The sequence below is a fragment of the Bradyrhizobium jicamae genome, assembly GCF_018130215.1.
Classification (GTDB): Bacteria; Pseudomonadota; Alphaproteobacteria; order Rhizobiales; family Xanthobacteraceae; genus Bradyrhizobium; species Bradyrhizobium jicamae_A.
The window spans coordinates 1-56,705 of the sequence record NZ_JAFCKQ010000005.1 but is presented as its reverse complement, the minus strand read 5'-3'; the positions used below and the strand labels follow the sequence as shown (position 1 = coordinate 56,705).

The window sequence follows — 56,705 nt, the reverse complement described above, 5'->3', positions numbered from 1 at the left end:
GGTGGCCGATAATTACGGCAGAATTGGCGGTGACGACGTCACCCCAAGAGATCGGACCAAGGGATCGGAAACGGGCCGGGTCCTATTGCTCCAGCACCAGCTTGCCGTTGCTGTATTCGAAGCGCTTCAGCTTCGACAGGAAGGACAGGCCGAGCAGGTTTTCGGAAAGCGCTTCGTCCGGCAACACAAGCGCGTCGACATCGCGCACGACGAGGCCGCCGAGATCGATCATCGCGATACGGGTGGGGGCGGCCTTGATGGTGCCGTTGGCGGTGGAGACGCGCGAGGTGTAGTCGCCGGGCACCGGACGCACACCAAAGCGGGCGGCGGACCTCTCGTTCAGCGCAACCACCGAGGCGCCGGTGTCGACCATGAAGTCGATTCGCTGGCCGTCGATGCGGCCATCGGTCAGGAAGTGCCCGCGCGGATCGCGGGAGATGCTCAGCGTGCGGCCGCTGGCCTGGGCCACGGTCACTGCGGGCGCCGAGGTCTGCCGTGCGGTGGTCGCGGCAGCCGGCGTCATCTTGCTGGCGAGCTGGGCCATGCCGGTGCCAAGCCCGATCAGGATGGCCGCGAAAATCATCAGGTTACGCATGACGCCACACTCGGAAAACCGAAAACGCAATTTGACCACGCCGCAGGTCCAGCGGCGAGCAAGGCCGCGGGCGCGAGCCCGCCATTTTCGCGAAAAGGATGAGCGAAGAGTTAATGGGGACCCGCGAGAACGCAGATTTGGGAGTCGAGCGGCGTCGGCTCCTCCATGATCAGCGCTTCGCGATGGCCTCAGGCGGTCCTTGCGACCGGGCTCGGCATAACGACGCGCAGCACATAGTACACCGCGCCCGCGATGCCGACTCCGAAGAACCAGCCGTACACCGCCCACCAGGACGGCAGCAGCGAGGTGAAGTTCGGCAGGATCGACGAGAACAGCGCGCCGATGGCAGCAGCGACGAGAGCGCTGACGTTCCAGCCGTTCTGGAAGCGGTATTCGCCGTCCTCCTGGTAGAGCGCCGGCACATTCACTCTGCCCTTCGCGATCAGATAGTAGTCGACCATCATGATGCCGAAGATCGGCCCCATGGTCGCGCCGATCAGCCCGACGAACGAGGCCGCGCTGCCTTCCCACGGCGCGAACGGATACAGCACCAGCGCGATCAGCGCGGCGATATAGCCGCCCTTCTTGAAGTCGATATGCCGCGGGAACACGTTCGAGAAATCGAACGCCGGCGAGACGAAATTGGCGACAACGTTGATGCCGAGCGTTGCCACCGCAAAGGTCACCGCGGCGAGCAGCGCCAGGAACCAGCTGTCGAACTTGGCCGAGATCTGGTCGGGATGCAGCAGCACCTCGTGATAGACGTTGAACGCCGCGATCGTGGTGACGCCGGCGACCAGCGAGAACAGGATCAGGTTGACCGGCAGGCCCCAGATATTGCCCTTGCGCAGCGCGGTGACGTCGGGCGCATAGCGCGAGAAGTCGCAGAAATTGAGATAGAGCGCCGCGAAATAGGTGATCCAGGTCGCGGCGACCGCGCACAGCGCCGGGAACGTGCCGGGCTCGCCCGGAACGCCGGCATCCTTGGTCTTCTCCAAAAGCACATCCTGCGGGATCGGCGCGGTCAGCGAGATGCCGCCGGCGGCGACGCAGAGATAGATCGCGAGGATCAGCATCATCAGCCACACGGCAGGCCCCGCCCAGTCCTGGAAGCGGCGCACCGTCTCCATGCCGCGCTGGATGATCAGGAGCTGCAGTGCCCAGATCACCACGAAGCAGATCACCTCGAGCGTGGAATGCCCGAGGACATGAGAGGACTGGTGGAAGGCCTTGAAGCTGTCGATCCGGGTCAGCAGCGCGACGATCGCGCCCGAGGCGGCCGCGGTCTGCGCCCCATACCAGAAGCAGGCGACGATCGCGCGCACCAGCGCCGGAATGTTGGCGCCCCAGACGCCGAACGAGGCGCGCGCCAGCACCGGATAGGGCACGCCGGTCCTCACCCCGGCATTGCCGATCAGGCTCATCAGCACGAAGATCACGAGCGAGCCGACGCCGATCGCGAGGATGAAATTGACGAAGCTGCCGCAGAGCAGGAACAGGCTGGCGGCGAGGTAGTAGCCCCACAGGCTGTGAACGTCCGAAGTCCAGACGTTGAAGATGCTGAAGGCACCCCAGTTGCGTTCCTTGGCCGGTGCCAGATCCTCGTTGTAAAGCGACGGCGATGCGTTCTTGATCTCCAAGGCAGCCTCCCCAAAGTGCGCGCCCGTGATCGCGGGGGAGAAATCTAACCACTCTTTGCGAACGGTCGCCAGCGCAACCGATCGGGAACCATCCGCAAGATGTGGAAACCGGTCTCCCGACACGAAAAGCACGAGGCGCAGTGGGAAGAGCGCAGGGCTAGGTGCCGCGCGGCTTCACACGCCGCGTCGGCATCGCGCTGGCGGGATCCTCCGGCCAGGGATGGCGCGGATAACGGCCGCGCAAGTCGGAACGGACAGCCGCGTAGCTGCCGCGCCAGAACCCCGGCAGATCGCGCGTCACCTGCACCGGCCGCTGTGCCGGCGACAGCAGTTCCAGCACCAGTGGCACCGCGCCCCTGGCGATCGATGGATGGGTGTTGAGGCCGAACAGTTCCTGCAGCCGCACCGCGATGGTCGGCCCCTGCTCGGCCTCGTAGTCGATCGCGAGCTGGGTGCCGGTCGGCGCCTCGAAATGCGTCGGCGCCTCGCGGTCGAGCCGCGCGCGCAATTCCCAGGGCAACAACGACATCAGCGCATCCGACAGGTCGCCGGCGGATACGTCCTTGAGCGCGGTCTTGTCGTAGAGCGCGGGCACCAGCCAGTCGTCGGCACGTGCGGCAAGCGCATCGTCGGTGAGATCAGGCCAGCTCTCGCCCTCGGCCTTGCGCAGGAACATGACGCGGTCGCGCCACTGCTTCGCCTGTTTCGACCAGGGCAGCCGGTCGAGGCCGATGGCGATCAGGCCGTCGGCGAGGATCCGCGCGGTCCCGGCCGACGGCGACAGCGGCATCGGCGCTTCCGACAGCGTCATCGCGTGCAGCGAGCGCCGGCGCCGCGCGCGCAATGCCAGGGCGCCGCGGTCGAACGTCACCTCTTCCACGGTCTCGATCTGATCGGCGAAGCGCTGCTCGATCTCCTCCAGCGCGATCGGGGCCGCCAGCAGGATGCGGCCGCTCGCCGCCGTGCCGGTCAATTCGGCGACGGCAATATAGGGCGTGCGCGCCAGGCCCGCGGTCTGCTCCACGGCCGCGCCGCGGCCATTGGCGAGCACGAAGCTGCCATTGCCACGGTTCTTCGCCACGCGATCGGGAAACGCGAAAGCCAGCATGACGCCGGTCGAGAGCGCCTTCTGTTCGGCGCCACGCGTCTCCACCTGTGCCGCCCAGCGTTGCGCCATGCTGCGTGCGCTCGACGCCCGCTGCGACCGGTCGCGACGGAACTGATCGAGCCTGGCATCGAGATCGACACTATCGCCGCCTAGCCCGCGCTCGGTCAGGATGGCGGCGATGTCGGCCGCCTCCTCGGCCGCACCGAAGCGCCCGGAATCCACGATCATGCGCGCTAGCCGCGGCGGCAGCGCCAGCGCGCGCAGGCTCTGGCCCTCCGCAGTGATGCGGCCGTCGCCATCGAGCGCGCCGAGCTCGCTCAGAAGCGACCTGGCTTCCTTCCAGGCCGGCGTCGGCGGCGGATCGAGGAACGCCAGCCCTGTGGGCTCGCCGACGCCCCATTGCGCGAGATCGAGCACCAGCGAGGACAGGTCGGCGGAGAGGATTTCGGGGGCGGTGTAGGCCGGCAGCGACGCCGTCTGCGGCTCGTCCCAGAGCCGGTAGCAGACCCCCGGCTCGACGCGGCCGGCACGGCCGCGCCGCTGGTCGACCGCAGCGCGCGAGGCGCGCACGGTCTCCAGCCGGGTCAGCGCAATATCCGGCTCGTAGCGTGGTACGCGCGCCAGTCCGGAATCGACCACGATGCGCACACCCTCGATGGTCAGCGAGGTCTCGGCGATCGAGGTCGCCAGCACCACCTTGCGGATCCCCTTCGGCGCCGGTGCGATCGCGCGGTCCTGCACGCCGGCGTCGAGCGCGCCGAACAGAGGCACGATCTCGACCGCCGGATCCTGCACGCGCTCGGTCAGGAAACCCTGCGTGCGCCGGATTTCCGCCGCACCCGGCAGGAACGCCAGCACCGAGCCGGAATCGGCACGCAGCGCGGTCGCAATGGTGTCGGCCATCTGCCGCTCCACCGGCACGTCGCTCTTGCGGCCGACATAACGGGTCTCGACCGGAAAGGCGCGTCCCTCGCTTTCGACCACCGGCGCGTCGCCGAGCAGCCGTGCGACGCGCGCGCCGTCGAGGGTCGCCGACATCACGAGGATGCGCAAATCCTCGCGCAGGCCGGTCTGCGCATCGCGCGCCAGCGCCAGCCCGAGATCGGCGTCGAGCGAGCGTTCGTGGAATTCGTCGAACAGGACCGCGGCGACGCCGTTGAGCTCGGGATCGTCGAGGATCTGCCGCGCGAAGATGCCTTCGGTCACGACCTCGATTCGCGTCGCGCGCGACACCTTCGAGCCGAAGCGCACTCGGTAGCCGACCGTCTCGCCGGCGCGCTCGCCCAGCGTCTTCGCCATCCGCTCGGCGCTGGCGCGCGCAGCGATACGGCGCGGCTCCAGCACGATGATCTTCCTGGACCTGGCCCAGGGCGCATCCAGCAGCGCCAGCGGTACCCGCGTGGTCTTGCCGGCGCCGGGCGGCGCCACCAGCACCGCGGCGTTATGGCCCTCGAGCGTGCGGTCGAGATCGTCGAGCACGGCGTCGATCGGCAGGGGCGTGTCAAAATTCCGAGGCAATCCCAATGATCCGTCATCACCCGGCGAAAGCGGGTGATCCAGTAAGCACCGTCACGTCCGGTTGCAAAGACCGGGAGTACCGGATACCCCGCCTTCGCGGGGTATGACAGCGGTATCGGGGCTACGTCCGCTGCAGCGGCGGGCGGCCGACGCTCTCATAGGCAAAGCCGTGTGCGACCATGTCCTCGGGACGGTAGATGTTGCGCAGGTCGATCACGACCGGCTGCTTCAGCTCCGCCTTCAGCCGCTCGAGGTCGAGCGTACGGTACTGCACCCATTCGGTGACCACGACCATGGCGTCCGCGCCCTTCACGCAGGCATACGGATCGTCGCAATACTCGATGTCGGGCAGCTCCTTGCGGGCCTGCTCCATGCCGACCGGATCATGCGCGCGCACCCTGGCGCCCAGGTCGAGCAGGCCGGTGATCAGCGGGATCGACGGCGCCTCGCGCATGTCGTCGGTGTCGGGCTTGAAGGTCAGGCCGAGCACCGCGATGGTCTTGCCGCGCAGGTTGCCGCCGGAGAGGCTCGCGACCTTGCGCGCCATCGCGCGCTTGCGGTTGTCGTTGACGCCGAGCACCGCCTCGACGACGCGAAGCTGCACGTCATAGTCCTGCGCGATCTTGATCAGCGCGCGGGTGTCCTTCGGAAAGCAGGAGCCGCCGAAGCCCGGCCCGGCATGAAGGAATTTCGAGCCGATGCGGTTGTCGAGGCCGATGCCGCGCGCAACCTCCTGCACGTCGGCGCCGACCTTTTCCGACAAATCCGCGATCTCGTTGATGAAGGTGATCTTGGTCGCGAGGAAGGCGTTGGCGGCGTATTTGATCAGCTCGGCGGTGCGCCGCGCGGTGTACATCAACGGCGCCTGGTTGAGCGACAGCGGCCGATAGATATCGCCAAGCACCTTGCGCCCGCGCTCATCAGACGTGCCGACCACGATGCGGTCGGGGAATTTGAAGTCGCGGATCGCCGCGCCCTCGCGCAGGAATTCCGGATTGGAGGCGACCACGACGTCGGCCGCGGGATTGGTCTCGTGGATCAACCGTTCGACCTCGTCGCCGGTGCCGACCGGTACGGTCGACTTGGTGACGACGACGGTGAAGCCCTTGAGGGCCGCGGCGATCTCGCGCGCGGCGCCATAGACATAGGTGAGGTCGGCATGGCCGTCGCCACGCCGCGACGGCGTGCCGACCGCGATGAACACCGCATCGGCCTGCGCGACCGGTGCGGCCAGATCGGTGGTGAATTCAAGCCGCTTGGCCTTCACGTTGGACGCGACCAGCGCATCGAGACCGGGCTCGAAGATCGGGATCTCACCACGATGCAGCGCGGCGATCTTGCCGGCATCCTTGTCCACGCAGGTCACGTGGTGACCGAAATCCGAAAAGCAGGCGCCCGACACCAGCCCCACATAACCCGTGCCAATCATGGCAATCCGCATGAAACAACCCGCTTCCTGATGGTTAATGATCCCCGGGATTCGTGCGCCTCTTAGAACATTTGCCGGCCAAGGGAAACGTGGAAAAGCGCGTCCGCCGCGGCATGTCATTTGTATGAATAAAGGAGAAAGCAACCGATCCGGCCGATGATGCACCCGATCCGGCCGAAACAGGACAAAGATGACCGCAAACGGCACACCAGCCCTGACAGATCGTTCCCCCGGGAACACAAGCGCGCGCGTCGACTGGGTCGACTATGCCAAGGGCATCTGCATCGTCATGGTCGTGATGATGCATTCGGTGCTTGGCGTCGAGAAGGCCGTCGACCAGACCGGCTTCATGCATTACGTCGTGATGTTCGCAAGGCCGTTCCGGATGCCGGATTTCTTCCTGATTTCCGGTCTCTTCCTCTCGGTCGTGATCGACCGCGACTGGCGCACCTATCTCGACCGCAAGGTGGTGCACTTCACGTATTTCTATCTGCTGTGGGTGACGATCCAGTTCGGCTTCAAGGCGCCGTCGCTGGCCGCTGAATCGAGTTGGAGCGAGGTCGGACTGCTTTATCTCGAATCCTTCATCGAGCCGTTCGGCACGTTGTGGTTCATCTACCTGTTGCCGATATTCTTTGTCTTCACGAAACTGACACGCAACCTTCACCCCGTCGTCATCTGGCTGTTCGCAGCCACGCTCGAGACGATGCATGTTGCCACCGGCTGGACCGCGATCGACGAGTTCTGCGCGCGCTTCGTGTATTTCTTCACCGGCTACATCCTCGCCGACTACATCTTTGCGCTGTCCGACCGCGCGCGGGCGCGGCCGCTGCTGGCGCTGGTCGGACTCGGGCTGTGGGCGATGGTGAATGGCGGCCTGGTCTCGCTTGAGGTGAGCGAGTGGCCGATCATCTCGCTGGCGCTCGGCCTTGCCGGCGCCTGCGCGATCATCGTGATCGGCACGCTGCTGGCTCGCGCGCATTGGCTCAACTTTCTGCGCTTCTGCGGCGAGCATTCGATCGTGATCTATCTGGCGTTTTTCCTGCCGATGGCCGCGGCGCGGACCATCCTGCTGCGGCTGGACGTGATCCACGACATCGGTCTGGTTTCGCTGCTCGTGACCGCAATCGGTGTCGCCGGTTCGTTGCTGATCTGGCGGCTGGCGCTGGCGGCTCAGGCCAGTTTCCTGTTCGAACGGCCTGACGCATTCTGGATTGCCCCGAAAAAGGCAGCGCCCAAGCTGCAGGCGGCGGAATAGGTCTTGCTGCAGTGCTTTCGAGGGAAGTGGATACCGGTTCGCGTCAGGAAGGCGCGTCAAAACCCAGCGCAAAAAGCCACGGCCGGATTGGTTCCAAGCAGGGCGAATAAGGCAATTCAAAATTTCCGCATATTGAAATTATTGGATTTTTTTCCCTGAATGTTTCGTCGCAGAGCGGGCGACGAAACAATTCGCCCGGTCACGAAACCATTTTCCCCTTTTCGCGCAGACATCCGGAAACGGGGGCTAACTAACAATTCTCCTAACGAAACGCCGCCGAACGGCGAACTGGGAGCCCGTCATGCCGAACGTCATCGCCATCAACGCCGCAGCCAAAAAGCACATTGCCGCTGCCCGCGCGACCTCGGATGAAATGCTGCTCGGGAGTATCGCGACGGGTGACCGTACCGCGATGCACACTCTTTATGCCCGCCATAACGTCAGGGTCTACCGTTTCGTGCTGCGCATGGTGCGCGACACCACCATGGCGGAAGATCTGGTCAGCCAGGTGTTCCTGGACGTCTGGCGGACCGCCGCCCAGTTTGAGGGTCGGTCGCAGGTGTCGACCTGGCTGCTGTCGATCGCCCGCTTCAAGGCGCTGACCGCGCTGCGCCAGCGCAAGCACGAGGATATCGACCAGGAGGACGTGCTGGAGATCGCCGACGGCGCCGATACGCCGGAAGCTTCGCTGGACCGCGCCACCACCAGCGAGATCCTGCGCGCCTGCGTCGCCAAACTGTCGCCGGCGCACCGCGAGATCATCAACCTCGTCTACTACCACGAGAAGTCGGTCGAAGAGGCCGGGCTGATCATCGGCATTCCGCAGAGCACGGTTAAGACCCGCATGTTCTATGCCCGCAAGCAGCTCGCCGACCTCCTCAAGGGCGCCGGCGTGGACAGCGTCGCTGCGTAAACTACAGTAATTTCAATGTCTTGATCAGAATTATAGCAATCCAGGCCAATCGTACGCGAAGCCAAAAACATCAGGCGACGAAACAATTGAAACAGAGCACGACATCACCTGGAAAGACTTGCCCGTTACATCAGTAGTCATCGGTTTCCAAACCTCCCAAGTGAGACCTCCGACGACCCGGCCGGGATGCCCCCCAGCCGGGTCGCTCTATTTTGGGCGCGCCGTCGGGTCGATCGGGATTTGATGACCGCGACGCGGCGCGTCTGCCAATAGGCGACGGGTTGGCCGCCCGAACCTAGAAGGTCCAGCCCTTCGAAGTGGCCCAGTCCAACATGAATTGCTCGGTCTCGCGGCCGGCGTCGGCGAGCCAGGCGGTGAAGTCGGCGATGGTCGCGGCGCTTTCGTTGTCGGAGAGATAAAATGAACGGTATTCGCGCTTGCGCAGGCCGAGATCGCCGAACGGCAGGCAAAGCTGGCCGGCCATGAGCTCGTCGATCACAAGGAACAGTGGAAACAACCCGATGCCCATGCGCTCCAGCGTCGCCTGCAGCGCGAAGAACATCTGCTCGAACCGCAGCGTCTCCTGATCTGCACTCATCTCGCCACCGGCCTGGGCGAGCCAGCGCGGCCAGTCGTACGGCTCGGTCAGGTAGGTGATGAGGGTGTGATGCCGCAGGTCGTCGGGGGTTGCGAGCCGCCCGCGTGTCAGCAGGTCGACATGACAGACCGGCGCAATCAGCTCGGTCATGAAGGGCTGCGACATCCAGCCGACCGGCTCGCCGACATTGCCCCGGATCGCGACGTCGAACGAGCGGTCGTTGACGTTCAGCGGTCCGATCGAGGTGAGCAGCCGCAGTTCGGCATCGGGCCGCATGCGCTGGAACGACGAGATGCGGCGGATCAGCCAGCGCATCGCGAAGGTCGGCGGCGCGCTGACGCGTAGCACCGACGGCGAGCCGTACTGCTTCATGTCCATGGAGGCGAGTGCAAGACGATCGAGGATCGCCGTGACCTCGCGATAGTAGATTTGCCCGGCGGCGGTCAGCGTCAGCTGCGAGGGAGCGCGACGGAACAGCTTGACGCCGAACCACTCCTCGAGCAGCGCGACCTGGCGGCTCACTGCGCCATGGGTGACGAGCAGCTCTTCAGCGGCCTTGGTGAAACTCACATGCCGCGCGGCCGCTTCGAATGTTCGCACCGCGTTGAGCGGTGGCAACTTTCTCATGGTCGTGTCGCGTCTCCGGAAGGGTCAGGACGATACCGTGAAGGCGTCGGGATTGTCGAGAGCACGGGCGAATTGTGTGCGGTCGAGGTCGCCCTCCCAGCGCGACACCACGACGGTCGCGACCGCCGTGCCGATGAAGTTGGTTAGCGCACGCGCCTCGGACATGAAGCGGTCGACACCGAGCAGCAGCGCGATGCTCGCCACGGGAACATGGCCGATCGAGCCCAGCGTGGCGGCAAGCACGATGAATCCGCTGCCCGGCACGGCGGCTGCGCCCTTCGACGTCAACAGGCAGACCACGACGAGACCGATCTGCTGGACGAGCGACATTGGCGTGTCGGTAGCCTGTGCGAGAAATACGCCGGCCATGGTCAGGTAGATGCAGGTGCCGTCGAGATTGAAAGTGTAGCCGGTCGGGATCACGAGGCCGACGGTGGATTCCGCACAGCCGGCAGCCTTCATCTTGTCGATGAAGCGCGGCATCACCGATTCCGAACCCGACAATCCGAACACCAGCAGCAGCTCTTCCCGGAGATAGCGGATCAGCTTGAAGATGCTGAAGCCCGCGAGGCGCGACACGATGCCAAGCCCGACGATCACGAACAGCAGGCACGTGAGGTAGAAGACGAGCATGAAATGCGACAGCGCGACGATCGAGCCGGCACCATATTTGCCGATGGTGAAGGCCATGGCGCCGAACGCGCCGATCGGGGCGATCCGCATGATCATGCCGATCAGGATGAAGAGGATCTTCGAGAGTTTCTCGATCGCCCGCAGCACAGGCTTCCCGTTCTCGCCAAAGCGCTGCAGGGCGATCCCGAACAGCACGGCGAAGAAGAGTACTTGCAGCGTGTCGCCGCTGGTGAACGCGCTGCCGACGGTCGCCGGGATCACGTTCATCAGAAAGCCGACGACGGACTGGTCATGCGACTGTGTGACGTAGGAGGCGACAAGGCGGGAATCGAGCGAGTCCGGCGATACGTGCATGCCGGCGCCGGGGCGCGCCAGATTGATGATGACCAGGCCGAGGATCAGCGCCGCAGTGGTCGCGACCTCGAAATAGATCAGGGTCTTCAGCCCGATGCGCCCGGCCTTGCGCATGTCACCAAGGCTCGCAATGCCGTGCACCACTGTGAGGAAGACGATCGGTGCGATCGCCATCTTGATCATCTTGATCAGGGCGTCGCCGAGTGGCTTCAGTGCGGCGCCGACCTCCGGCCAGAGGTAGCCCACGAGCGCGCCCAGCACGATGCCGATCAGCACCTGCACGTAGAGACGCGCGTGCCAGGGCGTCGCCGCAGCCTCGAGACGGGTGGCGCCGTCATTGGTGATCGTGGACATGGGCGTCGATCCTCTGAAGTTCTGATGTTGGCCGCGCGGGAAGCATCGTCTGCAGACACGCCGAAGCAGCAGCGCCGGAACGTTGGCGGGCGATCGCGAGAAGCGCAAACGAGTTAAGCTCGGGCAGCGTGACCTCAGCTCACAGGCCCGACGACTGTCCGATCCCGCTGCGATGCTGGCGCGGGCGCCCCTCGCTGGTCGCGCCGGGCGCGCGTGAGCCCACGTCACGCTCCGTCAGCATTACTCGTTTGCGGGCACGTCCGGCTTTGAACGACAAAGGCAGGGAAGCCGGTCGTCAGCCGGCGCAAGCGACGAGGAGCGACAATGAGCAGACTTTCGGTGGCAGTGATCGGTGCTGGCATGGGCGGACTGGCCTCCGCCGCGGCGCTGACCCGCGCGGGGGTTGACGTGACGGTGTACGAACAGGCCCAGCGCTTCACCCGGCTGGGCGCCGGCATCCAGATCGGCTGCAACGCCATGAAGGTGATGCGGGCGTGGGGTCTGGAGCCGGTGCTGCGCCGCGAGGCCTTCTATCCGCGCTCCTGGAACAACAAGGAATACCATACCGGCGAGGTGCGCTTCGACATGGTGTTCGGCGCCTCGGCGGAAGAGCGCTATGGCGCGCCCTATCTCCTCGGGCATCGCGGGGATCTGCATACGGCGCTCGCCCGCGCGGTGCCGGCAGACCTCGTTCGCCTCGACCACAAGCTGGCCGCGATCGAACAGCGCGCGGACCGCTCCGTCGCGCTGACCTTCGCCAACGGGCACACCACGACGGTCGACGCCGTCGTGGCCGCAGACGGGGTGCATTCCCTCGTCAAGGAACGGCTGTTCGGCCGCGACGAGCCCAACTTCACCGGCCGTATCGCCTATCGCACGGTATTCCCTGCGGCGCTGCTCAACGGCTATCCGATCGACGACTGCACCAAATGGTGGGGGCCGGATCGCCACATCGTCATCTATTACGTCAAGCCCGACCGTAGCGAGGTCTACTTCGTCACGAGCCAGCCGGAGCCGGGATTCACCGTGGAATCATGGTCGGCCACTGGCGACGTGCGCGAACTGCGCAAGGCGTTCGAAGACTTCCATCCCCAGGTCCGCCACGTGCTCGAGGCCTGCCCGTCGGTCCACAAATGGGCGCTGGTCGACCGCGATCCGCTGTCACGCTGGAGCGACGGCAACATCACGCTGCTCGGTGACGCCTGCCATCCGATGACGCCCTACATGGCGCAAGGCGCGGCGATGGCGATCGAGGATGCCGCCGTGCTGTCGCGCTGCCTCGCCGGCGTTGATCGCGATGGCGTCTCCGACGCATTCCGACGCTTCGAGGCAACGCGCAAGCCCAGAACCTCGCGTGTGCAATCGAGCTCACGGACCAACACCTGGCTCAAGAACCCGACCGATCCGGACTGGGTCTACGGCTACGACGCGTGGAACGCGCCGATCGCAGAGCCGGCGATGGCCTGACCGCAATCAACAGGAGACGATGATGACCGACGCCAATCCCCGCGGCGAGAAGTTCGAGCGCGGCCTGCAGACCCGCCGCACCGTGCTCGGCGACGCCTATGTCGAGCGTTCGCTCAAGGCGGCTGACGATTTCAACTGGCCGATCCAGAAGCTCGCGACCGAGTATTGCTGGGACGAAATCTGGAATCGCCCGGACCTCGACAAGCGCAGCCGCAGCCTGCTCAACCTCGGCATGATCGCGGCACTCAACCGGCCGCACGAGCTCAAGGTGCATATCCGCGGCGCACTCAACAACGGACTGAGCAAGGCTGAGCTCCGCGAGGTCTTCCTGCAGATCGCGGTCTATTGCGGCATGCCCGCCGGGCTCGACAGCTTCCGCATCGCCAGGGACGTGTTCATGGAGATGGGCCTTGTCGACTGAAACGGCGCCGATCGAGACCGCCGAATGGCAAGGCTTTGTCCGGCACGATGTGCAGGGCAAGGCCGGGCGGCTCAGCGTCCGTGTCGGCGGCCCCGGGCGCGGCGCGCCGGTGCTGCTCTGCCACTCGATCCTGACCAGCAGCGCGATCTGGCATCGTCAGGCGATCGCACTGGCCGCCCGCGGCTATCGCGTGCTCGCACTCGACAGCCGCGGGCATGGACAATCCGAGGCGCCGCACGGCCCCTACGCCATGGATGATCTGGTGGAGGATGCGGTCAGGGTGCTGGATCACTTCCGCATCGCAGGGACTCACGTGATCGGCGTCTCCCAGGGCGGCATGGCGGCGTTCGGCCTCGGCGTGCGCCATCCCGACCGCATTCTCAGCCTGTGCGTGATCGCCGCACGAGCCGATGCGCCGCCACCCTTCGCGGCCGCATGGGATGACCGGATTGCGCTGGTGCGCGAGCAAGGGATTGCGCCGCTGGCGGTCCCAACCGCCGAGCGCTGGTTCGGTCGCGCCTTTCTCGAGACCCATCCGGCAATCACCGCGACATTGCTTGATTGCGTCAACGAGACTGATCCCAACGGATTCATCGGTTGTGCCCGCGCCATCCAGGGGCTCGCCTATCTCGACGGCGTGACGAAGCTGCAGGTGCAGCTGACGCTGATTGTGGGCGCAATGGATCAGTTGCTGGTGCAGCCGATGACCGACCTCGCGACAACGCTCAACTGTCGGCTGGCATTCATTCCCGACGCCGGACACTTGCCCCAGGTCGATCACCCGGACGAGGTCGACGCCGAGATCGACCGCCATCTGCGCGAGGTCGCCCGCTCCGCCTCCGTGAGGCCGGCGGTCTAGGGAGGCGGTCGCACTGGCCCTGCAAGGCCCGCGTCACAAGCGATCCGGTTCGCGTGATGCCAAACGTGATTCACCTCACACAGACGTGACATTGCCCATTCCGGTTCGCCGTAACGACCGGGCGGCCTCGGCGAAGAATCGGGTGTCCCCGGCGGCCATCAGGCGCCGGACTTTTGATGGACGGACGTCGATGCTCAGCCTTGGTCTTGCCCTGCTTGCCGGTATCGCGACCGTCGCCGCACCCTGCACCCTGCCGATGCTGCCGATCCTGCTTGGGGTATCGATAGGCCAGACCCGCAAGGCGCGGCCCGCGATGATCGCGCTCGGCTTCGTGATGTCATTCTCCATCGTGGCGTTGCTGCTGAGCGCGATCACGCGCGCCTTCGATTTCGATCCGAACGTGCTGCGGACCGGCGCGGCATTCCTGCTGGCCGGCTTCGGGCTGCTGATGATCTGGCCCGCGCCGTTTGAATTTCTGTCCGGCAAGCTTGCCGGCGTCACCGGCGGCGGCTTCGGCAGCGCCGCGCCGTCGCAGGGCCTGTTCGGCGGCTTCCTGCTCGGCTCTACGCTCGGCCTGGTGTGGACGCCCTGTGCAGGCCCGGTGCTCGGCTCGATCCTGACCATCGTCGCGACCTCGAAGGATACCGCGTGGGCGAGCCTGCAGCTCGTCACCTACGCGATCGGCGCGGCGATCCCGATGCTTGCGATCGCCTATGGCGGGCAGACCGTGACGGCGCGCGTGCGCAGCATCGCCCGGATCACGCCACGCCTGCAGCAGTTCTTCGGCGTCGTCATCATCGCCTTCGCGGCGCTGTCCTACCTGCAATACGACACGCTGATCGTGGCGTGGCTGACCCGCTTCTATCCCAACGGCCAGATCGGCCTGTGAACCAACAAGGAGATATCGATGTCCCTGCGCCTGCTAGCAGTCTCAGCGCTCGTCGCCGGCCTCGGCCTCGGCCTCGGCGGCGCCGTCATCCCCGGCCTCTGCACCGAGGCGGATGCTCCGCCGCGGCCGGTCACACCAGCGGCAGCCACGACCGCCGAGCAGACCGCGCCCGAGTTCGTCGGCATCAGCAACTGGTTCAACTCGCAGCCGCTCAGGCTTGCCGACCTGCGCGGCAAGGTCGTGCTGGTGGATTTCTGGACCTATGGCTGCGTCAACTGCGTCAACACACTGCCGCATGTGACCGCACTCTATTCAAAGTACAGGGATCGCGGCCTCGTCGTGATCGGCGTCCACACACCGGAATTCCCGTTCGAGCACTCCGCCTCCAATGTCCAGGCGGCACTGAAGCGCCACGGCATCACCTACCCGGTCGCGCAAGACAACAATTCGCAGACCTGGAACGCCTACGGCAACCAGTATTGGCCGGCGCAATACATCATCGACCAGAACGGCAAGATCGTCTTCCAGCACGATGGTGAAGGGCGATACGACGAGATCGATCGCACCGTCGCGCGGCTGCTCAGCGCGAACAGCTAGCGCAAGACCCGGATCCGGCGGGACGCGTTGGCGCAGCGTGTGACACGGTTTTTCGAAAAGACCATGCGCAAACAAGAAGCTAAAGCGCGATGACGAGCTCGCCCAATCTGATCGCGCTTTAGACAAACCGCCCAGTATTGCCGTCATTCCCGGCGTGGTAGGCTCCACGCCGGGAATGCGCGATCCCGGTCATGATCGCGCGCAAAAATTGGCGACGGACGGTGCGTAATGTTCGAAGGATGGGATGCGGTCGCGCTGGCCCGCGCGCAGTTTGCTTTCACGATGTCGTTCCACATCGTGTTCCCCGCATTCTCGATCGGACTCGCCAGCTATCTCGCGGTGCTCGAAGCGCTGTGGCTCGCGACCGGACGCGAGGTCTACATCAACCTGTTCAATTACTGGCTGAAGATCTTCGCGGTTGCCTTCGGCATGGGCGTGGTGTCGGGCATCGTGATGTCCTACCAGTTCGGCACCAACTGGTCGGCCTTCGCGGACAAGACCGGCCCCGTGATCGGCCCGATGATGGCCTATGAGGTGCTGACCGCGTTCTTCCTCGAGGCGGGCTTCCTGGGCGTGATGCTGTTCGGCCTGAAGCGCGTCGGCCCAAGGCTGCACTTCTTCGCGACGCTGATGGTCGCGATCGGTACGCTGATCTCGGCGTTCTGGATCCTCTCGGCCAATTCGTGGATGCAGACGCCGGCCGGCTACGCCGTCAATGCCGACGGCCAGTTCGTCGTCGCCAGTTGGCTGAAGACGATCTTCAACCCGTCATTCCCCTACCGCCTCGTGCACATGGTGCTGGCGGCGTACCTGACCACCTCGCTCGTGGTCGGTGCGGTCGGCGCCTGGCACCTGTTGCGCGACCAGCATCTTGCCGGCCCGCGCGTGATGTTCTCGATGGCGATGTGGATGGCTACCCTGGTGGCGCCTATACAGATCCTCGCCGGCGACCAGCACGGTCTCAACACGCTGGAGCATCAGCCCGCCAAGGTGATGGCGATGGAGGGTCACTTCCAGAGCCATCCCGACGGTGCGCCGCTGGTGCTGTTCGGCTGGCCCGACATGACCGAGGCCAGGGTTAAATACGCGATCGAGGTGCCGAAGCTCTCCTCGCTGATCCTGAAGCATGACGTCGATGCGCCGCTGGCCGGCCTCGACACGGTGCCGCGCGCGAACTGGCCGCCGGTACCGATCACCTTCTGGTCGTTCCGCGTCATGGTCGGCCTCGGCTTCCTGATTCTGGGGCTCGGCCTGTTCAGCCTGCTGATGCGCTGGCGCGGAACGCTTTACCAGACGCCGCTGTTGCATCGCTTCGCGGTGCTGATGGGCCCGGCCGGCTTCGTTGCGGTGCTGGCGGGCTGGATCACCACCGAGACCGGGCGGCAGCCGTTCACCGTCTTCGGCCTGCTGCGGACCGCCGATTCCGCTTCGCCGCTGGCCGCGCCCGCGGTCGGCTCCTCGCTGATCGCCTTCGTCATCGTCTATTTTGCGGTATTCATCGCCGGCGTCGTCTACATCCTCAGGCTGATGGCGCAGCCGCCGCATCCCGGCGAACAGGGCCCGTCGCATGACGTTCCGGCCCGCGCGGCCGGCATCACGCCGGCCGCAGGCGCAGCCGTGGAGGGCGCACGATGAGCTTTGCCATCGACCTTGCCACGATCTGGGCCTTCATCATCGCCTTTGCCGTGTTCGTCTACGTCGTGATGGACGGCTTCGATCTCGGCCTCGGCATCCTGTTCCCGCTGTTTCCGCAGAAGGCCGATCGCGACGTCATCATGAACACGGTGGCGCCGGTGTGGGACGGCAACGAGACCTGGCTGGTGCTCGGCGGCGGCGGCATGATGGCGGCGTTTCCCCTGGCCTATTCGGTGCTGATGCCGGCGCTCTACACGCCTGTCATCGTGATGCTGCTGGGGCTCGTGTTCCGCGGCGTCGCCTTCGAATTCCGCTGGCGCACCCAGAAGGCGCGCAACAAATGGGACCTCGCCTTTGCCGGTGGCTCGCTCGCCGCGGCGCTGGCGCAGGGCATTGCGCTCGGCGCCATCCTGCAGGGCATCCATGTCGAGGGACGCCACTATGCCGGTGGCTGGTGGGACTGGCTGACACCGTTCAGCATCCTGACCGGCGTCGCACTCGTGATCGGCTACGCGCTGTTGGGAGCGACCTGGCTGGTGCTGAAGACCGAGGGCGCCTTGCGCGACCGCGCCTATCATCTGAGTTGGGTGCTGCTGATCGCGATGCTGTGCGCGATCGGCGCTGTCAGCATCGCGACGCCCTTCCTGCATGTGCAATACACCCATCGCTGGTTCGCCTGGCCCAACATCATCCTGACCGCGCCGGTGCCGATCGCGGTCGCCGCCGTCACCGCGCTCCTGCTGCGCGCACTCAGCAGCAAGAACGACCTTCAGCCGTTCTTGCTGTCGCTCGCGCTGTTCGCACTGTCCTATGCCGGGCTCGGCATCAGCATGTATCCGTTCATCGTGCCGCAGAGCATCACGATCTGGCAGGCGGCTGCGCCTGAGAACAGCCAGATCTTCATGCTGGTCGGGGTCGCGGTGCTGGTGCCGCTGATCCTCGGCTACACCGCCTGGGCCTATTGGGTGTTCCGTGGCAAGGTGCAGCCCGGGCACGGGTATCATTGATGCCGCTGGATCCGCATCCACGGCCGCTCGGGCAGCGCCTGCTGTGGTTCGTCGCGCTGTGGCTCGGCGGCGTCGGCACGGTGACCCTGATTTCCTTGGTTTTGCGAATCTGGATCGCGCCGAAATGAGGCGGGTCACGTGGCAGGTTTTTCAACTGACGAAAAATAGAGGCATTACAGAGAGGTATCACCTGGGTTCGCCCAAAACTTGCCATCAAGCTGTCACTGAGATTTGATGCTGGCGCGATTTGAGTGGAGCAACCATTGGCCGCGCGCCAACAAGGAGAGCTTTGCATGACGAAACTTCGTCACCTGGTTTGGATGCTGGCCGCGGCCACCGCGCTCGTGCTGTCGACGTCGCAGGGCTTTGCCCAGAGCCGTCCGGACGCCGACGAGCCCGGCCTGGTCGCCGACGACAGCTATCAGCTCGATCCGGAATGGCAGAAGCAGGTGGTGTACTACCGAAGCAACGAGGCGCCGGGTACCATCATCATCTCGACGGCCGAACGTCACCTCTACCTGCTGCAAGGCAACGGCCGTGCACTGCGTTACGGCATCGGCGTCGGCCGTGAAGGCTTCCAGTGGCAGGGCCTGGTGAACATCACGCGCAAGGCCGAGTGGCCGGATTGGGTGCCGCCGCCGGAGATGATCGCGCGCCAGCCCTATCTGCCCCGCTTCATGGCGGGCGGCCCCGGCAATCCGCTCGGTGCGCGCGCGATGTATCTGGGTACCACGGTCTACCGCATCCACGGCACCAACCGTCCGGACACCATCGGCACCGCCGTCTCTTCCGGCTGCTTCCGCCTCGTCAACAACGACGTGGCCGACCTCTATAACCGCGTTCCCGTCGGCACCAAGGTGATCATCCGGCAGAAGCCCGAACTCTAGTCTCCCGCCCGCATTCGATACCCGACCTGTTTTCCCGATCATTCGAGAGAGAGAATCCATGCGTACATTTCGAGGCGGCCTGACGATCGGGCTCGCGGTCGCCGCGCTGGTTGCGGCCGTCGCCGTCACCTATGAGCGTTACGACACCCGCACGCTGAAGCGCACCATCCGGCGCGGCGAGGTCTATTGCGGTGTCAACAAGGGCCTGCCCGGCTTCTCGATCCCCGACGACAAGGGCAACTGGACCGGCTTCGACGTCGATTTCTGCCGGGCAGTGGCCTCGGCGATCTTCGACGACCCGACCAAGGCGAAGTTCATCCCGCTCGACGCCAGCGAGCGCTTCAAGGAGTTGCAGAACCGCAAGGTCGACATCCTCTCCCGCAACTCGACCTGGAGCATGTCGCGCGAGGTCAATTACGACCTCTATTTCCCCGCGGTCGCGTATTACGACGGCCAGGGCTTCATGATCCCGCGCTCGCGCAACATCGATTCCGCGCTCGACCTCAACGGCAGCAAGGTCTGCGTGCAGGGCAGCACCACGACGCTGCTCAACCTCGCCGACTATTTCCGTGCCAACAACATGAAGTACACGGAGATGAAGTTCGACAAGCTGGAGGACGTCGTGAAGGCCTACGACTCCGGCCAGTGCGACACGCTGACCTCGGACGCCTCGCAGCTCTATGCGCTCCGCCTCAACCTCTCCAAGCCGAACGACCATGTGATCCTGGCCGACATCATCTCGAAGGAGCCGCTGGCACCGGTGGTGCGCCAGCGTGACGACGACTGGATGATGATCGTGAAGTGGACGCTCTATGCCATGATCAACGCCGAGGAGCTCGGCATCACCTCGAAGAACATCGACGAGGCGCTGAAGTCGAAGAAGCCGGAGGTGATGCGGCTGGTCGGCACCGAGGGCAGCTATGGCGAGGATCTCGGCCTGACCAAGGACTGGGCGGTGCGGATCATCCGCCATGTCGGCAATTACGGCGAGGTCTACGACCGCAACGTCGGCGCCGACTCCAAGCTCAAGATCCCACGCGGCATGAACCAGCTCTGGAACGCCGGCGGCGTCCAGTACGCGCCGCCGATCCGGTAGGCTTCGGGTTCACCCGGGCGCCTTGCCAAATCTCCGCTGTCATCCGCCCGGTCAGGCCGGGCGATGACAGGTGTTGTGCGGCACCCGCAGCGAGCCTTGCTCAATACCCCTTGCCGCGCGCCAGCTGGTCGGCGTGGAAATTGGCATCGCCGAACAGCTCCTGGCAGACGCGGGCGCGCTTCATGAAGAAGCCGATGTCGAACTGATCGGTCATGCCCATGCCGCCATGCATCTGGACGCCCTCCTGCACCGCCAGCGTCGCCGTGGTTCCGGCGCGGGCTTTCGCCACCGCGACCGCAGTGGCGGCCTTGTCGAGGTCGGCATCGAGCGCCTGCAACGCCTTCAGGACGGCCGCGCGCGTGATCTCGATCTCGATGTAGAGCTGGGCGGCGCGGTGCTGCAGCGCCTGGAACTCGCCGATCGCCTTGCCGAACTGCTTGCGCTCCTTGAGGTAGGTCACGGTGCGGCCGAACACCTCCTCGGAGAGCCCCACCATCTCGGAAGCGACCGCGCCGCGGCCGATGTTGAGCACGCCTCCGAGCAAACCAGAACCCTGATCGACCTCGCCAAGCACGCTGTCGGCGTTGACCTCCACATTGTCGAACACGATCCGCGCCGCGTTGTGCGAATCGACCATCGCGGTACGCTCGACCGCGAGCCCCTTCGCCTTCGGATCGACCAGGAACAGCGTCAGCCCGGCCTTCTCGCCTGCGCTACCCGCGGTGCGCGCCGCAACGATCAACAGATCGGCGGTGTGGCCATCGACCACGAATGCCTTGTCGCCGGAGAGCTTGAAGCCGTTACCGGAGCGCACGGCTTGCAGTTTCGTTTGCAGCGGGCGATGCTTCGCGCCCTCGTCGATCGCGAGCGCCGCAAGCAGCGAGCCGTCGGAGATGCCAGGCAGATGCTGTGCCTTCTGCGCCTCGCTGCCGCCGCGCGAAATCGCCGACGCCGCGACCACCGAGGTCGAAAGGAACGGCGACGGCATCAGGGTGCGGCCGATCTCTTCCATCACGATGCCCGCTTCGACGCAGCCAAGCCCGCTGCCGCCGAATTGCTCCGGCACCAGGAGGCCGGAGAAGCCCATCTCGGCAAAGGTCTTCCAGAGCTCGCGGGAAAAGCCGGTGGCATCCTTGCCGTCGCGCAGGCCGCGCAGATGCGACACCGGCGCCTTGTCGCTGATGAGGCCGCGCGCGCTGTCGCGCAGCATGGATTGTTCTTCGGTGAGGACGAGGGCCATGGATGGATCCGATCTAACGTTCGAAACAGAAATTTTCCGGGTTCGTCATTCCGGGACGATGCGGCAGCATCGCACCGGGAATCCCGAGGTTCCCCAATGCGCAACTGCGCATCGGGGTTCGATGCTTCGCATCGCCCCGGGACGACGGTGCAAAATCAAGACCCCGGCAGGTCGAGGATGCGCTTGGCGACGATGCCGAGCATCACCTCGCTCGTGCCGCCCTCGATCGAGTTCGCCTTGGTGCGCAGCCAGGCGCGCGGCCGCGCGCCACCCCGGGAGCGCTCGCTTTCCCATTCCAGCGCGTCGATGCCGCCGGCCGACATCAGGATCTCGTAGCGGCGCTTGTTGAGCTCGGTGCCGTAATATTTCATCGCCGACGAGAACGCCGGATGCGACTGCCCGGCCTTGGCAAGATCGACCGCGCGTTCGGCAGCGGCGGCAAGCGCGGCCTCGTCGACCTCGAAGGTCGCGATCTGGCTGCGCAGCTGCGCGTCGTCGAGCTTGCCTTGCGCGTCCGCGCCGACGGAATCGGCGGCGATCTGGCCGAGCGGCCGGCCGACGCCGCGCTCGCCCATGCCCGAGATCATCGCACGCTCGTGCTGCAGCAGGTATTTCGCGACGTCCCAGCCGCGATTGACCGTGCCCACGACATGCGCCTTCGGCACGCGCACATTGTCGAAGAAGGTTTCGCAGAACGGCGAGTAGCCGGAGATCAGCAGGATCGGCTTGGTGGAGACGCCCTTCGACGTCATGTCGAACAGGATGAAGCTGATCCCGTCATGCTTCTTGGCCGCGGGATCGGTGCGCACCAGGCAGAAGATCCAGTCGGCGTAGTTGGCGTATGACGTCCAGATCTTCTGGCCGTTGATGATGTAATGGTCGCCGTCGCTCTCGGCGCGGGTCTGCAACGAGGCGAGATCGGAGCCGGCGTTCGGCTCGGAATAGCCCTGGCACCAGCGGATCAGGCCGGCGGTAATCTTCGGCAGATGCTCCTTCTTCTGTTCGTCGGTGCCGTATTTGAGCAGCGCCGGCCCGAGCATCGAGATGCCGAACGAGGTCAGCGGCTGGCGCGCGCCGATCGCCGCCATCTCCTGCCGCACGATCTTGGCTTCCTCGCCGTCGAGGCCGCCGCCGCCATATTCCTTCGGCCAGTGCGGCACGGTCCAGCCCTTGTCGCGCATGCGCTCGAACCAGACGCGCTGCGCCTCCGACGAGAACTTCGCATTGCGGCCGCCCCAGAACGTATCGCCATCCGAGGTCATCGGCTTGCGCATCTCGGGCGGGCAGTTCTGCTCCAGCCAGGCGCGGGTCTCCACGCGGAATGTCTCAAGATCGGCCATGGTGCCTTCCGGTCAAAGTTCGACGAATTGGAATCGACCTTAGCCCTGCGTGCCCGCCCAGTTCAATATGTCTCGCACCTGCGCCATACCATCGTTGCAATGGTCAGCCTGCGCGATCGGGTGTATGCGCGAAAGCAGGTAATAATTGAAAAACAAGGGGAAACGGACATGCGGATAAAACTCCTTCCGCCTGGCGAAATGAACCCGGCGCAAAAAGAGATCTACGACGAGTCGATCGCCGGCAAGCGCGGGGCGCCGCCGGCGCCGATGATGGCCTGGCTCAACAGCCCCGACATGGCGCGGCATGCCACGCGGCTCGGCGAGGTGCTCCGCTTCGACACGATCTTCCCGCCAAAGCTGTCGGAGATCGCGATCCTCGTCACCGCGCGGCACTGGACCGCGCATTACGAATGGTACGCGCACAAGCGCCTCGCGCTGAAAGGCGGGCTCGACCCGAAGATCATCGAGGACATCCGCGTGCGGCGCATCCCGACCTTCGACGACCCCAGGGCCAGGATGATCTACGAGGTCGCCAAATCGCTGCATGAAGGCCATGGCGTGGCAAGGGCCCTGTACGACGAGGCGGTCGAGGTGTTGAGCCTGCGCGGCGTCGTCGAGATCATCGGGCTGTGCGGCTACTACACCATGGTGTCGATGACGCTGAACACGTTTGAATTCCAGGTGCCGGGCGGCGAGTTGTCGGAGCTTGCCTGAATATTCCCCTCCCCGCAGGACGGGACCAGGCGGATAGTTGCGCGTTCAGAAACGCTGGATTTCCGAACCGATCAGTATCCAACCGCCAGGCAGAGGCTTAGATGTTGGGACAGAGCCAACAACGGAGCCACGACATGCCGCAAAATCCTCCCATCATCGCGGGCACGCGGATCGGACATGTCCACCTCAAGGTAGCCGATCTCGACCGCGCGCTCGGCTTCTATTGCGGCGTGCTCGGCTTCGAGCTGCAACAGCGCATGGGTTCCGGCGCCGCGTTCATTTCGGCCGGCGGCTATCACCATCACATCGGGCTCAACACCTGGGAGAGCAAGGGCGGCCATCCGCCGCCGCCAGGCACCACCGGCCTGTTCCACACGGCGATCCTGTACCCGACCCGCCCGGCGCTGGCCGACGCCTTGCACCGCGTCCTTTCCGCCGGCATCCAGCTCGACGGCGCCAGCGACCATGGCGTCAGCCAGGCGCTGTATCTGCGCGATCCCGACGAGAACGGCGTCGAGCTCTATTGGGACCGGCCGGAGGCCGAATGGCCGCGCACGGCCGATGGCAGGCTCGCGATGTTCACCAACCGGCTCGATCTCGAGGACCTGCTGAGGCAGCGGGTGGGGTGATTCCGTGGTCTTGTAGCCCGGATGGAGCGCAGCGAAATCGGGGGACCTCGCTCCGCTGGGAGAGCTTCCCGGATTGCGCTGTGCTCCATCCGGGCTACGATTTTCCCCTCATCATGATCGCCAACGCCGCGACCAGCTCGAGGCCGATACAACCATAGAACGGCAGGGTGTAGCTGCCCGAGACGTCGCGCAGCAGTCCGACCACGCCGGGTCCGAAGGCGTAGGTGATCTGGTTGATCGCGGTCACCAGGCTGACCAGCACGCCGAAGGAACGCGGATCGAACTCGCGCTGGATGATCAGCGACGGCAGCGTGATCAGATTGCCGACCGAGAAGCCGAACAGCCCACAGGCCGCGATCATCACGATGTCGTTGTGCAGGTTGATGATGACGGCGAGCGCGACCGCCTGGCTGACGAATGACAGGGCCGAGGCCAACCGCTGGTTGAGCTGATCGATCACGAAGGAGAACGAGACGCGGCCGATCACGGCCATCGCCGTCAGGAGCGCCATCGCCACCGTCGCGCGCTCGCGGCCGATCACCTGATCCAGAAACGCGATCAGGTGGACGATGAAGCCGACCTGGGCGAACAGCACCAGCGCGAAGGCGACCGAGACCGAGAGGAACCCGACGTCGCGCAGCGCCCCTGCGCGGATTTGCGATGCCGACGGGGCGTCCGCGGCCGCCGCGGTGACGGCATGGAGATGGACCGGCGGCGAACCGACGAAGATCAGGATCGCCGGCAGCATCACCACGAGGAGCGCTGCGGCCGACGCGATCATCGCGCCGGAAAAGCCGAAGGTGCCGATCCCCGCCACCAGCAGCGGCACGCCGACGATGCCGCCGAAACTCGCGCCGTTCAGCGCCAGGCTGATCGCCATGCCGCGCTTCTTGTCGAACCACAGGCCAAGCGTGTTGGTGATGATGCCGAGGCTGGTGCCGGCCCAGCCAAACGCAAGCAGGGCGTCAGCGAGATACAGCTGCCAGGGCGCGCGCACTTCGCCGATCGCAAGGGCGGCTGCAGCCATCGCCAGCGTGCCCGCGATGAGGCACTTGCGCGGACCGAACGCCTTGATCGCCTCGCTGACGAAGGCCACCAGCGCGGCGCCGAACAGATAGAAGAAGGTCGTGCCCGACGAGATCAGCGAGGCCGGCCAGCCGTGCAGCCGCTGCAGCTCGGCGACATAGACGCTCTGCCCGTAGAACCCGAGCCCCCAGCCGAAGGTCGCGAGCAGGAAGCAGACGACGACGATGCGCCAGCCATCGTAGCGCAGCGAGGCTTCATCAGGCGTCGCGAATGAGGATGCGTCCATTTTCTCGAGCATGTTTCTTACATCGTCACACGACCTGAATGATCCGGTCGCATGATGTAAGCAGCCTTGCAAGCCGATCATTTCGAAGCGGATCGAACTGTCAGCAATTGGCAGCAGGTTCGCGCATCACGCGCCGATGTCAGGCAGCTGGTCCACGTCGCGCAATTTCGCCCGCCGCTTCGCGAACGAGGCGAACGAGAGCACGGCAAGGCCGAGCAGGACCGGCGGGAACACCACCAGGTTCACCGCGTTCCAGCCGTAGTGAGCGAGCAGCTGGCCGGAGGAGAACGAACCGATCGCCATCATGCCGAAGATCAGGAAATCGTTGAACGCCTGCACCTTGTTGCGCTCCTGCGGCCGGTGTGTTTCCAGCACCAGCGCGGAGGCGCCGACAAACGCGAAATTCCAGCCCATCCCGAGCACGATCAGCGTCGCCCAGAAGTGCGGCGCCGTGATGCCGGACAGCCCGATCGTCGCGGCCGCCGCTTCCAGCAGCAGCCCGAGCGCGACGATGCGAGGGGCGCCGAACCGCGCGATCAGGGAGCCGGTGAAGAAGCTCGGGCCGTACATCGCCACGATGTGCCACTGGATGCCGAAATTGGAATCGCTGACCGAGAGCCCGCACATCTTCATGGCGAGCGGTGCCGAGGTCATCACAAGGTTCATCATGGGGTAGGCGATTACGCCGCACAGCGCAGCGGCAATGAAGCGCGGCTGCCTTGCGATCTCGAGCAGGGGACGGCCGCCATGCAAGTCCGCGGGCGCGGGCTTCGGCGCGTCGACGCCCGACAGCACCGCCATCGCCACCAGCGCGACGAGGGCCTGCACCACGAAGGAGAAGGCGAACAGATAGGGCGACCAGATGTCCATGGTCCATTGCACGAGCTGCGGCCCCAGAACGCCGGCGAACACGCCGCCCGCCATCACCCACGACACCGCCTTGGGCCGGAACGTGGCGCTCGCGCCGTCGGCCGCAGCGAAGCGATAGGATTGCGCTACCGCGCCGTAGAGGCCGCCGAGAAAGGTCGCGGCGCAGAACAGCCAGAACGAGGAATGCAGGATCGCCCAGGCGCCGAGCGAGCCGGTGAGCACGCCGCAGCCGGTGCCGGCGATGAACGCGACACGACGGCCAAAGGCGCGCGAGATCGCGCCGGTCGGCAACGTGCCGGCAGCCATTCCCAGCACATACATCGACAACGGCACGGTCGCGAGCGAGATGTCGGGGGCCAGCGTCGCGCCGACGATCGAACCGGTGGCGAAGATGACGGCCGAATTGGCGCCGGTGAGCGCCTGCGCCGCGGCAAGTCGCAGAACATTGGCCCGTGCCCGCGCATCGTCGGCCGTCTCATCCCCCGCTGTCACGTCGATCATCGGCATTCCCGCATCGAAGCCCCGGCGGGAGCCTCCGTGTCGCCGGCACTATGGAGAGCACCCCTGATGCCGGCAACCAACGCAAATGGACGTACGCCATGCGATCAACGCACATGACGCACGCTAGCGCGCCGGCTTCCTGCCCGACCGCTTCTCGGCGCGCAGTGTGCCCGTCTTGTGCACCTTGGAACGAGGTCCCACCGGAGCGCCTCGCGGAAATCCGACAGGCCATTCGAGCGCCAGCGAGCTGGCGAAGCCAAAGAAACTGGAGCGGCTCATGCCGAGCTCGGCGGCGCGCTTGTCGATCCGCGTGATCAGGCTCTTCGGCAGATAGACGTTCACCCGCTCGGACGGATCGGGCGGATCGACGCCGACCATGAAGAAGGCGGCGACATCGGAGCCCTTCGGCGGCACGATGCGCTCGATCGGCGTCGGCTCCGGCAGCGCACGACCCTGCTCGGCCCAGCCGTCCACCGCCTGCGCCAGCGCCTGCTCGGCGCGCTCGATCGCCTCCTCCTGCGACCTGCCGGCGGCGACGCAGCCCGGAAAATCCGGAAACCACGCGCCGAACGCGCCGCGGGACCCGCGCTCCAGCACGGCCGGATAGAGCCGTCTCTTCATTCTGGCCTCCGTCGTTCGAGTATGCTAATTCACACACTTCGGTGTGTCAAATGACACATCTGTCAAGCGGCAGGCAGGAGCGCAACATGGACCCGCAAGCCGAACTCCGCATCATCCGCGCAGCCTATGCCAAGCAGGTGCTGGCCGCAGCGAATGTCAGCAATGCGCACATCGCCGGCGCCTTCGCGTCGGTTCGCCGCGAGGACTTCCTCGGTCCGGGCCCGTGGCTGGTGCGGCGATTGTTCGGGGACTACGTGCCGACGCCCGACGCCGATCCGGTCTATCTCTATACCGACGACCTGGTCGCCCTGGTGCCCGAGCGCCGCCTCAACAACGGGCAGCCGTCGTTGCATGCGCATCTGATGCACCAGGCTGAGCCTGCCGCGGGCGAGCATGTGGTGCATGTCGGGACCGGCACCGGCTACTACACGGCGATCCTCGCGCATCTGGTCGGACCGACAGGCCGGGTGACGGGAATCGAGTTTGACGCCGCGCTCGCTGCGCGCGCCAGGACCAACCTCGCAGCCAGCGCCAATGTCGAGATCATCGCGGGCGACGGGACGCAGGCGTCGTTCGATGCAGCCGATATCGTCTACGTCAACGCCGGATGCACGCGGCCTGCCGCGCGCTGGCTCGATGGCCTCGCCGACGGCGGGCGCCTGATCCTGCCGATGACGTCGGACCAGGGATTTGGCAGCCTCACGCCGGCGCGTATGGCGCACGGCGGCGCGGTGTTCCGGATCCGGCGCAGCGGCGCCGACTATCATGCGGCATGGATCTCGCCGGTTGCGATCATCCCTTGCGCCGGCGGCCGCGACGATGCCTCCGAGCGCGCCCTCGCCGACGCGTTCGTCCGCGGCGGCTGGCAGGACGTCACGCGGCTCTATCGTCATCAAGACGTTCCCGACCACCGCTGCTGGCTGCGCGGCGATGGCTGGTGCCTGGCTTACGACTAACTCTTTTGCGCGACTACACCCGCGCAAACATCAGGATCATGTTGTTCGCCGGCATCTCGAATGTGCCGGCGAGTTTCAGCCCGACACTTCCAGCCAGCCGTTCCAGATCGGCGATGTCGCGCACGCCCCATTCCGGATCGCGATCGCGCAACGAGGTGTCGAATATCGCGTTGCTGAGCGCGGTGTGCTTGCCGTCGCGCTTGAACGGGCCGTAGAGGAACAGCCGTCCGTCGGCACGCAGATGCCTGCCTGCACCGGCGAACAGGCCCTCGGCGACGGGCCACGGCGCGATGTGGATCACATTGGCGCAGAAGATCGCGAGCAGCCGGTCCGGACCATCGTCAAGCGACCACGCCGGATCCGACAGGTCGATCCGTTGCGGCGCACCGATATTGGCGAGGGCTGAATGCGCGCGCCAGGCCTCGATGCTGCGCAGATGCGCCGGATGGAGATCGCTCGGCCACCACACGATGTCGGGCGCATGGCGCGCGAAATGCACGACATGCTGGCCGGTGCCGCTGCCCGCCTCCAGCACATCACCGGATTGTCCGGCAAGGAAGCGCTGCAAGACTGCCCAGATCGGCTCGTGGTTGCGATGGAACGGGGCGGCATCGAGCCGCCCGTCCGCCTCGACCGGGCGGCCATCCTTGCCGAACTCCACCACATACTCCGCCACCGCGATCTCCTTCAGATCAGCCGCATCCACTTTTCCGGGTCATGCTTATCTCCACATTGCCAGCCGATGGCCTTTGTGCTTTTCACCTTCTATATTGCGATCCGACCATCGAGATTAAAGCCCGGGAAACGCCTTTGATCGTCAATGTCTTCAAGCCGGCCCTCGTCCTGGCGCTGCTGGCAGGCGCCGCAATGGCGACCCCAGCGCGCGCCCAATCCGCAGCCGAGGGTCGAACTATCGCCTTCGACCGCGGCAAGGGCAACTGCCTGACCTGCCATGCGATCAAGGGCGGTGACCTGCCCGGCACGATCGGCCCGGAGCTGACCGGGCTGAAGGCCAGATACAGCCGCGACGAGCTGATCGCGATCGTAACCGATGAGACCAAGCGCAATCCGCTGACCGTGATGCCGCCGTTCGGACGAAACCGGATCCTGTCCGAGCAGGAGATCAACGCGGTGGTGGATTTCCTGCAAACGCTGTGACGCGCGACGACCGCCCTAGGAGATTTTTCGGATGAGCATCACGACTTCAGAGTTTTCCGGGAGGCGCCGCCTGGTGCTGAAGGGCGCCGGCGTCGCCGCGCTGATCGGCCTCGGCGTCGTTGCCATCGCGCCGCAGGCACTCGCCGCGAACGACAAATATCCGGAAGACGCCTTCAAACAGAAGGGCCAGGCCGACGCGATCAAGGCGCTCTATGGCAAGACCGCCGAACCATCCGACAAGGTGAAGATGGACGCGCCCGAGATCGCCGAGAACGGCGCCGTGGTGCCGGTCTCGGTCACGACGACGCTGACCGACGTGACCTCGATCTCGTTCCTGGTCGCCGAAAATCCCAATGCGCTCGCGGCCAGCTACAGGATTCCGGCCGGCACGGTGCCAAGCGTCGCCAACCGGCTGAAGATGGCCAAGACCACCAATGTGACCGCGATCGTCGAGGCCGGCGGCAAGCTCTTCAGCGCCACCAAGGAAGTGAAGGTCACGGTCGGCGGCTGCGGCGGCTAGGCTTAAACAGGGAATAGTCCGATGGCTTCAAGCATTCGCGTCCGCGCCACCGCCAACGGCGACATCACCGAGGTGCAGGCGCTGATCCAGCACCCGATGGACTCCGGCTTCGTCAAGGATGCGCAGGGCAACCTGATCCCGCCGCATTTCATCCAGGAGCTGACCTTCGAACATGACGGCAAACCGGTGTTCGTCGCCGACTGGGGCCCGGCCGTGTCCAAGGACCCTTACGTCAAGTTCTCGTTCAAGGGCGGCAAGAAGGGCGACGACCTCAAGATCAGCTGGGTCGACAACAAGGGCGCGACCGACGCCACCACGGCGAAGATCCAATGACGCCCCGTCTCGCAATCCGCGCGGCCATGGCGCTTGCGCTCGGCGTGCCGGCATTCGCGCCGGCGGCGCATGCGGCCGAGACGATCGATCCCGTCGCCGACAAGGCGGCGTTCCAGAAATTCTTCACCGACAAATTCCCCAAGCTGAAGCGCGAGGATTTCGTCAACGGTCCCTATTCGATGAACGAGGACCTGCACAAGCAATGGCAGGAGAAGGAGGAGTTTCCGCCCTACGAGTTCTCGCTCGAGGATGGCAAGCAGATGTTCACGACGCCGTTCAAGAACGGCAAGACCTACGCCGACTGCTTCCCGAACCAGGGCATCGGCATCCGTCAAAACTACCCTTACTTCGACGAGAAGGAAGGCAAGGTCGTCACCCTCGAGCTCGCCCTCAATCGCTGCCGCGAAGCCAATGGCGAGGCGCCGATCTCCTATGTGAAGGACGAGATGGCGGCGCTCACCGCCTATATGGCCTTTACCTCGCGCGGCAAGCCGATGGACATCAAGATCCCGAACGATCCGCGCGCGCTCGAGGCCTATCGGTTGGGCAAGGAATATTTCTACACCCGCCGCGGCCAGCTCAATTTCTCCTGCGCGACCTGCCATGTACAGAGCCCGGGCGAGCGCATCCGCGCCGAGGTGCTGGCGCCGGCGCTCGGCATTCTCAACGCGATGCCGATCTACCGTTCGGAATGGAGCGGCATGGGCACGACCAGCCGCCGCTTCATCACCTGCAACAGCCAGACCCGCGCCGTGCCGCTCAATCCGCAGGACGACGAGTACCGCAATCTCGAATATTATCTGTCCTACGTCAGCAACGGACTGCCGATCTCAGGACCGGGAGCACGGCCATGAGGACCATCGCAATCATCGCCGTGCTGCTGATCGCGAATGCGGGCACGGCGTTCGCCGCCTCCGAGGCCGATTACAAGGCGGCCTATGCCACAGCCGAAGCCGCCAACAAGGAAGCAGGCACCTTGCGCAACCAGTGGACCACCACCGCCTCGACGCTGGCCGCGGCGAAAAAGGCCGGAGATGCCGGCGATTTCGACACCGCGGTCGTCCAGGCCAGGGAAGCGGAGGCGCTGGCAAAGGCATCGATCTTCCAGGCCAACAGCGAGAAGCAACGCTGGAAGGACATGGAAATTCACTGAGACACACGAGTCAGGGAGGCACCGGCGAAAGGGGGAGAGAGCCCTACCACCGCGTGGCTTTGAACCAAATGCCGGGACAGTGATGATCATCCGCCGCCGGGAGCTTTTGAAGGCGACAGCCGCCGCGACACTGGCAGCCGGCCTGCCGCACCTCGTGCGCGGTGCGGAGACCGCCGGCGTCTACGATCTCGAGCGTTTCGGCAATGCACGCATCCTGCACATCACCGATACACATGCGCAGCTCAGGCCGGTGCTGTTCCGCGAGCCCAGCGTCAATCTCGGGGTCGGCGCGATGGCCGGCCAGCCGCCGCATCTGGTCGGCAAGGCGTTCCTCGACCGCTTCGGTATCCGGCCCGACAGCGCCGACGCCTATGCCTTCACGTCAGTCGAGTTCGAGAAGGCGGCCGTCCGCTTCGGCCGGCTCGGCGGCTTTGCGCATCTGAAGACGCTGATCGACAAGTTGCGCGCCGATGTCGGCGAGCGGCGCTCGGTGCTTCTCGACGGCGGCGACCTCTGGCAGGGCACTGGCCTGGCCAACACCATGAAGGGCGCCGACATGGTGGAGGCGGCCAATCTGCTCGGCATCGAAGCGATGACCGGGCATTGGGAATTCACCTATGGCGAGCAGGCGCTGCGCGACAATCTCGCCCGCTTCAAGGGCGAGTTCCTGGCGCAGAACGTGTTCCTGACCGAGGAAGCCGCCTTCAACGATGCCAAGGCATTCGATCCGGCCTCGGGGCGCGTCTTCAAGCCGTCGACCATCAAGGACATCGGCGGCCATCGTATCGCGATCATCGGGCAAGCCTTCCCCTATGTGCCGATCGCGCATCCCAAACGCTTCACGCCGGACTGGACCTTCGGTATCCGCGACGAGGAGTTGCAGAAGCTGGTCGACGGCCATCGCAACAACGACAAGGTCGAGGCGGTGATCCTGCTGTCGCACAACGGCATGGATGTCGACCTGAAGCTCGCGAGCCGCGTCACCGGCATCGACGTGATCCTCGGCGGCCACACCCATGACGCGATCCCGCTGCCGATCACGGTGACCAACGCCGGCGGCGTCACGCTGGTCACCAATGCCGGCTCCAACGGCAAGTTCGTCGGCGTGCTCGATCTCGAGCTTACCAAGGGCAAGGTCGCCAATGTGCGCTATCGCCTGCTGCCGGTGTTCTCGGAGTTGTTGAAGCCCGATCCCGCGATGCAGACGCTGATCGACAAGGTGCGCGGGCCGCATGTCGCCGACTGGAGCGACAAGCTCGCCTCCGCCGATCGCCTGCTCTATCGCCGCGACAATTTCTCCGGCACCGTCGACCAGCTGATCTGTGACGCGCTCGTGAGCGAGCTCAATGCCGAGATCGCGCTGTCGCCCGGCTTCCGCTGGGGCCTCACCACCCTGGCCGGCCAACCGCTGACCATGGAAGATCTGCTTTCGGAAACCGCAATCACCTACCCCGAAACCTATGTCGCCAGCATGACCGGCAGCCAGATCAGGGACGTGCTGGAAGACGTCTGCGACAACCTGTTCAACGCCGATCCCTATTATCAGCAGGGCGGCGACATGGTTCGCGTCGGCGGCCTCGCCTACACCTGCACGCCGGCGGAATCCGCCGGCAAGCGCATCTCCGAGCTGAAGCTGCCGAACGGCAGGCACCTCGAGTCCGGCAAGAGCTACAAGGTGGCCGGCTGGGCCTCGGTCAACCAGCAGAGCGGCGCGCCGGTCTGGGAGGTGGTTGCAAGGCATCTGCGCGCCGGGCGGCCTGCGAACCGGGACGCGCCGGGCGTGACGCTGAAGGGCGTCGACGACAATCCGGGCATCGTGAGGCAGGGATGACGCGACGCGCGATCACGACAGCGCTTTGCATCGCGCTGACGACGCTGGCGGCGCCGCTCGCGCGCGCCCAACTGGCGCCGCCACAGGACAAGCCGTTCGCCGAGCACAAGATCGTGCTGCAACTCTCCGACAATGATCCGAGGAAACAGGGCCTCGTGATCAGCGTCGCCAACAATCTGATGAAGCACTACGACCCCGACAAGGTCGCGGTCGAGATCGTCGCCTTCGGCCCGGGCATCGAGCTGCTCAAGCCTGACAATCCGAACCGCAAGCTGGTCGAGAGCCTGGTCGCGCAGGGCGCGCGGGTCGATATTTGCCTCAACACCGTCGACACCATCGAACGCGAGACCGGCAAGCGGCCGGATTACATCTCCGCCGCCACGCCGGTGCAGGTCGGCGTCGCGCAGATCCTGCTGCTGACCGAGAACGGATACACGCTGGTTCGCCCCTGACACCGTCATTGCGAGCGAAGCGACGCAAGCGATGTTCGGGAGAAGGGCTAAGGCTACTCCGTCCTTGGTGGGAGGAAATCCTCTTCGGTCAACCCGAGATTTGGGGACGAATCCTGTTTGAGAACGGCATCAAACTAGAATAATATCCTCCGCGAGACTCAATCAGAGACCGCGGCAGCCGTCATGATCTTTCGCCAACTCTTCGACAGCGTATCCGGCACCTACAGCTATCTGCTCGCAAGCCGCGCCGGCGGCGAAGCCCTGATCCTCGATCCCGTGCTGGAGAAGGCCGACCGCTACTGCAAGCTGCTGCAGGAGCTCGATCTCAGGCTGGTGAAAGCCGTCGACACCCATCTGCATGCCGACCACGTCACCGGCCTGGGCGAACTGCGCGACCGCACCCAGTGCATCACCATCATGGGGGAGCAGAGCAAGGCCGACGTGGTGTCGATGCGCGTCTCCGACGGCGACAAGGTGATGATCGAGGGCCTGTGCCTGGAGGCGATGTACACGCCGGGCCACACCGACGATTCCTACAGCTACCTGATGGGCGACCGTGTCTTCACCGGCGACACGCTGCTGATCCGCGGCACCGGCCGCACCGACTTCCAGAACGGCAGCGCACGCGCGCAGTACGATTCGATCTTCAACCGCCTGCTCAAGCTGCCCGAGGAGACCATGGTGTTCCCCGCGCATGACTACAAGGGCGACACTGTCTCCACCATCGGCGAGGAGAAGCGCTACAATCCGCGGCTGCAGGTGAAGTCGATCGACGACTATGTCGAACTGATGAACAATCTCAACTTGCCCAACCCGAAGCTGATGGATGTCGTGGTGCCCGCCAACATGCATGTCGGCCTGCACCAGGACGAGCTTGCCAGGGAAGGCCTCTCGGTCTCGGCGCGCGATGCGATCACAAGCCTCGGGCGGCCCGACATCCTGCTTGTCGATCTGCGCGAGAGCGGAGAGCGCGCCAAGCACGGCATGCTCCCCGGCGCCCTGCATGCGCCCTACCCCGCGATCGGCGAGAGCCTGCTACCCGGCGGCATGCTGCGCGAGGTCGCCGCCGCAACCGGCCGCCGCGTGGTGTTCTTCTGCGCGTTCGGCGAGCGCTCGGCGATGGCGGTGGCCGCCGCGAAGAAGGCCGGACTCCCGAACACCGCGCACATCGAAGGCGGCATCGACGCCTGGAAGAAGGCCGGCGGGCCGGTGGTGCACGGGTGATTCCGTAGCCCGATCACATTACAACGCGCGCGAACCGGCGTAGACTGCCGGCAACCAATCCGCTGCGCAGGGGAAACGTATGGGCAAAGCCAGGAAGACCAACGAGGGCGGCGCCAAGGGCGGGGTCAACGCAGACGACAAATCGAAAATGCCGCCTCCGCTGCCGTCGCAGCAGGATGACGAATGCGACGAGGACGGCGACCTCGCGACGCCGAAGCTCGACCGCTACGGCAATGACGACGAGCCGTTGTAGGACGACGGGGATAGAGTTCGGCAAAAATCCTCGCTCTCGATCGCCCTGATGCTTTCGCGATCGAGCAGATGCGCGCCGAAGCCGCCGCGTGCGAGGCGGGTCGCGAGCCGCGGCGATGCCAGCAGCAGCGCGACCGTCATCGCCAGCGGCACGGCGCTGAGCCAGTCGAGCCGCACCGGCGTCAATTCCTCCGTGCTGCCCTGATACGCGCCGTGGCCGGCGGCGAGGCGCCCGCACTCCCTCACGATGTCGCGCCGCGTGCCCTCGCGCGAGGCGCTGCCGAGCAGCGCCTGCATCGCCAGATGCGTACGCACGCCGGCGCGACTCTCGGCAAGCGGCGCCGGGGTCTCGCCGCGCGAGACCCGCAGCAGCAGATCGACCAGATCGGTGCCGGCGCGATACGCATTGACCGGCTCGACCAGCCGCGGATTGCAGTCGATCAGAAGCGGCGTCGTGCTGTCGAGCGGCATGATGGCATCGACCGACAGCGCACCGTGCCAGCCGAGATGCGCGCCGATGGTCGCGAGCCAGGCGCGCACAAGAGGCCGGGTGACGCTCTCCTTGACCGCCTCGCCGCCGCCGACACCGGCCGCGACCTGACGATAGGCATGGAAGCCGACCAGCGCACCGCGACAAAACACCGATTGCGCCTTCTCGGTGGTGCCGGTGACGAGATCCTGCACCAACACCTCGCCGTCGAAATCTCCGCCCGACTCGAGATCGTAGAGCGCAAGATTGAGATCGCTCGAGTCGCGCACGAACCAGACGCCGCGGCTGGCGGTGCCGACCGAGGTCTTGACCACAGACGGAAAACGCACAGCCCCGCGCAGTTCGTCGGCCGAGGTCACGATGCGCGTCGGCGGCTGCGGCAGGCCGAGCTGATCGAGCAAACGACTGAACCCGGCCTTGCCGTGCACCATGCGGTAGCTGGCGAAATCCGGCAGAGCGAGGGCGGCGCGCGCCGTGAGCCGGTCGCAGACACGCGCGAAGGCAAGACCCTGCTCATGGGTCGGCAGCAGCACGTCGAAGCGCTGCGACGACAGGAGATGCTCGACATAGCGGAGGAAGCCCGCCGGATCGCTGCGCAACGGCGGGCAATGGTGGAATTTGCGCACGAAGCGGGAATAGCGCGCCAGGCACCACCGCGAGGGATCGCAGACCTCGACGTGGTGGCCGGCCAGCCCGAGGATCGTGATCGCCTCGCGGCCGGAGGTGCTAGACCCCTCCGGCACGAGCACGCGGAGCAGCTGCCTGACCTCGACCATGACCGATCATCGCCGCGCAGCCGCCTGTTGTCGCCGCCTTTGATGCCGCATGCGGCATCCGGAGCGTTTTCGAGCGAAGCAGCGACCTGTCCGCGTGAAGAAAACGCGTCGAAACAACGGCCTACCCTTGCTTCCGGGGGCAGCCATGCAGCCGCGTTCATGGACAATTAGCGGCCAGCCTCTATTTTCGGCCGGCCTCGCCGGGCTGTTTGGAACAGGGTTTTCTCCGATATGGTCGACATTCTGGCTGCGCCGCAGCAGACGAAAGCCGACAGCGCGCTCCGCACGCTGACGGGGATTTCGGTTGCCCATTGGGTCAGCCATTTCCACATCTTCGTGCTGCCGATGCTGTTTCCGTTCCTGAAGGCACAGCTCGGCGTCGGCTATGTCGAACTCGGCTTCGCGCTCACGGTGTTCGCGGTCACCTCCGCGCTGACCCAGGCGCCGATCGGCTACCTCGCCGACCATATCGGCGCGCGCAAGATCCTCCTGATCGGGCTCACCGTCGGCGGCTGTTCGCTGATCGGGCTCGGCCTGCATCTGAGCTATCCCGCGCTGATCGTCAGCGCCGTGACGCTCGGGCTCGCCAACAGCGTCTATCACCCGGCCGACTACGCCATCCTGGCGGCGCATATGGACGAGGCGCGGATGGGCCGCGCCTTCTCGATCCACACCTTCGCCGGCTATCTCGGCGGCGCGGTGGCACCGGCGATCATGGCGGCGCTGGTCGGCGCGATCGGCGGGCTCGGCGCCCTGATCGCGGCCGGCGCGATCGGCCCGCTGGTGGCGCTGTTCCTGATCGTGCTCGGCATTCCCGACGCAGGCGCAAACAAGGGCAAGGCCAGGGACGAGGCGGCAGCGAAGACCAGCGTGATCACGCCGGCGTTGATGGTGCTGACCGCCTTCTTCACGCTGCTCAGCCTGTCGACCGCAGGCATCAATAATTTCGGCGTCGTTGCCCTGATGGGCGGCTACGGCACCTCGTTCTCCACCGCCAATGTCGCGCTGACCGCGTTCCTCGGTGCCAGCGCCGTCGGTGTGCTCGCCGGCGGCTATCTCGCCGACTGGACCCATCGCCACAGCCAGGTCGCCGCGGCCTGCTTCGCGGTCAATGCCGTCCTCGTGCTCGTGATCGCGCTGGTGAACCTGCCCGCGGTGGCGCTGACGCTGGCCATGGGGCTCGCCGGGTTCCTTGGCGGCGTGATCGCGCCGTCCCGCGACATGATGGTGCGCAACGCCGCGCCGGCCGGCGCCGCCGGGCGCGCCTTCGGCATCGTCTCCACCGGCTTCAACTTCGGCGGCATCGTCAGCCCGCTGCTGTTCGGCTGGATCATGGACCAGCACATGCCGCACTGGGTGTTCGGCGCCTCGGTCATCTTCATGGTGCTGACCGTGCTGCTGGCGCTGGTCACCGACCGCAAGCGTTAACGTAGCGCGACAAACCCGGTCCGGGTCGCACGCCCCAAGGGAAAATTCGCCTCTCCCTGCCCGCGGAATTGGGCCGATTTGGCTCGAATTCAACCTGCTCCAGGACGTTCATTTTCGGGCCGGTTTTCCCGAAGGCATGCGGATTCGTCCGCTTGTAATTATATCGTAGTACGATATGACGCGGCGTCCCGCATCAAATCCCGTCCGAGCCAATGAGCGTCATTTCCGCCAAAACGAGCGCGTCAGCCAAAGCCAGCCACTATCTCGGCGATTTCACCACTGATCCGCGCGTCGTGGTGATCTCGGCGATTGCCGTCGTCGTCGCCAGCGTCGGCGTGGTGGCCGGCTTCGCGCTGCTGCAATTGATCAAGCTCGCCACCAACATCGCCTATTTCGGCCGCTTTGCCTTCACTGACGTGAAGCTGCAGGATTCGCCGCTCGGGCTCTGGATGGTGCTGGTTCCCGTCGCAGGCTCGCTGATCATCGGCCTGATGGCGCGCTACGGCAGCGAGAAGATCCGCGGCCACGGCATTCCGGAAGCCATCGAAGCGATCCTGCTCGGCCGCTCGCGGCTCGGTGCCAAGGTCGCGATCCTCAAGCCGCTGTCGTCGGCAGTGGCGATCGGCACCGGCGGCCCGTTCGGCGCCGAGGGCCCGATCATCATGACCGGCGGTGCGATCGGCTCGCTGATCGCCCAGATGCTCCCGGTGACCGACAACGAACGCAAGACGTTGCTGGTGGCCGGCGCCGCCGCCGGCATGACCACCGTGTTCGGCACGCCGATCGCCGCGATCATGCTCGCGGTCGAGCTCCTGCTGTTCGAATGGACGCCGCGCAGCTTCATTCCGGTCACCGTCGCCGCCGTCGTCGCCGCGGTCGAGCGGGGCATCTTCTTTCATATGTCCGCGCCGCTTTTCCCGTTCACGGGCAGCGTCGACATCTCGCTGCTGCAGCTTGGCGCATGGGTGTTGATCGGAATCCTCTCAGGCCTTTTGTCGGGCGTGCTGACGCGGCTGGTCTATGGCAGCGAGGACGCCTTCCAGAAGCTGCCGATCCACTGGATGTGGTGGCCGATGATCGGCGGCCTGGTCGTCGGCATCGGCGGCCTGATCGACCCGCGGGCGCTCAGCGTCGGCTATGACAATCTCGCCGCGATGCTGAATGGCGACATGGTGCTGAAGGCCGCACTGCTCTTGCTGGTGGTGAAGGCCGTGATCTGGTCGGTCGCGCTCGGCTCGGGCACGTCGGGCGGCGTGCTGGCGCCGCTTCTGATCATGGGCGGCGCGATGGGCACGGCGCTGAGCGGCTATCTGCCATCCGCCAGTCCCGGGTTCTGGGCACTGCTCGCGATGGCGGCGACGATGGGCGGCACGATGCGCTCGCCGCTGACCGCAACCTTCTTCGCCGTCGAGCTGACCGGCAACACCCACGTGCTGCTGCCGCTGATTGCGGCCTGCGGCACCGCGCATGGCGTGACCGTGCTGCTGATGCGGCGCTCGATCCTGACCGAAAAGGTCGCGCGGCGCGGCCATCATCTGGTTCGCGAATATCGCGTCGATCCGTTCGCGTTGACGCGGGTGCGCGAGGTGATGACCAAGGCGGTCGAGACCGTGTCCGACACCATGACGCTGCATGGCGCCGCGGCCTTCCTGACCCATCCGAAGACCGGACATCCGAGCTTCCCGGTGGTTGACGCCAACCATCGCGTGCTCGGCGTCATCGATCCGCCGTCGGTGCTGCGCTGGCGGCGCGCCGGCAAGCATCGCACCGCGACGCTTGGCAGCCTGCTGACGGGGAGCAAGATCACCGTCGCCTATCCCGATGAATATCTCGACCGGCTCGCCGACCGCCTGTTGCAGGTCAACGTCTCGCATCTGCCGGTGATCTCGCGCGAGGACCAGCGGCTGGTCGGCTATATCGGCTGGAAGGACCTGATGCGGGTGCGCGCCAAGCTGCAGGCCGAGGAGACCCAGAAGACGTCAATCTTCAGCGCCTCAACGCAAATGAGCGCGGTGCCGGTTCCCGCAAATTTCGCCGCACGAAACGGCGCCGAGACCGCATCGCGCGAGACGCCGCCGGCGCATTCCTGAGCCTCGTCCCCGACAGTTGACAGCATCAAGGGGTCACCCATGATGCTGCCAAGCAAGAACAGCCACGGGATGATGCGCCATGACCTCGACCCCCGACCTCGTGATCCGCGGCGGCACCATTGCCGACGGCAAGGGCGGCGATCTCTATGAAGCCGATGTCGCCATCTCCGGTGGCCGCATCGCCGAGGTCGGCAAGGTCGCGGCGACAGGCAGGGAAGAGATCGACGCGCGCGGCAAGCTCGTGGCTCCGGGCTTCGTCGACGTCCACACGCATTACGACGGCCAGGTGACCTGGAGCCACGATATCACGCCGTCGTCGCAGAACGGCGTCACCACCGCGATCATGGGCAATTGCGGCGTCGGCTTCGCGCCGTGCCGGCCGAGCGACCACGTCCGCCTGATCCAGCTGATGGAGGGCGTCGAGGACATTCCGGAGCCGGTGCTGAGCGCCGGCATCCCCTGGGCGTGGGAGAGCTTCCCCGACTACATGGACTGGCTGTCGAAGCGCAGTTTCGACATGGATGTCGGCGCCCAGCTGCCCCATGCGGCGCTGCGCGTCTATGTGATGGGCGAGCGCGGCGCGCGCCGTGATCCCGCAACGCCTGACGACAACAAGGCGATGGCGGCGCTCGCCGGCGACGCCGTGCGGGCGGGCGCACTGGGTTTCTCGACCTCGCGCACGCTCAATCACCGGACCTCGACCGGCGACTACACGCCGACGCTGAAAGCCGGGGAGGACGAATTGACCGCGATCGCCGGCGCAATGCACGGCGTCGGCCGCAGCGTGCTGCAGTTCGTGCTCGACCAGAGCACCGTTCACGAAGATCTGCCGATGATGCTGCGGGTCGCCGAGAATACCCGATGCCCGATCTCGTTTTCCGTCGCCCAGGCCGACAAGGCGCCGCGGCGCTGGCGGCAGACGATGGATACCATCAATGAAGCCGCCGCGCGTGGCCTGTCGATCACGACCCAGATAGCCGCGCGGCCCGTCGGGCTGCTGCTCGGGCTGGAATTGTCGCGCAACCCGTTCCAGACCCATCCAGGCTACCGCGCGATCGCCGGGCTGCCGCTGGCCGAGCGGCTCGCACATTTGCGCCGGCCCGAGATACGCGCCGCGATCCTGAGCGAAACGGCGACGGCGACCGACGACCCGCTGTTCTTCCGGCCGAACTACGACAAGATGTATCTGCTGGGTAATCCGCCGGACTATGAGCAGCCGCCGGAGAACGCGCTCGGCCCGCAGGCGCGCCGCCAGGGCCGTCAGCCGGAAGAACTCGCCTATGACGCGATGCTGACCGACGAGGGCCGCGGCATGCTCTATGTGCCGTTCCTGAATTATGCCGACGGCAATCTCGATGCCGTGCATGAAATGCTTCGCGAACCGAGTGCCGTGCCGGGCCTCTCCGACGGCGGCGCACATTGCGGGATCATCTGCGATGCCAGCTTCCCGACCTATCTGCTAACGCACTGGACGCGCGACCGCAGCCGCGGCGAAAAGCTCTCGATCCCGTTCGTGGTCGCGGCGCAGTCGCGCAAGACCGCGCTGTCCGTTGGTCTCCATGATCGCGGCGTGATCGCGCCCGGCTTCAAGGCCGACGTCAACGTGATCGATTACGACCGGCTGCATCTGCATCCGCCCAAGGTGCATTACGACCTCCCCGTCGGCGGCCGCCGCCTGCTGCAGCAGGTCGATGGCTACGACGCCACGATCGTGTCCGGTATCGTCACGCAGCGCGAAGGCAAGGCCACCGGCGTGCGGCCGGGCAGGCTCGTACGCGGCGCGCAGGGGATGCAATGAGTCTGCCGCCCGGATGACGCGAAGCGCAATCCGGGACATTCTCGATTGCGGCCAGACCTGCCCCGGATTTCGCTGCGCTCGTCGAAGCAAACGCTCAGTCGCACCGTTTCGTGTCGGCACTTTCGTCAGGTGCCGCGCGCCTTCGTGCCATCGCTTCAACCGTCTCGATGATGCTCAGCCGGACCGTTCGATCCTTGATCGAGCGAAACGCACGCAGGAGCCGAAATATTGTCGCCGCGTCCCTGGCGAGGTCTTCCTTCGACAAAATGGTTCCTCAGTGCGAGCATGGCCATACTCAAACGCATCGAAGCAGCGACTTGAATCGAAAGGGGCCGCACACGCCGCGGCCCCTTGCCGGTAAAATCTGAAAATTTGCTCGGTATTGAAAACTAGCCCCGGCAACCCTGAGATTAGGGTTTTCCCGGCCCGGTGTGGATTCCGTAGAACCACGGAATTGCCGGCGCAGGACGCCCGTCCGAGCAACCGCCAATCATTGCTCGGCGACCTCGCTATCGATGCTCGCAATCTGAAGATCGTTTGGCGTCACGGGAGTAGGACGATGCTCGGCGCCTTCGTATCGCTCTGCGAGGTCGAGCAGTCGCCGCTTGATGAAAGGATCAGCTCGCGCGGCCAGATCGCGCACCAGACTTGCGCGCTGCTTCCTGAAGTCTTCGCCCAACATGGCATCCCCTAACAGCAACAATCAGAAACATGGCGATCATAACGCGAGGGTCCGTCCGGGGAAATGCCTCTCCTCATGGATTGGCATGTAATATGCTTTGACGAAGGCCAAAACTGAGGATGCGTCGTGAGGCGGGATCTTTTGGCCATCAGCGGAGGCATCCTGACCGCCGGCGTTATCGCCTGGGTGATGTGGGGCAATCCTGAAAATGTGCCCCACATGCACTCGACGCAGGCATTGGCAGCCGATCCTGATCTGAGGCTCGTCTCCGAACGCAGTCCCTACATGCGAAACGAGCGTTAGGGCGTGCAGCGGCGGGCTGGGCCGCCGCTGGCCGCGTTGTCATTTCTGCTCGATACCCTCGATCCCGATCGCGCGGAAGCTGGCATATTTGTTGCCGACGTCTGCCTCGAGCTGCGTCTGCTTGATGCCGAATGCCTTGAGCGTGTCCATATCGGGAAATTGAATCAGCACCACGCGATTTGCCGGAGGCGATCCACTCATGCTGATCGCCTTGTTGGCGCCGCCGCCGAGGTACTTGCCGCCATGTTCCTTGATGTTGGCTTGCGCCTTGGGCAGAAAGTCCTTGGTGTAACCATCCGGATCCTTGACATTGATTTCCGCTACCGAATAAGCGGGGACCTTGCCTTGCGCGTGCAAGACGCTGCCCGCACCAACGCCCAGAACGAAGCTGGCGATTGCAGCCGTCACAATTTTACCAACGGATTTCATTGCCACTTTCTCCCTCATCGCGTGCGCGGATGCCGGGGCGCACGCCGCCCGTTCGAAATCGGCAGCGTCATGTGCGCAAAAACGGATCGAGTAGGTCTGGGTGATATCGAAATCGACTGGTCGCAGCTTATTCCTGCGGCAAGACATTACAATGTCCGCCGTTGCGCAGATGCCGTCGGTGATGGCCGGGCCAGCAACACCCGGTAACAGACGCGCAGAGAAGCCGACGCCGCAGCTTGTGTCGCTGCAAAGCCGGGGCGCTCGAAGCGGAATGCGATCCGGGTGCGGTCTCTCGAGGGAAGTGAGCTCGTGAAGGCAAATCCCTCACCCGGATGTCACGCTGACGCGCGACATCCGGCCTCTCTCAAAGGGTGAGGTAAAGCGGAGCGTCGCCGTCCTACGTCGGCGAAACCGCGCCTTTGATCGCGCGGTCCGGCTGCGAGGTGCCTGTCAGCCGGGCGCGCTCGGTGTTCGGCCACAGCAGCAGCAGCCCGAGCACGCCGGAGCCGACCAGGATCGCGGCGTTGATGGAGAAGCCGATCATGTAGCCTGCCATCGGCGAGCCGGCATGCTGGATGACGCCGCCCATCACCATTGGCGCCAGGATGCCCGATATCGTGTACAGCGCGCCGTAGATCGCGATCACGGCGCCGCGCTGCGACACCGGCGTAAACTCGCCGAGCATCGGCGGGCAGACCACATAGATCGAGCCGCACAGGCCGGAGCCGATCACCAGCAGCGCGATCATCAATCCCCCGGGCGCGACATAGGGCAGCGTGGCGAGGACGCAGCCGCCAACGACCAGCGGAGCCGCGCCGAGCACGCCGCGTGCGCCACGGGTGGTGAAGCCGCGTGCCAGCATGAGCTGCGAGATCCATCCCGTGAGGATCACGATCGTCGCGCCGAAGACCCAGGGCAGGATCGAGATGAAGCCGGCCTGCTGCTGCGAGAAGCCGAGCCCTTCGATGATGAAGGAGGTGAACCAGGTGAGGCCGAGCGACAGCGCCCAATAGGCGCCGAAGGTCGAGACCACGCAACCGACGAAGGTGCGCGACGTCAGCAGCTTCCAGTAGGAAATCTTCGGCTCGCTGGCGGCGGTCGCGGCACTCGGGACCAGTGGCCCTTCCTTGCCGAGCGCGAACCAGGCGACGGCCCACAACAGGCCGACGATGCCGAGCGCGCCGAAGGCATGATGCCAGCTGTGATTGACGATGACCCAATTCAGCGCCGGCACGGCAAGGATCACGCCGAATGCCGAGCCCTGCGACAGAATCGCGGTCGGAAGCGTGCGCTTCTCGTCGGGAAACCATTTGTAGACGGCATGCGCGGCGACCGAGAACGCCGGCCCTTCACCGGCGCCAAGGATGATGCGGCAGATCAACAGCGTCGCGAAGCTCACGCTTCCGATCATCGGAAACTGCGCGAGCGCCCAGATCACCGCCAGGATCAGCAGCACCCAGCGGGTCTGCACGCTGTTGACGATGAAACCGACGATGATTCCCGAGATCGAGAACAGCAGGAAGAAGGACGATCCGAGGGTCCCGAACTGCTCCTGGGTGAGACCGAGCTCGGTCTTGATCGGTACGCCCGCGAGCCCGACCACGATCTTGTCCGCAAAGTTCACCACCATGTACAGGAACAGAAGGAAGGTGATCGTCCAGGCGCCCCTCGGCGTGTCCTTGGGCGTCGGTTGCGTGGTCATGTCTAACTCCCCGTCGTATCGTTTTGGCTTCTGTGATATCGGCCCATGAAGGGATGCTAGCCACGCCTTGCCGGACAACGCAACACCGCATTTCCTCGGGAAGAGTGGCTTTCGCGGCGGAATTCCGGGCCAAGGTTTCGCGCTCGCGGCAGTCGATCACGATCCCGTCGCCGCAGGATTGAAGCGGTGATCCGGCGGGGCCCGGCTGCTATGCTTGCGATCATCACAGTCCGGGGTTGCTTCATGACACAATCGATCCTTCGCCGCGTGGCCATCGGCACCGCGCTCGCCGCCGTTGCGCTGCCCGTCGCACCCTGTGCCCGCGCGCAGGAGGCCGCTGCTCCCGACTATGCGGCGATCGTCGCGGCACCCGACCGCAGCGACGCCGACCGCCAGACCGACCAGCGTCGCCAGCCGGCCAGGATGCTCGCCTTTGCCGGCGTCAGGCCCGGCATGACGATCCTCGACATGGAGGCGAACGCGGGCTACAGCACCGAGCTGCTGGCACGCACCGTCGGCCCCACGGGCAAGGTCTACGCACAGGACTCCGCCGCCGTGATCGAGCGCTTTGTGAAGGACAAGTTCGACACCCGCGCCCAGAAGCCGGCGATGAAGAACGTCGTGCATGTGGTGCGCGACTTCGATGACCCGATCCCGCCGGAGGCCGCGAACCTCGACATGATCACCTTCTTCTTCGCCTATCACGACGTCACCTACATGCCGGTCGACCGCGCTGCGATGAACCGGAAGATGTTCGCCGCGCTGAAGCCCGGCGGCTTCCTCGTCATCGCGGATCATTCGGCCAAGCAAGGCGACGGCACCAGCGTCGGCAAGACGCTGCACCGGATCGAGGAAAGCACCCTGAAGCAGGAGATCGAGGCCGCCGGCTTCAGGCAGGTCGCCGAGGGCGATTTCCTGCATCATGCCGAGGATCCCAGGGACATTCCCGTCTTCAAGGCGCCGGTACCGATCGACGAGTTCGTCCTCAAGTACCAGAAGCCGCAGTGAGGTGCGGCCATCGCCTTGCCTGACCAGACCGCCCTGCTCCGTGTCACCGGGCTGACCAAGCATTACCGCACGGCGGACGAAGACGTCGCCGTGCTGCGCGGCGTCGACCTGACGCTGGCAACCGGCGAGAGCGTCGCGCTGACCGGAGAGTCCGGCAGTGGCAAGAGCACGCTGCTGCACCTGATCGCGGGGCTGGACGCCGCCGACAGCGGCGAGATCCGGCTCGGCGACACCCTGATCTCCGCGCTCGGCGATGCCGGCCGCGCCGAGCTGCGCCGCGACCGGCTCGGCCTCGTGTTCCAGCAGTTCAACCTGATCCCGAGCCTGACCGTATCGGACAATCTCGCCTTCCAGTCGCGCATTGCCGGCCGGCACGATCCGGCCTGGCATGACGAACTCGTCGAGCGCCTCGGCCTCGGCGCCTTGCTGAAGCGCTATCCGGAGCAATTGTCGGGCGGCCAGCAGCAGCGCGTCGCGATCGGCCGCGCGCTTGCGCCAAAGCCGCTGCTGCTGCTCGCCGACGAGCCGACCGGCAATCTCGACGAGGACACCGCCGACGAGGTGCTGCGGCTGGCGCGCGATCTCGTTGTTCGCACCGGCTGCGGCTTCCTGATGGTGACCCACAGCGCGCGGCTGGCCGCAACGCTGGACCGCCAGGTCACATTGCATGCCGGGGTCATAGCATGAGGCGCGCAGTCTGGGTCCTCGCCGTGCTGCTGAGCCACTGGCGGCGGCATCCGATGCAGCTTGCGACGTTGCTGATCGGCCTGATCTCGGCGACTGCGCTGTGGAGCGGCGTGCAGGCGCTGAACCAGCAGGCGCGCAACGCCTATGACCGTGCGGCTGCGACCTTCGGCGGCACGCGCACCGCGATGCTGGTCGCAAAGGACGGCGCGACCTTCCCGCAGAAGCTGTTCGTCGATCTGCGCCGCGCCGGCTGGCCGGTGTCACCGGCGCTGGAAGGCCGCATTCAGATCGACGGCCGCTTCTATCGCCTGCTCGGCATCGAGCCGGTGACCTTGCCTGCAGAGGTCGGCAGCGCGCCCGCGCTCGGCAAGGCAAGCCTGCAAGCCTTCGTGACGCCGCCCGGCGAGATGCTGGTGGCGCCGGAGACGCTTCGCGATCTTGCACTCGCTGAAGGAGCAAGGCCGCAGGCCAATGGCATCGCGTTGCCGCCGCTGCGTGTGCAAGGCGAGCTCGCGCCCGGCGTGCTGGTCGTCGATATCGGCTTCGCGCAACAGATCCTGAAGCTGCCGGATCGGCTGTCGCGCCTCCTGATCGGCAAATCCGGCGCGCCGCATCCGTCGCTGCAGAGCGTTGCCGGCGACAAGCTCCGCCTGATCCCGCCGAGCGCGGAAAGCGACCTCGAGCGGCTGACCGACAGTTTCCACCTCAACCTTACCGCATTCGGCCTGCTGTCGTTCTTCGTCGGGCTGTTCATCGTCAACTCCGCTGTCGGCCTCGCCTTCGAGCAGCGGCTGCCGATGCTGCGCACCCTGCGCGCCTGCGGCGTGTCGGCGTGGATGCTCAACACCGTCCTGGTCATCGAGCTGGTGTCGCTGGCGCTGATCGCCGGCCTGGTCGGCCTGGTCTGCGGCTATCTCATCGCGGCCGCGCTGCTGCCCGACGTCGCGGCCTCGCTGCGCGGGCTCTATGGCGCCCAGATTCCCGGGCAGCTTTCGCTGAAACCGGCCTGGTGGCTCGCCGGCGTCGCCATCAGCATCCTGGGCGCCCTCGCCGCCGCCGCCGCGAGCCTGACCAAGGCGATCCGCATGCCGGTCCTGACATCGGCACAGCCACAGGCCTGGCAGCAGGCGCAGCGGCGCTGGCTGATGTTCCAGAGCGCCGCCGCAATCGCGGTGTTCGCGGTGGCCGGCGGCCTGATCCGGTTCGGCGATTCCCTGATCGCGGGCTTTGCGGTGCTCGCCGCCTTGATGCTCGGCGCGGCGCTGATCCTGCCGATGGTCCTGCAAATCGCACTGACCGTCGGTCAGCGCAGCGCGCGAAGGCCTGTCAGCATCTGGTTCTGGGCCGACAGCCGCCAGCAATTGTCGGGATTGTCACTGGCGTTGATGGCGCTGCTGCTCGCGCTCGCAGTCAATGTCGGCGTCGGTACCATGGTCGAGAGTTTCAGCCGCACCTTCCTGGTCTGGCTCGATGGCCGGCTTGCCGCCGACGTCTATATCAACGCGACCTCCGACGCGCAGGCGACGAAGATCAAGGCCTGGCTGCGCGACCGGCCCGAGGTCGAGGCGGTCCTGCCCGGCGGCCGGGCCGACACGCAATTCGCGGGCGCGCCGATCGAGGTGCTCGGCCTGCCCGACCACGCCACCTATCGCGACAACTGGCCGTTGCTCGAGAGCACGGCGAATGCGTGGGTCCGGCTGCGCCCCGGCGACGCCTGTCTCGTCAGTGAGCAGCTGTCGCGGCGGATGAAGCTTGCGATCGGCGACCGGATCTCCGTGCCCGCATTTGGCGGCAACTGGACGCTCGAGATCGTCGGCATCTATGCCGACTATGGCAATCCCAGGGGCCAGATCGCGGTCAACTTCGCCGCTCTCACCCGGCACTTCCCGCAAGCGCCGCTGACCCGGATGGGCCTGCGCGTCGCGCCCGACAAGATCCCCGCACTGATCTCGGCGCTCCAGCAGACCTTCGGCCTCGACGACCGCAATGTCGCGGACCAGGCAACGATGAAGACCGAATCGAAGCGTGTCTTCAACCGCACCTTCTCGGTGACAGCGGCGCTGAATGCCTTCACGCTCGGCGTCGCCGGCATCGCGCTGCTCACCAGCCTGCTCACGCTTGCCAACTCAAGGCTGCCGCAGCTCGCGCCGCTCTGGGCGATCGGCCTGACGCGGCGCCGGCTCGCGGCGCTCGAGCTGCTCAAGACGATGTCGGTCGCCTTGATCACGGCGCTGTTCGCGCTGCCGCTTGGCCTCCTGGTCGCCTGGTGCCTGCTCGCGATCGTCAACGTCAAGGCGTTCGGCTGGCGGCTGCCGTTCCACGTGTTCCCGTTGCAGCTGATCGAGCTGATCGCGGTCGCGATGGCTGCCGCGCTCTGTGCGGCTGCGCTCCCGGTGGCTAGACTGGCGCGCATGCAGCCCGCCAGCCTGATCAGGATCTTCGTCAATGAGCGCTGACCTCACACGCCGCGCCTTCGCCGGCGGTGCGCTGGCGCTCGGCCTCGGCCGCGGCGCATTCGCGCAAGGCTTTGCCGGGCTCGGCGAGAGCGCCGACGGATTTGCCGCCGTCACGCCGGGCAGGCAGCTGGTCTTTCCGGACGATCACGGCCCGCATCCGGCGTTCCGGATCGAATGGTGGTACGTGACCGCGAACCTGTCCGACGCCGACGGAGCGGCCTATGGCGCGCAATGGACGCTGTTCCGCCAGGCGATGACGCCGGGACCTCCGATCGAGGGCTGGGCCAACCAGCAGGTCTGGATGGGCCACGCCGCCGTCACCAGCGCCACGACGCATCGCTTTGACGAAACGCTGGCGCGCGGCGGCGTCGGTCAGGCCGGCGTCGAGCTTGTGCCGTTCCAGGCCTGGATCGACGCCTGGGAACTGCGCGCGACCGACGGGTTCGACGCAGCCACCGTCGCGCCGCTCGACTTGAAGGCGTCGGCGGCCGGCTTCAGCTACGCCCTGCGTCTAGCGGCCGACCGCCCGCTGGTCCTGCAGGGCGACCACGGCTACAGCCGCAAATCCGATCGTGGACAGGCATCCTATTACTACAGCCAGCCGTTCTTCACCGCGTCCGGCACCATCACCATCGACGGGAAACCCGTCACCGTTACCGGGCATGCCTGGATGGATCGCGAATGGAGCAGCCAGCCATTGGCATCAGACCAGACCGGCTGGGACTGGTTCTCGCTGCACCTGCCCGGCGACGAGAAGCTGATGCTCTACCGCCTGCGGCAGCAGGACGGCCGCGAGAACCTGCTCGGCAACTGGATCACGCCGGACGGTCGCTCGGCAGAAATCGCCGCTGGAGGCAACAGCATCACGCCATCGGCCACCGCCGCGATCGGCGGCCGCAAGCTGCCGACCTCATGGCGCGTGAATCTTCCGGCGCGCGGCCTCGCCATCGAGACCACGCCGCTCAATCCGCACAGCTGGATGGGCACCAGCGTGCCCTACTGGGAAGGCCCGATCAGCTTTGCAGGCAGTCACGCCGGAGTAGGCTATCTCGAGATGACGGGATATTGAGAAGAGCAATGAGGGACGCCTGACATGTATCACTTCACGGCCATCGTCACCTGCCTTGCCGTCGCGTTCTACTTCTTCACCTCGACGCAGGTCGCGCGCGCCCGGGTCCGCTACGGCGTCAAGCTGCCGGCGATATCAGGCAATCCGGACTTCGAGCGCATCTTCCGCATCCAGATGAACACGCTGGAATGGCTGCCGATCTTCCTGCCGTCGCTGTGGCTGTTCGCGATCTATGTCGGTGATGCCGGGGCGGCTGTGGTCGGCCTGCTCTGGATCATCGGCCGCATCCTCTATTTCCTGGGCTACCGCGAGGCGGTTGCGAAGCGCAGCCGCGGCTTTGCGGTCCAGGCCATGGCCTGCATCATCCTGTGGGTCGGCGCGCTCGGTGGCGCGGCGTGGCGGCTGGTGCATTGAAGGCCCGGCGCCGCCACATGTTTCGCGTCGTCCCGGCCTTCGCCGGGACGACGCCTGTGTTGCTTAGCGAGCTCCGCCTCACTTCGTCAGCGGGCAGCCGCTCTCCTTCGCGGTGAAGAAGGCCTGGTCGCCGGGCACCACGGCGAGCTGCTTGTAGTAGTCCCACGGCTTCTTCGACTCCGAGGGCTTCTTGACCTCGAACAGGTACATGTCGTGCACCATGCGGCCGTTCTCCAGCACCTTGCCTTGTGCGAAGGCGTCGTCGACCGGCAGCTCCTTCAGCTTCTTGACGACGGCATCGCTGTCCTTGGTGCCGGCGGCCTTCACCGCCTTCAGATAGCTCAACGTCGCAGAGTAGGTGCCGGCGTGGATCATGCTCGGCATCCGGCCGGTGCGCTTGAAGAAGCGCTCGGAGAAGGCGCGGGTCTTGTCGTCATGATCCCAGTAGAAGCCTTCGGTGAGCACGAGGCCTTGCGCGGCCTCGAGCCCGAGGCCGTTGACCTCGGCCAGCGTCATCAGGAGGCCCGCGAGCTTCTGGCCCTGCTTGACGATGCCGAATTCGGCGGCCTGCTTGATCGAGTTGGTGGTATCCTGGCCGGCATTGGCGAGGCCGACGATCTTCGCCTTCGAGCTCTGCGCCTGCAGCAGGAAGGAGGAGAAGTCCGACGAGTTGAGCGGCACGCGGACCGATCCGAGCACCTTGCCGCCTGCGGCGGTGACGATCTCGCTGGTGTCCTTTTCCAGTGCATAGCCGAACGCATAGTCGGCGGTGAGGAAGAACCAGGTATCGCCGCCGGCCTTCACCAGCGCGCCGCCGGTGCCGACCGCCAGCGCGTGGGTGTCGAACGCCCAGTGGAAGCCGTAGGGTGAGCAGGCGCTGCCGGTGAGGGTCGAGGATGCCGCGCCGACCACGATATCGATCTTCTTCTTCTCCTTCGACAGTTCCTGCACCGCGAGCGCGACCGACGACGTGGTCAGCTCGGTGATCATGTCGACGCCATCGGCGTCATACCAGCGCCGCGCGATCGAGGTGGCGAGATCGGGCTTGTTCTGATGGTCGGCGGTGACCAGCTCGATCTTCTGGCCGAGCACCTCGCCGCCGAAATCCTCGATCGCCATCTTGGCGGCTTCGACCGAATATTTGCCGCCGTAGTCGGCATAGACGCCGGACTGATCATTGAGGACACCGATCTTGACACCCTGCGCCGAGGCCGGCGCCGCCAGCATCAGGCTGCACGCCGCGACTGCGGCAAGAAATCCCGATTTCATTTTTATGAACTCCCTCAGTTTCTATCAGGAAAAATCGGCGCGACATTATTTTATAACTGTGCGCCTGCCCATCGATTTCAGTTCAGCCAAAAGTATGGGCCTACAACGTCCGACCCTACCTCGAAGATCTCGTAGCCCGGATGGAGCGGAGCGCAATCCGGGGAAGGCGCATCCGCGGATAGATCGGCCCCGGATTTCGCCTTCGCTGCATCCGGGCTACATATTGCGGAGTCACCCCGCTGCGGACGCCGTCGACTCCACCGGCTTCGCCACTTTCTTGCCCTCGGCGAGGTTGCGCACCACCATGTAGAAGATCGGCGTGAAGATCAGGCCGAACAGGGTGACGCCGAGCATGCCGAAGAACACCGCGACGCCGACGGCCTGCCGCATCTCCGAGCCCGAGCCGGTCGACAGCACCAGCGGCAGCACGCCGAGGATGAAGGCGAACGACGTCATCAGGATCGGGCGCAGCCTGAGCCGGCAGGCCTCGATCACCGCCTCCAGCCTTGGCTTGCCCTCGAGCTCGATGTCGCGCGCGAACTCGACGATCAGGATCGCGTTCTTGGCGGCGAGCCCCACCAGCACCACGAAGCCGATCTGGGTCAGGATGTTGACGTCCTGGCCCATGATGCGCACGCCGATGGTGGCCGCGAGCAGGCACATCGGCACGATCAGGATCACCGCGAAGGGAAGCGTCCAGCTGCCATATTGTGCGGCCAGCACCAGATAGACGAACAGCACGCAGACCGGGAACACGTAGAGGCCGGCATTGGCGCCGTTGACCTGCTGGTAGGACAGGTCGGTCCAGTCGTATGCGAAGCCCGACGGCAGCGTCTGGTCGGCCAGCTTCTTCATGGTGTCGATCGCGGTCGCCGAGCTGACGCCGGGCAAGGCCTCGCCCTGCAATTCGGCGGCCGCATAGAGGTTGTAGCGCGCGACGCGATCGGGACCGGAAACGTCCTTGAAGTCCACGATGCTGCCGAGCATCACCATGTCGCCATTGCCGTTGCGCGTACGCAGCCGGGCGAGGTCGGCATTGTCCTTGCGGAACGGAAGGTCGGCCTGTGCGGTGACGTGATAGGTGCGGCCGAACAGGTTGAAGTCGTTGACATAGGTCGAGCCGAAATAGGTCTCGATCGTGTCGGTGACGTTCTGGATCGGCACGTTGAGCTTTTGCGCCTTGACGCGGTCGATATCGACGAACACCTGCGGCGTGTTGGCCGTGTAGGGCGAGAACACCGACGTGAGCCCCGGCGCCCTTCGCGCGGCCGCGACAAGCTCATCGGTGGCAGCGGCGAGCATCTGGGGCCCGCGCCCCTGGCGATCCTGGATGCGCATGGTGAAGCCGCCACCGGTGCCGATGCCCGGGATCGGCGGCGGCGGAATCACGATGATGAACGCACCCTCGATCGAGGCGAGCCGCTTGCGCAGGTCCGCGGTGATGACGGCCGCCGTCAGGCCCTTCTTCAGCCGCACCTCGGGATCCTCGAACACCGGGAACAACGCCGCAGCGTTGCTCGACTGCGTCCGTGTCGCGCCTGACAGTCCGGCGAAGGCGGCGACGCGGATGATGCCGGGCGTGTCGAGCGCCGCCTTTTCGATCTGGCGTACGATCGCGGTGGTTCGCGCCAGCGACGCCGCGCCGGGCAATTGCGCCGACACGATGATGTAGCCGCGGTCCTGCGCCGGGATATAGCCTTGCGGCGTGGTCGCGAGCAGCCATCCGGCGCTGCCGAGCAGACCGAGATAGACCACGAGCATGATCATGCGGTGCCGGATCACGAACCCGGCAAGGCCGGCGTAGAAATTCGACAACCAGTCGAAGGCGCGGTTGAACACGCCGGTGAAGCCCTCCCACGCGCGCGCGATCAGGTTCCAGGCCGCGGGCTTGCGGTGCTCCTCATGGGGCACCAGGATCTGCGAGGCCAGTGCCGGCGACAGCGTCAGCGAGCAGAAGCACGAGATCGCGGTCGCCACCGCTATCGTGATGGCGAATTGCTGGAAGAACAGGCCGGAGATGCCGCCGAGGAAGGCGGTCGGCACGAACACGGCGCACAGCACCAGCGCGATCGAGACCAGCGCACCGCCGACCTCCTCCATGGTCTTCAGCGCCGCCTCGCGGCGGCCGAGGCCATTGCGCAAATGCCGCTCGACATTCTCCACCACGACGATGGCGTCATCGACGACGATGCCGACCGCAAGCACGAGGCCGAACAGCGTCAGATTGTTCACGGCGTAACCGAGTGCCGCCATCGCGGCAAAAGTGCCGACCAGCGACACCGGGATCGCCAGGATCGGGATGATCGCGGGACGCCAGCCCTGCAGGAACAGCAGCACCACGATGACCACCAGGGCCATCGCTTCATAGATGGTCTTGATCAGCTCGTGGATCGACTGGGCGATGAACTCGGTCGGATTGTAGCCGATATTGTAGTCGAGTCCCTTGGGGAAGCTCGTCTTCAGCTTCTCCATGGTGTCCGAAATGCCCTTGGCGGTCGCCAGCGCGTTGGAACCGGGAAGCTGGGTCACCAGCAGGGCCACGGCCGTCTTGCGCAGCATGAAGCTGTTGGTCGAATAGTCCAGGGCTCCGAGCTCGACCCGCGCCACGTCACGCAGCCGCACCGTGCGGCCGCCCTCGCCGGCCTTGACGACGATGTCCTCGAACTGGGAGATGTCCTTGAGCCGTCCGGTGAAGGTGAGATTGGGCTGGAAGGCGCGATCGGATATCGGTGGACTGGCGATCTGGCCGCCGGTGATCTGCAGGTTCTGCGAGCGGATCGCCGTCACGACATCGGTCGCGGTCATGCCGAGCGTGGCGATCTTGTCCGGGTCGAGCCAGACCCGCATCGAGTAGTCGCGTGCGCCGAAGATCTGGATGTCGCCGATGCCGTCGAGCCGCAGCAGCTGGTCGCGGACCTGCAACAGCGCGTAGTTGGAGATGTAGAGCTGGTCGAGGCTGTCGTCCGGCGACAGCATGAACACGACCATCAGGATGTCGGGCGAGTTCTTGCGCGTGGTGATGCCGTTGCGCTGTACCTCCTCCGGGAGCTGCGGGGTCGCGATCGCGACCCGGTTCTGCACCAGCACCTGCGCCTGGTCGAGATTGGTGCCGATCTTGAACGTGATGGTGATGGTGAGCTGGCCGTTCGAGGTGGCCTGGCTGTACATGTACAGCATGTTCTCGACGCCGTTGATCTGCTGCTCGATCGGAGCGGCGACGGTATCGGAGATCGTCTGCGCCGAAGCGCCCGGGTATTGCGCGGTGACCACCACGGTCGGCGGCACGACTTGCGGATATTCGGCGACAGGCAGGGTGGGATAGGCAATCGCGCCGACGATCACGAGGACGATGGACAGGACCATCGCCAGGATCGGCCGATTGACGGACAGGCTTCCGAGATTCATGACTTGCCACCGCCGATCTTGCCGCCGTGCGGGGTCACCTTGGCCCCGATGCGGGCGCGCTGGATCCCGTCGATGATGACCCGGTCCTCCGCCTTCAGGCCGTCGCGGATCACCCGCAGGCCGTCGTCCAGCGGCCCGAGCGTCACCGCCCTCGCCTCCACGCTGTTGTCGTCCTTGACCACGAACACGATCTTGCGCGACTGGTCGGTGGCAATGGCCGTATCCGGGATCAGCAGCGCCTCGTAGGGCGAGGAGCCGATGATCCTGACACGGCCGAACTGGCCGGGCAGGATCGAGAGATCCTTGTTCGGGATGACGGCGCGGCTGCGCAAGGTCGCAGTCGAGACGTCCAGCCGGTTGTCGAGGAAGTCCATCGTGCCCTGATGCGAGGGCTTGGTCTCGCCGGTCAGCGTGACCTCGACCGGGTTCGGCGTGTCGCGCGAGCTCGGACGCTTGCCCTCGAACCAGAGCTTGCTGTTGCGCTGGTAGGTCGCCTCGTCGACGTCGAAATAGACGTAGATCGGATCGAGCGACACGATCGAGGTCAGGAGCGTCGCGCCGCTGTCGGCGCCCTGCACGAGATTGCCGGGGGTCACCAGATGGCGGCTGACGCGGCCGGTGATCGGCGCCAGCACATGGGTGAATTCGACATTGAGCTGCGCGGCCTTCAGCGTACCCTCGGCCTGCGTCTCGGCGGCATGCGCGGCCTGCAAGGCCTGGCGGCGCTGGTCGACCACCTGTTCGGAGACGGCACTGGTCTGCACCAGATTGAGCCCGCGGTCGAGCTCGCGCTTGGCGAGCTCCACCTTGGCACGCGCGTCGGCGAGCTGGCCGTCGGCCTGCAGCGCGACCGCCTCGAACGGGCGCGGATCGATGATGTAGAGCAGATCGCCGGCATGGACGATCGCGCCGTCCTTGAACTGGACGCTGTCGACGAAGCCGCCGACGCGGGCGCGGACCTGGACCTCCTCGATCGCCTCGAAGCGGCCGGTGAACTCATCCCAGTCGGTGACGGTGCGCTTGACCGGCTGCGCGACCGTGACGGGCGGCGCCGGCGGCGGGCCGGCTGCCTGCCCCTGGGCCTTCTGGTCGCAGCCGCCAAGCGTCAGCGCGATCATCAGGCCAAGCGGCAGGAGGGCGCGATGCGCAAGGTCGCGGCGCGATGTGGGCCCCGGGAATCTTGTGGGCCTCAAGCATGTTGCCGGACGGCCGGCTCCGTCAGTCGCACTCAATTCCGTCTCCCCATGGACCCGAATAGCGCAAATTGAAATTGTATTGATCGACGCGGATGGATCGCCCCAACGTCGCTGCGGCGGACGTCACAGATGTGACCGCTACCCAGTCTGTTCAAGACGGTGCCCGGATCAAGCAAATAGTTGGGCATTCTAAAGGTCTTACGACACGACACGGGCTTGACGGCGACGGGAATGGGCAAGTTCGCTGGCCCATCGGGCCTGCAACCGGGGGATATCGGCCCCGTTCGGGCCGATCGCGTGCTGGAACCGGCAAATCAGCAAAAACTGTCAAGCGCGCGTCGCAAAAATATTTCGGTTTATCGTAACGACAAATCAGTGTATAGATTTCCCCGTCTCACCCGATCGAGGGGCGCTCGCGATCGTCACGAACGTTGCGGTGGGATGCGGTGGACGCCGCATGCGTGACTGACGAGAGCGCATGAGGCGGACGGCGAAATCGTGCAGGCCTGACG

51 protein-coding genes are annotated in these 56,705 nt (G+C 65.6%); 33 read left to right on the top strand and 18 right to left on the bottom strand.

The features are described from left to right. Positions 1 to 82: 82 nt before the first annotated feature. From JQ586_RS09035 to JQ586_RS09020, 4 genes are all read right to left on the bottom strand, one after another. Positions 83 to 595, bottom strand: coding sequence for a TIGR02281 family clan AA aspartic protease (locus JQ586_RS09035; RefSeq protein WP_212394180.1), 513 nt, complete (start codon positions 593 to 595; stop codon positions 83 to 85). Positions 596 to 783: 188 nt separating this feature from the next. Next, positions 784 to 2,235 (bottom strand): NCS1 family nucleobase:cation symporter-1, encoded by a 1,452-nt coding sequence (locus JQ586_RS09030; protein WP_212394179.1) that lies wholly within the window; start codon positions 2,233 to 2,235, stop codon positions 784 to 786. Positions 2,236 to 2,392: 157 nt separating this feature from the next. Further along, positions 2,393 to 4,861 carry an ATP-dependent helicase HrpB gene (hrpB, locus tag JQ586_RS09025; protein WP_212394178.1) on the bottom strand — a complete coding sequence of 823 codons (2,469 nt, stop codon included), beginning with the start codon at positions 4,859 to 4,861 and terminating at the stop codon, positions 2,393 to 2,395. A gap of 121 nt (positions 4,862 to 4,982) precedes the next feature. Further along, positions 4,983 to 6,302 carry a UDP-glucose/GDP-mannose dehydrogenase family protein gene (locus tag JQ586_RS09020; protein WP_212394177.1) on the bottom strand — a complete coding sequence of 440 codons (1,320 nt, stop codon included), beginning with the start codon at positions 6,300 to 6,302 and terminating at the stop codon, positions 4,983 to 4,985. Positions 6,303 to 6,480: 178 nt separating this feature from the next. Between JQ586_RS09020 and JQ586_RS09015 the strand changes: the two genes are divergently transcribed. Both JQ586_RS09015 and JQ586_RS09010 read left to right on the top strand, forming a co-directional pair. Next, positions 6,481 to 7,548: an acyltransferase family protein gene (locus tag JQ586_RS09015; protein WP_212394176.1), complete on the top strand. Its 1,068-nt coding sequence runs from the start codon at positions 6,481 to 6,483 to the stop codon at positions 7,546 to 7,548. Between the two features lie 301 nt (positions 7,549 to 7,849). Beyond that, a complete protein-coding gene (locus JQ586_RS09010) occupies positions 7,850 to 8,461 on the top strand; it encodes a sigma-70 family RNA polymerase sigma factor (RefSeq protein WP_212394175.1) in 612 nt (203 codons plus the stop codon). A 295-nt stretch (positions 8,462 to 8,756) separates the two neighbouring features. Here the strand turns inward: JQ586_RS09010 and JQ586_RS09005 are convergent, their stop codons facing one another. After that, positions 8,757 to 9,686 carry a LysR substrate-binding domain-containing protein gene (locus JQ586_RS09005; protein WP_212394174.1) on the bottom strand — a complete coding sequence of 310 codons (930 nt, stop codon included), beginning with the start codon at positions 9,684 to 9,686 and terminating at the stop codon, positions 8,757 to 8,759. 24 nt (positions 9,687 to 9,710) lie between these two features. Continuing rightward, positions 9,711 to 11,027, bottom strand: coding sequence for a dicarboxylate/amino acid:cation symporter (locus tag JQ586_RS09000; RefSeq protein WP_212394173.1), 1,317 nt, complete (start codon positions 11,025 to 11,027; stop codon positions 9,711 to 9,713). 324 nt (positions 11,028 to 11,351) lie between these two features. On the opposite strand from JQ586_RS09000, the gene JQ586_RS08995 reads away from it, so the two are divergent. From JQ586_RS08995 to JQ586_RS08950, 10 genes are all read left to right on the top strand, one after another. Then, positions 11,352 to 12,494 carry an FAD-dependent monooxygenase gene (locus JQ586_RS08995; RefSeq protein ID WP_212394172.1) on the top strand — a complete coding sequence of 381 codons (1,143 nt, stop codon included), beginning with the start codon at positions 11,352 to 11,354 and terminating at the stop codon, positions 12,492 to 12,494. Between the two features lie 22 nt (positions 12,495 to 12,516). After that, entirely contained in the window at positions 12,517 to 12,915 is a 399-nt protein-coding gene (locus tag JQ586_RS08990) for a carboxymuconolactone decarboxylase family protein (protein ID WP_212394171.1), read from the top strand. Then, the gene (locus tag JQ586_RS08985) at positions 12,905 to 13,774 is read left to right on the top strand and encodes an alpha/beta fold hydrolase (protein ID WP_212394170.1); all 870 of its coding nucleotides are present in this window, start codon (positions 12,905 to 12,907) and stop codon (positions 13,772 to 13,774) included. Before JQ586_RS08990 ends, JQ586_RS08985 begins: the two co-directional genes overlap by 11 nt. 190 nt (positions 13,775 to 13,964) lie before the next feature. Beyond that, positions 13,965 to 14,663, top strand: a complete 699-nt coding sequence (locus JQ586_RS08980; RefSeq protein WP_212394169.1) for a cytochrome c biogenesis CcdA family protein — start codon at positions 13,965 to 13,967, stop codon at positions 14,661 to 14,663. Between the two features lie 18 nt (positions 14,664 to 14,681). Then, on the top strand, positions 14,682 to 15,260 hold the full coding sequence (locus JQ586_RS08975) for a thioredoxin family protein (RefSeq protein ID WP_212394168.1): 579 nt from the start codon (positions 14,682 to 14,684) through the stop codon (positions 15,258 to 15,260). A gap of 228 nt (positions 15,261 to 15,488) precedes the next feature. Then, the gene (locus tag JQ586_RS08970; protein ID WP_212394167.1) at positions 15,489 to 16,895 is read left to right on the top strand and encodes a cytochrome ubiquinol oxidase subunit I; all 1,407 of its coding nucleotides are present in this window, start codon (positions 15,489 to 15,491) and stop codon (positions 16,893 to 16,895) included. Next, positions 16,892 to 17,902, top strand: a complete 1,011-nt coding sequence (gene cydB, locus JQ586_RS08965; protein WP_212394166.1) for a cytochrome d ubiquinol oxidase subunit II — start codon at positions 16,892 to 16,894, stop codon at positions 17,900 to 17,902. Before JQ586_RS08970 ends, cydB begins: the two co-directional genes overlap by 4 nt. Beyond that, complete coding sequence (locus JQ586_RS08960) at positions 17,902 to 18,030, top strand: DUF2474 domain-containing protein (protein WP_212394165.1); 129 nt, start codon at positions 17,902 to 17,904, stop codon at positions 18,028 to 18,030. The genes cydB and JQ586_RS08960 overlap by 1 nt, the downstream gene beginning before the upstream one ends. Before the next feature lie 165 nt (positions 18,031 to 18,195). Beyond that, positions 18,196 to 18,789: a L,D-transpeptidase gene (locus tag JQ586_RS08955; RefSeq protein WP_212394164.1), complete on the top strand. Its 594-nt coding sequence runs from the start codon at positions 18,196 to 18,198 to the stop codon at positions 18,787 to 18,789. Between the two features lie 58 nt (positions 18,790 to 18,847). Continuing rightward, positions 18,848 to 19,885 (top strand): amino acid ABC transporter substrate-binding protein, encoded by a 1,038-nt coding sequence (locus tag JQ586_RS08950; protein ID WP_212394163.1) that lies wholly within the window; start codon positions 18,848 to 18,850, stop codon positions 19,883 to 19,885. 100 nt (positions 19,886 to 19,985) lie between these two features. On the opposite strand, the gene JQ586_RS08945 is transcribed toward JQ586_RS08950, so the two are convergent. Continuing rightward, positions 19,986 to 21,125: an acyl-CoA dehydrogenase family protein gene (locus JQ586_RS08945; protein ID WP_212394162.1), complete on the bottom strand. Its 1,140-nt coding sequence runs from the start codon at positions 21,123 to 21,125 to the stop codon at positions 19,986 to 19,988. 155 nt (positions 21,126 to 21,280) lie between these two features. Then, entirely contained in the window at positions 21,281 to 22,465 is a 1,185-nt protein-coding gene (locus JQ586_RS08940) for an acyl-CoA dehydrogenase family protein (protein WP_212394161.1), read from the bottom strand. A gap of 168 nt (positions 22,466 to 22,633) precedes the next feature. Here JQ586_RS08940 and JQ586_RS08935 point away from each other — a divergent pair, with 168 nt between their 5' ends. Together JQ586_RS08935 and JQ586_RS08930 are read left to right on the top strand one after the other, a co-directional pair. Beyond that, positions 22,634 to 23,179, top strand: coding sequence for a carboxymuconolactone decarboxylase family protein (locus JQ586_RS08935; protein WP_212394160.1), 546 nt, complete (start codon positions 22,634 to 22,636; stop codon positions 23,177 to 23,179). A gap of 134 nt (positions 23,180 to 23,313) precedes the next feature. Next, positions 23,314 to 23,808, top strand: coding sequence for a VOC family protein (locus tag JQ586_RS08930; protein ID WP_212394159.1), 495 nt, complete (start codon positions 23,314 to 23,316; stop codon positions 23,806 to 23,808). Positions 23,809 to 23,902: 94 nt separating this feature from the next. On the opposite strand, the gene JQ586_RS08925 is transcribed toward JQ586_RS08930, so the two are convergent. The 3 genes from JQ586_RS08925 to JQ586_RS08915 form a co-directional block, all read right to left on the bottom strand. Next, positions 23,903 to 25,120, bottom strand: coding sequence for an MFS transporter (locus JQ586_RS08925; protein WP_212394344.1), 1,218 nt, complete (start codon positions 25,118 to 25,120; stop codon positions 23,903 to 23,905). 126 nt (positions 25,121 to 25,246) lie between these two features. Next, on the bottom strand, positions 25,247 to 26,491 hold the full coding sequence (locus JQ586_RS08920) for an MFS transporter (RefSeq protein ID WP_212394158.1): 1,245 nt from the start codon (positions 26,489 to 26,491) through the stop codon (positions 25,247 to 25,249). Between the two features lie 123 nt (positions 26,492 to 26,614). Next, positions 26,615 to 27,112, bottom strand: coding sequence for a type II toxin-antitoxin system HicB family antitoxin (locus tag JQ586_RS08915; RefSeq protein ID WP_212394157.1), 498 nt, complete (start codon positions 27,110 to 27,112; stop codon positions 26,615 to 26,617). 86 nt (positions 27,113 to 27,198) lie between these two features. Here JQ586_RS08915 and JQ586_RS08910 point away from each other — a divergent pair, with 86 nt between their 5' ends. Continuing rightward, complete coding sequence (locus JQ586_RS08910) at positions 27,199 to 28,068, top strand: protein-L-isoaspartate O-methyltransferase (RefSeq protein ID WP_212394156.1); 870 nt, start codon at positions 27,199 to 27,201, stop codon at positions 28,066 to 28,068. 13 nt (positions 28,069 to 28,081) lie between these two features. Here the strand turns inward: JQ586_RS08910 and JQ586_RS08905 are convergent, their stop codons facing one another. Then, positions 28,082 to 28,744, bottom strand: coding sequence for a DUF938 domain-containing protein (locus JQ586_RS08905; protein ID WP_212394343.1), 663 nt, complete (start codon positions 28,742 to 28,744; stop codon positions 28,082 to 28,084). A 191-nt stretch (positions 28,745 to 28,935) separates the two neighbouring features. Here JQ586_RS08905 and soxX point away from each other — a divergent pair, with 191 nt between their 5' ends. The 9 genes from soxX to JQ586_RS08860 all read left to right on the top strand — a co-directional run bounded on the left by soxX (position 28,936) and on the right by JQ586_RS08860 (position 34,992). Then, positions 28,936 to 29,226 carry a sulfur oxidation c-type cytochrome SoxX gene (soxX, locus tag JQ586_RS08900; RefSeq protein WP_212394342.1) on the top strand — a complete coding sequence of 97 codons (291 nt, stop codon included), beginning with the start codon at positions 28,936 to 28,938 and terminating at the stop codon, positions 29,224 to 29,226. Positions 29,227 to 29,257: 31 nt separating this feature from the next. After that, complete coding sequence (gene soxY, locus JQ586_RS08895; protein WP_212394155.1) at positions 29,258 to 29,746, top strand: thiosulfate oxidation carrier protein SoxY; 489 nt, start codon at positions 29,258 to 29,260, stop codon at positions 29,744 to 29,746. A 21-nt stretch (positions 29,747 to 29,767) separates the two neighbouring features. Continuing rightward, positions 29,768 to 30,079 carry a thiosulfate oxidation carrier complex protein SoxZ gene (gene soxZ, locus JQ586_RS08890; RefSeq protein WP_212394154.1) on the top strand — a complete coding sequence of 104 codons (312 nt, stop codon included), beginning with the start codon at positions 29,768 to 29,770 and terminating at the stop codon, positions 30,077 to 30,079. After that, positions 30,076 to 30,933: a sulfur oxidation c-type cytochrome SoxA gene (soxA, locus tag JQ586_RS08885; RefSeq protein ID WP_212394153.1), complete on the top strand. Its 858-nt coding sequence runs from the start codon at positions 30,076 to 30,078 to the stop codon at positions 30,931 to 30,933. The genes soxZ and soxA overlap by 4 nt, the downstream gene beginning before the upstream one ends. Next, entirely contained in the window at positions 30,930 to 31,232 is a 303-nt protein-coding gene (locus JQ586_RS08880) for a hypothetical protein (RefSeq protein WP_212394152.1), read from the top strand. The genes soxA and JQ586_RS08880 overlap by 4 nt, the downstream gene beginning before the upstream one ends. Positions 31,233 to 31,314: 82 nt before the next feature. Then, positions 31,315 to 33,063, top strand: a complete 1,749-nt coding sequence (gene soxB / locus JQ586_RS08875; RefSeq protein WP_212394151.1) for a thiosulfohydrolase SoxB — start codon at positions 31,315 to 31,317, stop codon at positions 33,061 to 33,063. Beyond that, entirely contained in the window at positions 33,060 to 33,515 is a 456-nt protein-coding gene (locus tag JQ586_RS08870) for a hypothetical protein (protein WP_212394150.1), read from the top strand. The genes soxB and JQ586_RS08870 overlap by 4 nt, the downstream gene beginning before the upstream one ends. A 183-nt stretch (positions 33,516 to 33,698) precedes the next feature. Next, positions 33,699 to 34,739, top strand: a complete 1,041-nt coding sequence (locus JQ586_RS08865) for an MBL fold metallo-hydrolase (RefSeq protein ID WP_212394149.1) — start codon at positions 33,699 to 33,701, stop codon at positions 34,737 to 34,739. A gap of 79 nt (positions 34,740 to 34,818) precedes the next feature. Continuing rightward, positions 34,819 to 34,992 (top strand): hypothetical protein, encoded by a 174-nt coding sequence (locus JQ586_RS08860; protein ID WP_212394148.1) that lies wholly within the window; start codon positions 34,819 to 34,821, stop codon positions 34,990 to 34,992. Here the strand turns inward: JQ586_RS08860 and JQ586_RS08855 are convergent. Beyond that, a complete protein-coding gene (locus tag JQ586_RS08855; protein ID WP_212394147.1) occupies positions 34,965 to 36,257 on the bottom strand; it encodes a hypothetical protein in 1,293 nt (430 codons plus the stop codon). The genes JQ586_RS08860 and JQ586_RS08855 overlap by 28 nt on opposite strands. Before the next feature lie 231 nt (positions 36,258 to 36,488). Between JQ586_RS08855 and JQ586_RS08850 the strand changes: the two genes are divergently transcribed. The 4 genes from JQ586_RS08850 (at position 36,489) to JQ586_RS41080 (ending at position 42,267) form a co-directional block, all read left to right on the top strand. Beyond that, positions 36,489 to 37,685 carry an MFS transporter gene (locus JQ586_RS08850; RefSeq protein ID WP_212394146.1) on the top strand — a complete coding sequence of 399 codons (1,197 nt, stop codon included), beginning with the start codon at positions 36,489 to 36,491 and terminating at the stop codon, positions 37,683 to 37,685. Positions 37,686 to 37,897: 212 nt separating this feature from the next. Continuing rightward, on the top strand, positions 37,898 to 39,775 hold the full coding sequence (locus JQ586_RS08845; protein WP_249147431.1) for a chloride channel protein: 1,878 nt from the start codon (positions 37,898 to 37,900) through the stop codon (positions 39,773 to 39,775). A gap of 79 nt (positions 39,776 to 39,854) precedes the next feature. Further along, positions 39,855 to 41,573 carry an amidohydrolase family protein gene (locus JQ586_RS08840; protein WP_212394145.1) on the top strand — a complete coding sequence of 573 codons (1,719 nt, stop codon included), beginning with the start codon at positions 39,855 to 39,857 and terminating at the stop codon, positions 41,571 to 41,573. Positions 41,574 to 42,132: 559 nt separating this feature from the next. Further along, the gene (locus JQ586_RS41080) at positions 42,133 to 42,267 is read left to right on the top strand and encodes a hypothetical protein (protein ID WP_283815429.1); all 135 of its coding nucleotides are present in this window, start codon (positions 42,133 to 42,135) and stop codon (positions 42,265 to 42,267) included. A 330-nt stretch (positions 42,268 to 42,597) separates the two neighbouring features. Here JQ586_RS41080 and JQ586_RS08835 read toward each other — a convergent pair whose 3' ends face one another. Beyond that, a complete protein-coding gene (locus JQ586_RS08835; protein ID WP_212394144.1) occupies positions 42,598 to 43,134 on the bottom strand; it encodes a DUF1330 domain-containing protein in 537 nt (178 codons plus the stop codon). 250 nt (positions 43,135 to 43,384) lie between these two features. After that, complete coding sequence (locus JQ586_RS08830; RefSeq protein ID WP_212394143.1) at positions 43,385 to 44,689, bottom strand: MFS transporter; 1,305 nt, start codon at positions 44,687 to 44,689, stop codon at positions 43,385 to 43,387. 243 nt (positions 44,690 to 44,932) lie between these two features. Between JQ586_RS08830 and JQ586_RS08825 the strand changes: the two genes are divergently transcribed. The 5 genes from JQ586_RS08825 to JQ586_RS08805 are packed head-to-tail and all read left to right on the top strand — an operon-like array spanning position 44,933 to position 50,323. After that, positions 44,933 to 45,697, top strand: coding sequence for a class I SAM-dependent methyltransferase (locus JQ586_RS08825; RefSeq protein ID WP_212394142.1), 765 nt, complete (start codon positions 44,933 to 44,935; stop codon positions 45,695 to 45,697). Between the two features lie 33 nt (positions 45,698 to 45,730). Beyond that, positions 45,731 to 46,384: an ABC transporter ATP-binding protein gene (locus JQ586_RS08820; RefSeq protein WP_212394341.1), complete on the top strand. Its 654-nt coding sequence runs from the start codon at positions 45,731 to 45,733 to the stop codon at positions 46,382 to 46,384. Then, entirely contained in the window at positions 46,381 to 48,840 is a 2,460-nt protein-coding gene (locus JQ586_RS08815; RefSeq protein ID WP_212394141.1) for an ABC transporter permease, read from the top strand. Before JQ586_RS08820 ends, JQ586_RS08815 begins: the two co-directional genes overlap by 4 nt. After that, complete coding sequence (locus JQ586_RS08810; protein WP_212394140.1) at positions 48,830 to 49,909, top strand: lipocalin-like domain-containing protein; 1,080 nt, start codon at positions 48,830 to 48,832, stop codon at positions 49,907 to 49,909. Before JQ586_RS08815 ends, JQ586_RS08810 begins: the two co-directional genes overlap by 11 nt. A 24-nt stretch (positions 49,910 to 49,933) precedes the next feature. Further along, positions 49,934 to 50,323: an MAPEG family protein gene (locus JQ586_RS08805; RefSeq protein WP_212394139.1), complete on the top strand. Its 390-nt coding sequence runs from the start codon at positions 49,934 to 49,936 to the stop codon at positions 50,321 to 50,323. A 78-nt stretch (positions 50,324 to 50,401) separates the two neighbouring features. Here the strand turns inward: JQ586_RS08805 and JQ586_RS08800 are convergent, their stop codons facing one another. From JQ586_RS08800 to JQ586_RS08790, 3 genes are all read right to left on the bottom strand, one after another. Then, on the bottom strand, positions 50,402 to 51,592 hold the full coding sequence (locus JQ586_RS08800) for an ABC transporter substrate-binding protein (protein ID WP_212394138.1): 1,191 nt from the start codon (positions 51,590 to 51,592) through the stop codon (positions 50,402 to 50,404). Between the two features lie 231 nt (positions 51,593 to 51,823). Then, positions 51,824 to 54,997 carry an efflux RND transporter permease subunit gene (locus JQ586_RS08795; RefSeq protein WP_212394137.1) on the bottom strand — a complete coding sequence of 1,058 codons (3,174 nt, stop codon included), beginning with the start codon at positions 54,995 to 54,997 and terminating at the stop codon, positions 51,824 to 51,826. Beyond that, a complete protein-coding gene (locus JQ586_RS08790; RefSeq protein ID WP_409334464.1) occupies positions 54,994 to 56,130 on the bottom strand; it encodes an efflux RND transporter periplasmic adaptor subunit in 1,137 nt (378 codons plus the stop codon). The genes JQ586_RS08795 and JQ586_RS08790 overlap by 4 nt, the downstream gene beginning before the upstream one ends. Positions 56,131 to 56,705 lie beyond the last annotated feature (575 nt).

Excerpts from the sequence above, each read along its gene's own strand:
- JQ586_RS08950 (WP_212394163.1), top strand. The coding sequence starts at position 18,848 with ATGCGTACATTTCGAGGCGGCCTGACGATCGGGCTCGCGGTCGCCGCG.
- JQ586_RS08990 (WP_212394171.1), top strand. The coding sequence starts at position 12,517 with ATGACCGACGCCAATCCCCGCGGCGAGAAGTTCGAGCGCGGCCTGCAG.
- JQ586_RS08805 (WP_212394139.1), top strand. The coding sequence starts at position 49,934 with ATGTATCACTTCACGGCCATCGTCACCTGCCTTGCCGTCGCGTTCTAC.
- JQ586_RS09035 (WP_212394180.1), bottom strand. The coding sequence starts at position 595 with ATGCGTAACCTGATGATTTTCGCGGCCATCCTGATCGGGCTTGGCACC.
- cydB (WP_212394166.1), top strand. The coding sequence starts at position 16,892 with ATGAGCTTTGCCATCGACCTTGCCACGATCTGGGCCTTCATCATCGCC.
- JQ586_RS08825 (WP_212394142.1), top strand. The coding sequence starts at position 44,933 with ATGACACAATCGATCCTTCGCCGCGTGGCCATCGGCACCGCGCTCGCC.
- JQ586_RS08910 (WP_212394156.1), top strand. The coding sequence starts at position 27,199 with ATGGACCCGCAAGCCGAACTCCGCATCATCCGCGCAGCCTATGCCAAG.
- JQ586_RS08860 (WP_212394148.1), top strand. The coding sequence starts at position 34,819 with ATGGGCAAAGCCAGGAAGACCAACGAGGGCGGCGCCAAGGGCGGGGTC.
- JQ586_RS08930 (WP_212394159.1), top strand. The coding sequence starts at position 23,314 with ATGCCGCAAAATCCTCCCATCATCGCGGGCACGCGGATCGGACATGTC.
- JQ586_RS08835 (WP_212394144.1), bottom strand. The coding sequence starts at position 43,134 with ATGTCTTGCCGCAGGAATAAGCTGCGACCAGTCGATTTCGATATCACC.
- JQ586_RS08845 (WP_249147431.1), top strand. The coding sequence starts at position 37,898 with ATGAGCGTCATTTCCGCCAAAACGAGCGCGTCAGCCAAAGCCAGCCAC.
- JQ586_RS08850 (WP_212394146.1), top strand. The coding sequence starts at position 36,489 with ATGGTCGACATTCTGGCTGCGCCGCAGCAGACGAAAGCCGACAGCGCG.
- JQ586_RS09020 (WP_212394177.1), bottom strand. The coding sequence starts at position 6,302 with ATGCGGATTGCCATGATTGGCACGGGTTATGTGGGGCTGGTGTCGGGC.
- JQ586_RS08920 (WP_212394158.1), bottom strand. The coding sequence starts at position 26,491 with ATGATCGACGTGACAGCGGGGGATGAGACGGCCGACGATGCGCGGGCA.
- JQ586_RS08980 (WP_212394169.1), top strand. The coding sequence starts at position 13,965 with ATGCTCAGCCTTGGTCTTGCCCTGCTTGCCGGTATCGCGACCGTCGCC.
- JQ586_RS09015 (WP_212394176.1), top strand. The coding sequence starts at position 6,481 with ATGACCGCAAACGGCACACCAGCCCTGACAGATCGTTCCCCCGGGAAC.
- JQ586_RS08955 (WP_212394164.1), top strand. The coding sequence starts at position 18,196 with ATGACGAAACTTCGTCACCTGGTTTGGATGCTGGCCGCGGCCACCGCG.
- JQ586_RS09000 (WP_212394173.1), bottom strand. The coding sequence starts at position 11,027 with ATGTCCACGATCACCAATGACGGCGCCACCCGTCTCGAGGCTGCGGCG.
- JQ586_RS08915 (WP_212394157.1), bottom strand. The coding sequence starts at position 27,112 with ATGAAGAGACGGCTCTATCCGGCCGTGCTGGAGCGCGGGTCCCGCGGC.
- JQ586_RS08995 (WP_212394172.1), top strand. The coding sequence starts at position 11,352 with ATGAGCAGACTTTCGGTGGCAGTGATCGGTGCTGGCATGGGCGGACTG.
- soxY (WP_212394155.1), top strand. The coding sequence starts at position 29,258 with ATGAGCATCACGACTTCAGAGTTTTCCGGGAGGCGCCGCCTGGTGCTG.
- JQ586_RS09010 (WP_212394175.1), top strand. The coding sequence starts at position 7,850 with ATGCCGAACGTCATCGCCATCAACGCCGCAGCCAAAAAGCACATTGCC.
- JQ586_RS08810 (WP_212394140.1), top strand. The coding sequence starts at position 48,830 with ATGAGCGCTGACCTCACACGCCGCGCCTTCGCCGGCGGTGCGCTGGCG.
- JQ586_RS08865 (WP_212394149.1), top strand. The coding sequence starts at position 33,699 with ATGATCTTTCGCCAACTCTTCGACAGCGTATCCGGCACCTACAGCTAT.
- JQ586_RS08925 (WP_212394344.1), bottom strand. The coding sequence starts at position 25,120 with ATGGACGCATCCTCATTCGCGACGCCTGATGAAGCCTCGCTGCGCTAC.
- JQ586_RS08870 (WP_212394150.1), top strand. The coding sequence starts at position 33,060 with ATGACGCGACGCGCGATCACGACAGCGCTTTGCATCGCGCTGACGACG.
- JQ586_RS08840 (WP_212394145.1), top strand. The coding sequence starts at position 39,855 with ATGACCTCGACCCCCGACCTCGTGATCCGCGGCGGCACCATTGCCGAC.
- JQ586_RS08945 (WP_212394162.1), bottom strand. The coding sequence starts at position 21,125 with ATGGCCCTCGTCCTCACCGAAGAACAATCCATGCTGCGCGACAGCGCG.
- soxA (WP_212394153.1), top strand. The coding sequence starts at position 30,076 with ATGACGCCCCGTCTCGCAATCCGCGCGGCCATGGCGCTTGCGCTCGGC.
- JQ586_RS08880 (WP_212394152.1), top strand. The coding sequence starts at position 30,930 with ATGAGGACCATCGCAATCATCGCCGTGCTGCTGATCGCGAATGCGGGC.
- JQ586_RS08960 (WP_212394165.1), top strand. The coding sequence starts at position 17,902 with ATGCCGCTGGATCCGCATCCACGGCCGCTCGGGCAGCGCCTGCTGTGG.
- JQ586_RS08935 (WP_212394160.1), top strand. The coding sequence starts at position 22,634 with ATGCGGATAAAACTCCTTCCGCCTGGCGAAATGAACCCGGCGCAAAAA.
- JQ586_RS08970 (WP_212394167.1), top strand. The coding sequence starts at position 15,489 with ATGTTCGAAGGATGGGATGCGGTCGCGCTGGCCCGCGCGCAGTTTGCT.
- soxB (WP_212394151.1), top strand. The coding sequence starts at position 31,315 with ATGATCATCCGCCGCCGGGAGCTTTTGAAGGCGACAGCCGCCGCGACA.
- JQ586_RS08795 (WP_212394137.1), bottom strand. The coding sequence starts at position 54,997 with ATGAATCTCGGAAGCCTGTCCGTCAATCGGCCGATCCTGGCGATGGTC.
- JQ586_RS08940 (WP_212394161.1), bottom strand. The coding sequence starts at position 22,465 with ATGGCCGATCTTGAGACATTCCGCGTGGAGACCCGCGCCTGGCTGGAG.
- JQ586_RS08855 (WP_212394147.1), bottom strand. The coding sequence starts at position 36,257 with ATGGTCGAGGTCAGGCAGCTGCTCCGCGTGCTCGTGCCGGAGGGGTCT.
- soxX (WP_212394342.1), top strand. The coding sequence starts at position 28,936 with ATGGCGACCCCAGCGCGCGCCCAATCCGCAGCCGAGGGTCGAACTATC.
- JQ586_RS08830 (WP_212394143.1), bottom strand. The coding sequence starts at position 44,689 with ATGACCACGCAACCGACGCCCAAGGACACGCCGAGGGGCGCCTGGACG.
- JQ586_RS41080 (WP_283815429.1), top strand. The coding sequence starts at position 42,133 with ATGCTCGGCGCCTTCGTATCGCTCTGCGAGGTCGAGCAGTCGCCGCTT.
- JQ586_RS08800 (WP_212394138.1), bottom strand. The coding sequence starts at position 51,592 with ATGAAATCGGGATTTCTTGCCGCAGTCGCGGCGTGCAGCCTGATGCTG.
- JQ586_RS08975 (WP_212394168.1), top strand. The coding sequence starts at position 14,682 with ATGTCCCTGCGCCTGCTAGCAGTCTCAGCGCTCGTCGCCGGCCTCGGC.
- JQ586_RS08815 (WP_212394141.1), top strand. The coding sequence starts at position 46,381 with ATGAGGCGCGCAGTCTGGGTCCTCGCCGTGCTGCTGAGCCACTGGCGG.
- JQ586_RS09005 (WP_212394174.1), bottom strand. The coding sequence starts at position 9,686 with ATGAGAAAGTTGCCACCGCTCAACGCGGTGCGAACATTCGAAGCGGCC.
- soxZ (WP_212394154.1), top strand. The coding sequence starts at position 29,768 with ATGGCTTCAAGCATTCGCGTCCGCGCCACCGCCAACGGCGACATCACC.